Annotated in this window: 48 protein-coding genes and 1 pseudogene; 19 read left to right on the top strand and 30 right to left on the bottom strand. The window is 53.2% G+C overall.

The window, feature by feature from the left end:
- From EHN07_RS16620 to EHN07_RS16605, 4 genes and pseudogenes are all read right to left on the bottom strand, one after another.
- Window positions 1-394: pseudogene (locus EHN07_RS16620) on the bottom strand (M48 family metalloprotease); the annotation flags it as partial.
- 192 nt (window positions 395-586) lie between these two features.
- Window positions 587-2,635: a carboxy terminal-processing peptidase gene (gene prc / locus EHN07_RS16615; protein ID WP_124025158.1), complete on the bottom strand. Its 2,049-nt coding sequence runs from the start codon at window positions 2,633-2,635 to the stop codon at window positions 587-589.
- A gap of 20 nt (window positions 2,636-2,655) precedes the next feature.
- Window positions 2,656-3,336, bottom strand: coding sequence for an RNA chaperone ProQ (gene proQ / locus EHN07_RS16610; protein ID WP_124025157.1), 681 nt, complete (start codon window positions 3,334-3,336; stop codon window positions 2,656-2,658).
- Window positions 3,337-3,440: 104 nt separating this feature from the next.
- Complete coding sequence (locus EHN07_RS16605; protein WP_124025156.1) at window positions 3,441-3,929, bottom strand: GAF domain-containing protein; 489 nt, start codon at window positions 3,927-3,929, stop codon at window positions 3,441-3,443.
- A gap of 171 nt (window positions 3,930-4,100) precedes the next feature.
- Here EHN07_RS16605 and yebS point away from each other — a divergent pair, with 171 nt between their 5' ends.
- The 5 genes from yebS (at window position 4,101) to EHN07_RS16580 (ending at window position 10,107) form a co-directional block, all read left to right on the top strand.
- Window positions 4,101-5,345, top strand: coding sequence for a membrane integrity lipid transport subunit YebS (yebS, locus tag EHN07_RS16600; protein ID WP_124025155.1), 1,245 nt, complete (start codon window positions 4,101-4,103; stop codon window positions 5,343-5,345).
- Window positions 5,314-7,947: a PqiB family protein gene (locus EHN07_RS16595; RefSeq protein WP_124025154.1), complete on the top strand. Its 2,634-nt coding sequence runs from the start codon at window positions 5,314-5,316 to the stop codon at window positions 7,945-7,947. The genes yebS and EHN07_RS16595 overlap by 32 nt, the downstream gene beginning before the upstream one ends.
- A gap of 72 nt (window positions 7,948-8,019) precedes the next feature.
- Window positions 8,020-9,462 carry a 16S rRNA (cytosine(1407)-C(5))-methyltransferase RsmF gene (gene rsmF / locus EHN07_RS16590; RefSeq protein ID WP_167467325.1) on the top strand — a complete coding sequence of 481 codons (1,443 nt, stop codon included), beginning with the start codon at window positions 8,020-8,022 and terminating at the stop codon, window positions 9,460-9,462.
- A gap of 107 nt (window positions 9,463-9,569) precedes the next feature.
- Window positions 9,570-9,809: a YebV family protein gene (locus EHN07_RS16585; RefSeq protein WP_124025153.1), complete on the top strand. Its 240-nt coding sequence runs from the start codon at window positions 9,570-9,572 to the stop codon at window positions 9,807-9,809.
- A gap of 106 nt (window positions 9,810-9,915) precedes the next feature.
- The gene (locus EHN07_RS16580) at window positions 9,916-10,107 is read left to right on the top strand and encodes a YdfD/YebW family protein (RefSeq protein ID WP_124025152.1); all 192 of its coding nucleotides are present in this window, start codon (window positions 9,916-9,918) and stop codon (window positions 10,105-10,107) included.
- 2 nt (window positions 10,108-10,109) lie between these two features.
- Here the strand turns inward: EHN07_RS16580 and EHN07_RS16575 are convergent, their stop codons facing one another.
- From EHN07_RS16575 to yobA, 5 genes are all read right to left on the bottom strand, one after another.
- The gene (locus EHN07_RS16575; RefSeq protein ID WP_124025151.1) at window positions 10,110-10,754 is read right to left on the bottom strand and encodes a metallophosphoesterase; all 645 of its coding nucleotides are present in this window, start codon (window positions 10,752-10,754) and stop codon (window positions 10,110-10,112) included.
- A 489-nt stretch (window positions 10,755-11,243) separates the two neighbouring features.
- On the bottom strand, window positions 11,244-12,734 hold the full coding sequence (locus tag EHN07_RS16570) for a SulP family inorganic anion transporter (protein WP_124025150.1): 1,491 nt from the start codon (window positions 12,732-12,734) through the stop codon (window positions 11,244-11,246).
- A 589-nt stretch (window positions 12,735-13,323) separates the two neighbouring features.
- Window positions 13,324-13,665, bottom strand: a complete 342-nt coding sequence (locus EHN07_RS16565) for a YebY family protein (protein WP_124025149.1) — start codon at window positions 13,663-13,665, stop codon at window positions 13,324-13,326.
- A 26-nt stretch (window positions 13,666-13,691) separates the two neighbouring features.
- Window positions 13,692-14,564 carry a copper homeostasis membrane protein CopD gene (gene copD / locus EHN07_RS16560; protein WP_124025148.1) on the bottom strand — a complete coding sequence of 291 codons (873 nt, stop codon included), beginning with the start codon at window positions 14,562-14,564 and terminating at the stop codon, window positions 13,692-13,694.
- A gap of 5 nt (window positions 14,565-14,569) precedes the next feature.
- The gene (yobA, locus tag EHN07_RS16555; protein ID WP_124025147.1) at window positions 14,570-14,944 is read right to left on the bottom strand and encodes a CopC domain-containing protein YobA; all 375 of its coding nucleotides are present in this window, start codon (window positions 14,942-14,944) and stop codon (window positions 14,570-14,572) included.
- Window positions 14,945-15,092: 148 nt separating this feature from the next.
- On the opposite strand from yobA, the gene EHN07_RS16550 reads away from it, so the two are divergent.
- The 3 genes from EHN07_RS16550 to exoX all read left to right on the top strand — a co-directional run bounded on the left by EHN07_RS16550 (window position 15,093) and on the right by exoX (window position 16,888).
- Window positions 15,093-15,323: a DNA polymerase III subunit theta gene (locus EHN07_RS16550; RefSeq protein WP_124025146.1), complete on the top strand. Its 231-nt coding sequence runs from the start codon at window positions 15,093-15,095 to the stop codon at window positions 15,321-15,323.
- A 131-nt stretch (window positions 15,324-15,454) separates the two neighbouring features.
- Entirely contained in the window at window positions 15,455-16,198 is a 744-nt protein-coding gene (locus tag EHN07_RS16545; RefSeq protein ID WP_124025145.1) for a carbon-nitrogen hydrolase family protein, read from the top strand.
- A 27-nt stretch (window positions 16,199-16,225) separates the two neighbouring features.
- Window positions 16,226-16,888 carry an exodeoxyribonuclease X gene (gene exoX, locus EHN07_RS16540; RefSeq protein ID WP_124025144.1) on the top strand — a complete coding sequence of 221 codons (663 nt, stop codon included), beginning with the start codon at window positions 16,226-16,228 and terminating at the stop codon, window positions 16,886-16,888.
- A gap of 7 nt (window positions 16,889-16,895) precedes the next feature.
- Here the strand turns inward: exoX and ptrB are convergent, their stop codons facing one another.
- The 4 genes from ptrB to EHN07_RS16520 all read right to left on the bottom strand — a co-directional run bounded on the left by ptrB (window position 16,896) and on the right by EHN07_RS16520 (window position 20,612).
- Complete coding sequence (gene ptrB, locus EHN07_RS16535; protein ID WP_124025143.1) at window positions 16,896-18,953, bottom strand: oligopeptidase B; 2,058 nt, start codon at window positions 18,951-18,953, stop codon at window positions 16,896-16,898.
- A 94-nt stretch (window positions 18,954-19,047) separates the two neighbouring features.
- Window positions 19,048-19,746 (bottom strand): tellurite resistance TerB family protein, encoded by a 699-nt coding sequence (locus tag EHN07_RS16530; protein WP_124025142.1) that lies wholly within the window; start codon window positions 19,744-19,746, stop codon window positions 19,048-19,050.
- Between the two features lie 118 nt (window positions 19,747-19,864).
- Window positions 19,865-20,209 (bottom strand): protein YebF, encoded by a 345-nt coding sequence (gene yebF / locus EHN07_RS16525; protein WP_124025141.1) that lies wholly within the window; start codon window positions 20,207-20,209, stop codon window positions 19,865-19,867.
- A 73-nt stretch (window positions 20,210-20,282) separates the two neighbouring features.
- A complete protein-coding gene (locus EHN07_RS16520) occupies window positions 20,283-20,612 on the bottom strand; it encodes a YebG family protein (RefSeq protein ID WP_124025140.1) in 330 nt (109 codons plus the stop codon).
- A gap of 138 nt (window positions 20,613-20,750) precedes the next feature.
- Here EHN07_RS16520 and purT point away from each other — a divergent pair, with 138 nt between their 5' ends.
- Window positions 20,751-21,929: a formate-dependent phosphoribosylglycinamide formyltransferase gene (gene purT / locus EHN07_RS16515; RefSeq protein ID WP_124025139.1), complete on the top strand. Its 1,179-nt coding sequence runs from the start codon at window positions 20,751-20,753 to the stop codon at window positions 21,927-21,929.
- A 221-nt stretch (window positions 21,930-22,150) separates the two neighbouring features.
- Here the strand turns inward: purT and EHN07_RS16510 are convergent, their stop codons facing one another.
- The 3 genes from EHN07_RS16510 to zwf form a co-directional block, all read right to left on the bottom strand.
- Window positions 22,151-22,789 (bottom strand): bifunctional 4-hydroxy-2-oxoglutarate aldolase/2-dehydro-3-deoxy-phosphogluconate aldolase, encoded by a 639-nt coding sequence (locus tag EHN07_RS16510; RefSeq protein ID WP_124025138.1) that lies wholly within the window; start codon window positions 22,787-22,789, stop codon window positions 22,151-22,153.
- A gap of 62 nt (window positions 22,790-22,851) precedes the next feature.
- Window positions 22,852-24,663, bottom strand: coding sequence for a phosphogluconate dehydratase (edd, locus tag EHN07_RS16505; protein ID WP_124025137.1), 1,812 nt, complete (start codon window positions 24,661-24,663; stop codon window positions 22,852-22,854).
- A 454-nt stretch (window positions 24,664-25,117) separates the two neighbouring features.
- On the bottom strand, window positions 25,118-26,593 hold the full coding sequence (gene zwf / locus EHN07_RS16500) for a glucose-6-phosphate dehydrogenase (RefSeq protein WP_124025136.1): 1,476 nt from the start codon (window positions 26,591-26,593) through the stop codon (window positions 25,118-25,120).
- Between the two features lie 360 nt (window positions 26,594-26,953).
- Between zwf and EHN07_RS16495 the strand changes: the two genes are divergently transcribed.
- Together EHN07_RS16495 and pyk are read left to right on the top strand one after the other, a co-directional pair.
- A complete protein-coding gene (locus EHN07_RS16495; protein ID WP_124025135.1) occupies window positions 26,954-27,823 on the top strand; it encodes a MurR/RpiR family transcriptional regulator in 870 nt (289 codons plus the stop codon).
- Window positions 27,824-27,952: 129 nt separating this feature from the next.
- The gene (gene pyk / locus EHN07_RS16490) at window positions 27,953-29,395 is read left to right on the top strand and encodes a pyruvate kinase (RefSeq protein ID WP_124025134.1); all 1,443 of its coding nucleotides are present in this window, start codon (window positions 27,953-27,955) and stop codon (window positions 29,393-29,395) included.
- A gap of 79 nt (window positions 29,396-29,474) precedes the next feature.
- Here the strand turns inward: pyk and lpxM are convergent, their stop codons facing one another.
- The 3 genes from lpxM to znuA all read right to left on the bottom strand — a co-directional run bounded on the left by lpxM (window position 29,475) and on the right by znuA (window position 32,870).
- On the bottom strand, window positions 29,475-30,455 hold the full coding sequence (gene lpxM / locus EHN07_RS16485; protein WP_124025133.1) for a lauroyl-Kdo(2)-lipid IV(A) myristoyltransferase: 981 nt from the start codon (window positions 30,453-30,455) through the stop codon (window positions 29,475-29,477).
- 132 nt (window positions 30,456-30,587) lie between these two features.
- The gene (gene mepM / locus EHN07_RS16480; protein ID WP_124025132.1) at window positions 30,588-31,910 is read right to left on the bottom strand and encodes a murein DD-endopeptidase MepM; all 1,323 of its coding nucleotides are present in this window, start codon (window positions 31,908-31,910) and stop codon (window positions 30,588-30,590) included.
- A gap of 15 nt (window positions 31,911-31,925) precedes the next feature.
- Window positions 31,926-32,870, bottom strand: coding sequence for a zinc ABC transporter substrate-binding protein ZnuA (znuA, locus tag EHN07_RS16475; protein ID WP_124025131.1), 945 nt, complete (start codon window positions 32,868-32,870; stop codon window positions 31,926-31,928).
- A 78-nt stretch (window positions 32,871-32,948) separates the two neighbouring features.
- On the opposite strand from znuA, the gene znuC reads away from it, so the two are divergent.
- A complete protein-coding gene (znuC, locus tag EHN07_RS16470) occupies window positions 32,949-33,704 on the top strand; it encodes a zinc ABC transporter ATP-binding protein ZnuC (protein ID WP_124025130.1) in 756 nt (251 codons plus the stop codon).
- A complete protein-coding gene (gene znuB / locus EHN07_RS16465) occupies window positions 33,701-34,486 on the top strand; it encodes a zinc ABC transporter permease subunit ZnuB (RefSeq protein ID WP_124025129.1) in 786 nt (261 codons plus the stop codon). Before znuC ends, znuB begins: the two co-directional genes overlap by 4 nt.
- 78 nt (window positions 34,487-34,564) lie before the next feature.
- Here the strand turns inward: znuB and EHN07_RS16460 are convergent, their stop codons facing one another.
- The 8 genes from EHN07_RS16460 to aspS form a co-directional block, all read right to left on the bottom strand.
- A complete protein-coding gene (locus EHN07_RS16460) occupies window positions 34,565-35,053 on the bottom strand; it encodes a GNAT family N-acetyltransferase (protein ID WP_124025128.1) in 489 nt (162 codons plus the stop codon).
- Window positions 35,050-35,343, bottom strand: a complete 294-nt coding sequence (locus EHN07_RS16455; RefSeq protein ID WP_124025127.1) for a type II toxin-antitoxin system TacA family antitoxin — start codon at window positions 35,341-35,343, stop codon at window positions 35,050-35,052. The genes EHN07_RS16460 and EHN07_RS16455 overlap by 4 nt, the downstream gene beginning before the upstream one ends.
- A 275-nt stretch (window positions 35,344-35,618) precedes the next feature.
- Window positions 35,619-36,629 (bottom strand): Holliday junction branch migration DNA helicase RuvB, encoded by a 1,011-nt coding sequence (ruvB, locus tag EHN07_RS16450; protein ID WP_124025126.1) that lies wholly within the window; start codon window positions 36,627-36,629, stop codon window positions 35,619-35,621.
- A gap of 20 nt (window positions 36,630-36,649) precedes the next feature.
- Complete coding sequence (gene ruvA / locus EHN07_RS16445) at window positions 36,650-37,261, bottom strand: Holliday junction branch migration protein RuvA (protein WP_124025125.1); 612 nt, start codon at window positions 37,259-37,261, stop codon at window positions 36,650-36,652.
- Window positions 37,262-37,340: 79 nt separating this feature from the next.
- Entirely contained in the window at window positions 37,341-37,862 is a 522-nt protein-coding gene (ruvC, locus tag EHN07_RS16440; RefSeq protein WP_124025124.1) for a crossover junction endodeoxyribonuclease RuvC, read from the bottom strand.
- Window positions 37,863-37,905: 43 nt separating this feature from the next.
- A complete protein-coding gene (locus tag EHN07_RS16435) occupies window positions 37,906-38,649 on the bottom strand; it encodes a YebC/PmpR family DNA-binding transcriptional regulator (RefSeq protein ID WP_124025123.1) in 744 nt (247 codons plus the stop codon).
- A gap of 26 nt (window positions 38,650-38,675) precedes the next feature.
- Window positions 38,676-39,119, bottom strand: coding sequence for a dihydroneopterin triphosphate diphosphatase (gene nudB, locus EHN07_RS16430; RefSeq protein WP_124025122.1), 444 nt, complete (start codon window positions 39,117-39,119; stop codon window positions 38,676-38,678).
- Entirely contained in the window at window positions 39,120-40,892 is a 1,773-nt protein-coding gene (aspS, locus tag EHN07_RS16425; RefSeq protein ID WP_124025121.1) for an aspartate--tRNA ligase, read from the bottom strand.
- Window positions 40,893-41,163: 271 nt separating this feature from the next.
- Here aspS and EHN07_RS16420 point away from each other — a divergent pair, with 271 nt between their 5' ends.
- The 5 genes from EHN07_RS16420 (at window position 41,164) to cmoB (ending at window position 44,770) form a co-directional block, all read left to right on the top strand.
- Window positions 41,164-41,730: a hydrolase gene (locus tag EHN07_RS16420; protein WP_124025120.1), complete on the top strand. Its 567-nt coding sequence runs from the start codon at window positions 41,164-41,166 to the stop codon at window positions 41,728-41,730.
- Entirely contained in the window at window positions 41,727-42,545 is an 819-nt protein-coding gene (locus EHN07_RS16415) for a DUF72 domain-containing protein (RefSeq protein ID WP_124025119.1), read from the top strand. The genes EHN07_RS16420 and EHN07_RS16415 overlap by 4 nt, the downstream gene beginning before the upstream one ends.
- A gap of 70 nt (window positions 42,546-42,615) precedes the next feature.
- Entirely contained in the window at window positions 42,616-43,011 is a 396-nt protein-coding gene (locus tag EHN07_RS16410) for an MAPEG family protein (protein ID WP_124025159.1), read from the top strand.
- 47 nt (window positions 43,012-43,058) lie between these two features.
- Window positions 43,059-43,802 carry a carboxy-S-adenosyl-L-methionine synthase CmoA gene (cmoA, locus tag EHN07_RS16405; RefSeq protein WP_124025118.1) on the top strand — a complete coding sequence of 248 codons (744 nt, stop codon included), beginning with the start codon at window positions 43,059-43,061 and terminating at the stop codon, window positions 43,800-43,802.
- Window positions 43,799-44,770 carry a tRNA 5-methoxyuridine(34)/uridine 5-oxyacetic acid(34) synthase CmoB gene (gene cmoB, locus EHN07_RS16400; RefSeq protein WP_124025117.1) on the top strand — a complete coding sequence of 324 codons (972 nt, stop codon included), beginning with the start codon at window positions 43,799-43,801 and terminating at the stop codon, window positions 44,768-44,770. The genes cmoA and cmoB overlap by 4 nt, the downstream gene beginning before the upstream one ends.
- Window positions 44,771-44,801: 31 nt before the next feature.
- On the opposite strand, the gene fumD is transcribed toward cmoB, so the two are convergent.
- The 3 genes from fumD to EHN07_RS16385 all read right to left on the bottom strand — a co-directional run bounded on the left by fumD (window position 44,802) and on the right by EHN07_RS16385 (window position 46,520).
- Window positions 44,802-45,014 carry a fumarate hydratase FumD gene (gene fumD / locus EHN07_RS16395; protein WP_124025116.1) on the bottom strand — a complete coding sequence of 71 codons (213 nt, stop codon included), beginning with the start codon at window positions 45,012-45,014 and terminating at the stop codon, window positions 44,802-44,804.
- 172 nt (window positions 45,015-45,186) lie between these two features.
- On the bottom strand, window positions 45,187-45,936 hold the full coding sequence (gene cutC, locus EHN07_RS16390) for a copper homeostasis protein CutC (RefSeq protein ID WP_124025115.1): 750 nt from the start codon (window positions 45,934-45,936) through the stop codon (window positions 45,187-45,189).
- Window positions 45,937-45,953: 17 nt separating this feature from the next.
- Window positions 45,954-46,520, bottom strand: coding sequence for a VOC family protein (locus EHN07_RS16385; protein ID WP_124025114.1), 567 nt, complete (start codon window positions 46,518-46,520; stop codon window positions 45,954-45,956).
- A 249-nt stretch (window positions 46,521-46,769) separates the two neighbouring features.
- Between EHN07_RS16385 and argS the strand changes: the two genes are divergently transcribed.
- The gene (argS, locus tag EHN07_RS16380; RefSeq protein WP_124025113.1) at window positions 46,770-48,503 is read left to right on the top strand and encodes an arginine--tRNA ligase; all 1,734 of its coding nucleotides are present in this window, start codon (window positions 46,770-46,772) and stop codon (window positions 48,501-48,503) included.
- The last annotated feature ends 90 nt before the right edge of the window (window positions 48,504-48,593 follow it).

Raw genomic sequence — 48,593 nt, 5'->3', positions numbered from 1 at the left:
TCGTCACGGCTCATGTTCTGCAACAGGCCCGTACTCACCGCAACCAGCGATGCATCGCGACGGCGCCCGTGGCGAACGCGTTAATATCCGGCGCATGGTATACCGCCACCTGCGGCATGGCGATACCCGCCTGCTGTGACTGCTGGCGAACCGTGTCCATCAGCCAGCGTTCCGTTTCGTTACGCGGCTGCTCAATCACTTCCCCGCCGACTGAACGAAGCGCCATCCATTTGGACATCAGCAACGAGATGATTGAACCACCAAAGCCAAACAACACCGCCATGATCATCAGACCCTGTACGCTGCTCGACTGGATCCCCGTCAGGCTTAGCACCAGCCCGAAAACGACCATCACGGCAAGGTTGGTCAACAGGAAAAGCCCGATACGCATCATAATTTTCTTTTTACCTCGGTTAATAATACGCATTCTGCGTTACCCCACATCGTAGGGGCAAGCTTGCCATTTTCAAGTATTCATTGTTGCCAAGTGGTTAATAATACATAACTTTACATTCCGGGCGAGCTTGGTTTACGTGGCTTGTCAGAGGTAAAAAAACGGGCACAACATGTGTGCCCGTTGGGGGAGTTACTTCACAGGAGCCGGCTGCTCGGCTGGTTTGTCTTGCTGCATTTTTGCAAGGTCCAGCGCGATATGTACCGTTTCATCAAGATAAGGATCGGGTTCCTGATAATCCTTCGGCAAGTCTTCCAGTTTCTTCAGAGCCGCTTTGCCTTCTCGCTTATAGCGGTCGTTGATACGTGCCAGACGCGTTGCATCATCTTCCTGATTCTCTTTCTCGCGCACGGCAAGATTCAGGGAGACCATATTGCGCTTCTCTTTCAGGGCATTGAAGCGAGCAATGTCCTTCATGATGTACTGGAACTCTGGATCGGCTGCAATCCTGCCCTGATGCAGTTTAAGCAGCTGTGGCCCAAATCCGCTCAGGTCGTCTGACTTAACGTAGGTTGCCGCATTGATGCTATCCCACGGCAATGCGTTATCTTCAAACTTCTCGCCCGTTTCCGTCTCTTCCGTACCCGTCGGCATCATCAGATCCGGCGTGACGCCTTTACGCTGAGTACTGCCACCGTTAATACGGTAGAACTTCTGAATGGTGTATTGCACAGAGCCTAATGCCGGCCACTCAGGGCGCAGCATCTGATCGTAGATACGGTTCAAAGAGCGGTACTGCTGAACCGTACCTTTACCGAAGGTTGGCTCACCCACGACCAGCGCACGGCCATAGTCCTGCATGGCGGCGGCGAAAATTTCAGATGCCGAAGCACTGAAACGGTCAACCATTACCACCAGCGGCCCTTTGTAGTAAACAACGCCGTCAGTGTCGCTGTCTTCACGCACTTTACCGTTGTTGTCACGAACCTGAACAACCGGGCCGCCCGGAATAAACAGGCCGGAAAGCGCAACGGCTTCGGTTAACGCACCGCCGCCGTTAGAGCGTAAATCGATGATCACGCTCTTCACGTTCTGTTTTTCCATCTTCTGCAGCTGGACTTTGACGTCATCCGTCAGGCCAACGTAGAAGCCGGGAATATCCAGCACGCCCACTTTGTCTTTGCCGAGCGTTTTAACCGTCAGTTTAACCGCGCGGTCTTCAAGACGAATACGCTCACGGGTTAAGGTGATAACACGCGTTTTAGTGCCCTTTCCTGCCGGTAAGATTTCAAGGCGAACCTTGCTGCCTTTTGGTCCTTTGATCAGGGCAACCACATCATCAAGACGCCAGCCAATCACATCAACCATGGCTTTACCGGTTTGACCCACTCCCACAATGCGGTCACCCACGGTAATGGCTTTACTTTTCGCCGCCGGGCCACCGGCCACCATGGAGTTGATAACGGTGTAGTCATCGTCCATTTGCAGCACGGCACCAATTCCTTCCAGAGATAAACTCATCTCGGTATTGAACTGCTCCGTGTTACGCGGCGACAAATAGTTGGTATGGGGATCGATTTCGCGGGCAAAGGCGGTCATCGCCAGCGAGAAAACATCTTCGCTGTTGGACTGCGCCAGGCGGCGAATGGCGAACTGATAGCGCCGGGTCAGCGTTTCACGAATTTCCAGATCGGTTTTCCCAGTCAGCTTCAGGCTCAGCTCGTCATACTTAACTTTGCTATCCCAGAGTGCATTCAGTTCAGCGACGCTAGCTGACCACGGCGCTTTGCTGCGGTCCAGATTGAAAGTATCCTGGCCGGTGAAGTCCATCGGCTTTTCCAGCACCTTCAGCGCGTATTGATAACGTTCAAAACGTCGCTTCTGGGCCAGATTGTAGAGATCGTAAAAAACATCCAGCTTGCCGGTACGCAGCTCATCGCCAATCAGCTTTTTCCGCGCCATAAACTGCTCAACGTCGCTGGCAAGCAGCACGTTGTGGCTATAGTCGAGGAGATTGAGATAGCGATCGAAAATTTTGGCGGAAAAATTTTCATCAAGATCGAACTGGCGATAGTGCGAGCGAGTAAAGCGTGAAGTGACACGCTCACTCACCGTTGCATGCTGCGGCTCTTCCTTTAGCTGCGGGATTTGCGAAGCTTGCGTAATATTTTCGACGGCCAGTGCACTACCTGCAAGAAACAACAGACTAGCGACCGCCGTGCGCTTAAAGAATTTGTTCATGCCCGGGTCTGGCCTCCGTTTCAGAACTGCAAGTGTTCTGCGCGTACGATCATTGCCATACCAGAAGTCAGCTGTACACGGACGCCATCTTTGGTAATTTCCAGTACGGTGGCATCCATCGCGTTATTACCCGCTTTAACTTTGATGGCCTGACCCACCTGCAAAGCAGAAATGTCGGTAACCGGCGTGCGCTTTTCTTCACGCGGAGCCTGCGGCGCTGGTTTTTCTGCACGAGGCTTGCGTTCTGCCGCTTCCGGGCGACGCGGAGCAGAACGAGGCTTACGATCGCGGCGCGGCTTATCGGCAACGGTCTCACCGTTAGCGATAGCGGCTTCGCGTTTTTTCGCTGCCTGTTCTGCACGCTGTGCCTGAACACGAGCTTTGGCTTCTTCAAGCTGCTTACGGGCATGCTCAACGTGCTGCTCATCGAGTTCACCGCAAGGGTTACCGTCGAGATCGACACGGATAGCGCCGACTTTGATACCGTACAGGTAACGCCAGCTTGAAGTATAAAGACGTAACGCGGAACGAAGTTGAGTTTTACTGAGGCTCATCTCCCCTTCAACGCGCGCGACCAAATCCTGGAAGATACCAATCTTCAGGGGGCGGGCTTCACCTTCAGCGCTAAAGCACTGTGGGAAACGCTCTGCCAAAAAGGCGATGACTTCTTTGCTACTATTCAACTTAGGTTGATTTTCCATGAAATTTCCTGATTACAACGGAGTTGCCAACAATCCGCAGGCATGAACAGGCGACATTATAATGACGCTCTCGGCAAATGCCACGTTATCCGTTGTTTATCATGCTATCGAGTGAAGAATTTTTTAAAATCCGTATCGGCAAGCGTCAGCGCAAGCTGCGTTACCAGCTGAGATAAGCCGAGCTGATCTTCAGGTGTGAAGCGCCCAAACTCAGTGCTATCAATGTCCAGAACCCCAATCACCTCACCATTGACCGTCAATGGCAGTACAATTTCCGAGTTACTGTCCGCGTCACAGGCGATGTGCCCATCAAAAGCATGCACGTCTTCAACGCGCTGAATGCTATTAGTGGATACCGCTGTACCGCAAACCCCTTTTCCTACCGGAATGCGCACGCAGGCGATTTTCCCCTGGAATGGGCCTAGTACCAGAGTATGGTCTTCTAACAGATAGAAGCCAGCCCAGTTCACCCCTTCAAGTCGTTCAAATAGCAAGGCGCTGGTATTTGCCAGCGTCGCCAGAAAACTTGTTTCACCTGCCATTAACGCGCTGAAATCGCGGTTCAGGTCCGCGTAAAATTGTTCTTTGTTCATTGATTAACCATAGTATGTTGTCTTACTCAACTGCATAGCATCGTAAAATAAGCATTAAGTGCCCTACGCCACAGGGTGTATCATTCAATGAATTACTATACGCTTAACGCCTATTTCATAACAGATTGAGATACCCCATGCGCCTGCGGTTTTCCCTGCTTACGATAACACATGAAAATACACGCCATTAGCCATGCTGTACCGCAGGCACGTTATCAGCGTTGCCCTCAATGCGATACCCTTTTCTCGTTACCATTGGTTAAATCCTCGCAGGGCGCTTATTGCCCGCGCTGCGATGCCAAAGTTTACCATGGGCGCGACTGGTCATTAACGCGCCTGGCCGCCATGGCGATGGCGATGCTGTTGCTGATGCCGGTGGCCTTCTCCGAACCTTTGGTGCGCATCTATTTATTAGGCACCAGAATCGACGCCACTCTTTTCCAGGGTATCTGGCAGATGACCAGCCAGGGCGATCCCCTGACCGCGGCGATGGTGCTGTTTTGCTCTGTGGGAGCCCCCGCCACGCTGGTCGCAGGCATCGTCTACCTCTACTTCGGCAATCTGTTTGGCATGAATCTGCGCCCGGTATTGCTGATGCTGGAGAAGCTCAAAGAGTGGGTGATGCTGGATATTTATCTGGTCGCCATCGGCGTGGCCTGCATAAAAGTCAGAGAATTTGCGTTTATCCAGCCGGGCGTCGGCCTGGTGGCATTTATCGCGCTGGTGGCGCTCAGCCTGTTAACGCTGATTCACCTCAACGTTGAGCAGCTGTGGTCGCGCTTTTACCCACAGCGCCCTCCACGCGCATGGAATGCGCAGCTGCGCGTTTGCCTCGGCTGCCATTTCACCGGCATCCCGGATAAGCGCGGACGCTGCCCGCGTTGCCACATCCCGTTGCGCGCGCGCCGCCGTCATAGCCTCCAGAAGTCCTGGGCGGCGTTAATTGGCTCGTTAGTTTTGTTGCTTCCCGCCAATCTGCTGCCGATTTCGATACTTTACGTCAACGGAGCCCGCCAGGAGGACACTATTCTCTCCGGGATTATTTCCCTCGCTAACAGCAATATTGCGGTTGCCGCCGTGGTTTTCATTGCCAGTATTTTGGTGCCGTTTACCAAAGTTATCGTCATGATTTCCCTGCTGGTCAGCATTCATTTCAAATGTGAAAGAGGGCTGAGAACGCGTATTTTACTGCTACGCTTTATAACCTGGATTGGCCGCTGGTCGATTCTCGATCTCTTTGTGATCGCGCTTACCATGTCACTGGTTAATCGCGACCAATTACTGGCATTTACCATGGGACCGGCGGCGTTTTATTTTGGCGCAGCGGTGATTTTAACTATTCTTGCAGTCGAATGGCTGGATAGCCGACTACTTTGGGACGCACATGAGTCAGGAAATGCCCGCTTCACCGACTGAAGCGCGAATTAAAACAAAACGCCGTATTTCGCCCTTCTGGCTGCTGCCAGTTATCGCACTGCTGATTGCCAGCTGGCTGATGTGGACCACCTGGGAGGAGCGCGGCACCACGGCGACGATTGATTTTGTCTCAGCCGACGGCATTGTTGCCGGGCGCACCCCTGTTCGTTACCAGGGCGTTGAAGTAGGGACGGTGCAAAGCATCAGCCTGAGCAAAGACCTGCGCAAAATAGAAGTAAAAGTCAGCATCAAAAGCGATATGAAAGATGCGCTGCGGGAGGATACCCAATTCTGGCTGGTGACGCCGAAAGCCTCTCTTGCCGGGGTTTCCGGGCTGGATGCGCTGGTCGGCGGTAACTATATCGGCATGATGCCCGGCAAAGGCGAACCGCAGGAGCACTTTACCGCGCTTGATACCCAACCGAAATACCGCCTGAATAACGGCGAGTTAATGATTCATCTGCATGCCCCGGATTTAGGGGCGCTGAACAGCGGGTCGCTGGTCTATTACCGCAAAATTCCGGTCGGCCGGGTTTATGACTACACCATTAACGACAACAAACAGGGCGTGACTATTGATGTCCTGATCGAGCGCCGCTTTACCCAACTGGTGAAAAAAGGCAGCCGTTTCTGGAATGTCTCCGGCGTCAAAGCCAACGTCAGCCTTTCCGGAGCCCAGGTTCAGCTAGAAAGCCTGGCGGCGCTGGTGAACGGCGCCATCGCTTTTGATTCGCCGGAAGATTCCGCCCAGGCAAAGGCTGACGATGAATTCGGCCTGTATGAAGACCTCGCCCATAGCCAACGCGGGGTGATTATCGATCTTGATTTGCCGAGCGGCCAGGGCTTAAAAGCAGGCTCCACCCCCCTGATGTATCAAGGTCTGGAGGTGGGAACGCTGACTAAGCTGAATCTCAATGCTGGCAGTACCGTGACCGGGCAAATGACCGTCGACCCGAGCGTAGTCAGTTTAATGCGCAGCGGAACCCGAATTGAGCTGCGCAGCCCGAAACTTTCGCTCAGCAATCCGAATATCAGCAGTCTGTTAACCGGCAACACCTTCGAATTGGTGCCCGGCGAAGGCGATGCGCAAAATCACTTTGTGGTCTTCCCCAGCGATAAAACGCCGTTACAACAGCCAAATGTCCTGACGCTAAAGCTGACCGCTGCGGAAAGTTATGGTATCGATGCCGGGCAGCCCATCATTTTACACGGTGTGCAGGTAGGGCAAGTGCTGGAACGTACGCTGTCGGCAAAAGGGGTGAGTTTCTCAGCGGCTATCGAGCCTGAGTACCGCCATTTAATTCAGGGCGACAGCAAATTCGTGGTCAACAGCCGTATTGATGTCAAAGTCGGAATTGACGGCGTCGAATTCCTTGCTGCCAGCGCCAGCGAGTGGGTTAACGGCGGGATCAGAATTATCCCGGGCAACAAAGGGGCGATGAAAGAGAGCTACCCGCTATACGCCAACCTGGAAAAAGCGGTGGAAAATAGCCTCAGCGACCTGCCAACCACTACGCTTACGTTAACCGCCGCCAGCCTGCCGGATATTCAAACCGGCTCGGTGGTGCTGTACCGTAAATTCCAGGTCGGTGAGATCATCAGCGTGCGCCCGCGCGCCAACAGCTTTGATATCGATGTGAATATCAAACCGGAATATCGCAGCCTGCTAACCTCGAACAGCGTGTTCTGGGCGGAAGGTGGCGCTCGCGTACAGCTCAACGGCAGCGGCCTGACGGTGCAAGCCTCCCCGCTTTCCCGTGCGTTAAAAGGGGCAATCAGCTTCGATAACCTCAGCGGGGCGAGCGTTGGCCTGAAGAAAGGCGACAAGCGGGTGTTGTATGCCTCTGAGACTGCCGCTCGCGCGGTCGGCAGCCAGATTACGCTGCACACTTTCGACGCCGGAAAACTCTCTTCGGGGATGCCAATCCGCTATCTGGGAATTAATATCGGCCAGCTTGAGTCGCTGAACCTGACGGCGTCACGCAATGAAGTAGAGGCTAAAGCGGTACTTTACCCTGAATTCGTTGAGACTTTTGCTCGCGGCGGCACGCGTTTCTCGGTTGTCACACCGCAGATTTCGGCCGCCGGGGTCGATCATCTCGATACTATTCTCCAGCCGTATATCAACGTGGAGCCGGGCCGTGGCGCACCACGCCGCGACTTTGAGCTGCAGGAAGCGTCGATTACCGACTCCCGCTACTCTGATGGTCTGAGCATTGTGGTTGAGGCTCCGGAAGCAGGCACATTAAACATCGGCACGCCGGTGCTGTTCCGCGGTATCGAAGTGGGTACGGTCACGGGGTTAACCCTCGGCAATCTCTCTGACCGCGTGATGGTCGGGCTGCGTATCAGCAAACGCTTCCAGCATCTGGTGCGCGACAGCTCGGTATTCTGGCTGGCTTCCGGATACAGCCTAGACTTCGGGCTGACCGGTGGCGTGGTGAAAACCGGCACCTTTAACCAGTTTATTCGCGGCGGTATCGCCTTCGCCACCCCGCCAGGTACGCCGCTGGCGCCGAAAGCGCAACCGGGTAAACACTTCCTGTTGGAGGAGAGCGAGCCGAAAGAATGGCGTCAGTGGGGCACCGCACTGCCGCGTTAATCTCTGCGCCCCGGTATCTCGCCGGGGCGTTTGTGCTACAATCCGGTCCTCATTTTTTTCTGGACTTCCTTCGTGGCTCACTCTCATACCGCCTTTCTCCCGCAAGCCTTTCTTGATGTTATTCGCGATGCACTCCCGGCCGACCAAACGCTTGAAAGTTTTATCGAGTATTGCCAGCGCCCGCTGCGCCGCAGCCTGCGTGTGAATACCCTCAAGATTTCGGTCAGCGATTTTCTTGCGCTGGTAGCCCCCTATGACTGGCGCCTGACGCCGGTTCCGTGGTGCGCCGAAGGGTTCTGGATTGAGCGAGATGATGAAGAGAGCCTGCCATTAGGCAGCACCGCCGAGCATTTAAGCGGCCTGTTTTATATTCAGGAAGCCAGTTCAATGCTGCCCGTTGCAGCCCTGTTTGCCGACGGCAATCAACCAGAACGCATTATGGATGTCGCCGCGGCTCCGGGCTCCAAAACCACACAAATTGCGGCGCGAATGGGCAACCGCGGCGCAATCCTCGCTAACGAATACTCTGCCAGCCGGGTGAAAGTGCTGCACGCTAACATCAGCCGCTGCGGGATTAGCAATGTCGCGTTAACGCATTTCGACGGCCGGGTGTTTGGTGCAGCCCTGCCGGAGTGTTTCGATGCGATCCTGCTCGATGCCCCCTGCTCAGGCGAAGGCGTGGTGCGTAAAGACCCTGACGCCCTGCGCAACTGGACGCCAGAAAGCACCGCCAGTATCGCCGATACACAGCGTGGGCTGATTGCCAGCGCTTTTCATGCGCTGCGCCCCGGCGGTATTCTGATTTATTCGACCTGTACTTTAAATCGTGAAGAGAATCAGCAGATTTGCCAGTGGCTGCTGGATGAGTGGCCTGACGCGGTGGAAATCGCGCCGCTTAACGATCTCTTCCCGCAGGCCGCTAAAGCGATTACCGCTGAAGGCTACCTGCACGTATTCCCTCAAATTTATGACTGTGAAGGTTTTTTCGTCGCCCGGTTGCGTAAAACCGCCTCCGTAGAAGCATTGCCGGCCCCCGGTTATAAAGTGGGTAAATTCCCGTTCACCCCCCTGTATGGCAAGCAGGCTGCGGAAGTGACCGCGGCGGCAAAACAATCCGGCATTGTCTGGCAAGATGACCAGCAGCTCTGGCTGCGCGACAAAGAAATCTGGCTTTTCCCAAAAGAGATTATTTCGCTCTTCGGACAGGTCCGTTTTTCACGTATCGGGCTGCGTCTCGCGGAGCAGTACAATAAAGGCTACCGCTGGCAGCACGAAGCCGTGATTGCTTTGGTGCCCGGCGATTCGCCGCTGGCATTTGCGCTCACGGAGTTTGAAGCCGACGAGTGGTATCACGGGCGTGATATCTATCCTGATGTGACACCATCACTTAACGAGGTGGTGGTCACTTATCAAGGGCAACCTCTTGGGCTGGCAAGAAAAGTCGGCTCACGCCTGAAAAACAGCTACCCGCGCGAACTGGTACGCGATGGAAAACTGTTTGCCGCCAGGGGCTGACGGGGTGAAAAAATAGTCATCTGCGTATTGGCAGTTTTTGGAACTTTGTCTACGCTCTATTATGGCAGACCTTACTGGTCGTACCACACGCACCTGAGGAGAGCGAGATGACGAAAACTAGCGTACGAATAGGCATCTTCGAAATTGATGATGCCGAATTACATGGCGAGCAGCAGGGGGAGCGAACGTTAAGCATTCCTTGTAAATCCGACCCGGATCTGTGCATGCAGCTCGATGCCTGGGATGACGAAACCAGTATTCCCGCCGTTCTTGATGGCGAACATTCAGTCCTCTACCGTCAACATTACGACCAAAAATCTGATGCCTGGGTAATGCGCCTTGCATAGCTCAATATGACCCGTCGCCAGGACGGGTTAATTAATCTGCTCTGATTACCCCTCTTCGCGCGACATCCCCTACAATTAAACCAAACGGTGCGGCTTAAAGGCGATCATGTTTGCGTTGGTTTTATTTGTTTGTTACCTGGACGGTGGCTGCGAAGATATTGTGGTAGACGTCTTCAATAGCGAACAACAGTGCCTGTTTGCTATGGATGAGCAACGGATACGCTACGGCGGCTGCTTTCCGGTGGAGGATTTTATTGATGGCTTCTGGCGTCCAGCTCAGGAGTACAGCACGCTATAAGGTTACTGAACCTGTACCATCGTCAGTTTGTTACCGAACACCGCACCGGTATCAATATAATATTGATTATAAAAATGGCTGGCTTCTTTCAGCGGCGTATGGCCGAAGTAAAACTCATCGGCCCCGTCGATAACAGCCCCTTGCCCTTGTAGATTCTGAGTGAGTCGCTCCCGACTCCAGAGCAGTAAATGCTCATCAACCGGCTGGTTCCAGCGGTAATGCGCGGCGGGATAGTCAGCATGGGCAATAACCAGCGTTTTATGATGGGTGCGAAGCTCTATGACCAGCGGCAAATCACGGCACTGTAATAAGGCGCGCCGCACGCTGTGCTGAAGTGGCTCAGATAACGCGTGATACCAGCTTCCGCCGTTCATCTGCCAGAGCATCCCCTCGCCTTCGTCAAGCGCCGCTAACGCCATCGCTTCGTGATTACCTTTTACCGCTTTGAACCAGTTGCTGGCAAGCAGCGCCAGGCAACCGGGGCTGTTGGCACCCCGGTCGATAAGATCCCCGACAGAGATAACCAGATCCTGGTGATAATCAAAATGCTGACGCCTGAGCTGGCTGCTGAATTCAGAGAGACAGCCGTGTAAATCACCGACAATAAACACCTGCCGCCAGTTTTCACCCTCGATTCGCTGATACATACCGCCCCCACCCGGTTTATTTTTTGTTCAATTATAAGCCAGTGAGGATCGCTCGGCGAGATGGATAGAACGCAGCAACCGCCCCTGGTCATTCCGGCCCCGGAGGCTATCTGCCGCATATAGCCTGCGACACAACCAGCGTAACCAGAGGAGAGCGAACCAAGAACGGCAAAGAAAAAACGCTGCGGATGTAGCAGTAAAAAAGGCTGCGGATTCGCAGCCTTTATAAGATGTGACACGAGTTATCTGGCAAATTTTTCCGCTTCTTCAAGCGTTTCAATGTGGTTTACACCAAAGAGTACAGTAGTGATTATGCCCACCATATACCCCACCAGCTTACTATTGAGGATCAGTTTCAAGCTTTCTGGCACCTCCGTTTCACTTTGGGACTAAGGTAACTCTAGCAGCCCTGAGAATGTAAAAGTCACGACAGATTCACAGTTTTGTTATCTCATACGTGAACAGGTAATTTTAGCCCGCCGGTTTACGTCAGATTTTTCCGCTCAACCGTGCATGGAAATCGCTGCTGCGTAAATCCAGCCCAACGATTTGCACCTGGCTTGCATAACGTTGATAGCGGGTTTCGATAGCATCCAGCACCGCGACCGTTGAGACATCCCAGATTTGGGCCTGAGATAAATCAATCACCACATTCTGCGGGTCGTCGGCATACTGAAAATGCTCGAACAGGTCGTTGCTGCTGGCAAAAAATAGCGGGCCCGTTACGGTATAGCACACCGATTGCCCGTCTTCAGACAACGTTCTTTCCGCGCGCACGACATGCGCGATACGGCGCGCAAACAATATCATCGCAAAGATAACGCCGCCAACGACGCCCAAAGCCAGGTTTCCGGTGGCGACGGTAACTACAACCGTCGTCACCATTACCAGCGTTTCTGGCAGCGGGATTCTTTTCAATGTTGCAGGTTTCACGCTATGCCAGTTGAGCGTTTTCACCGCCACAATCACCATGATCCCCGCTAACACCACCATCGGGATCTTTGCCATCAGGTCGCTTAAACCTGTCACCAGCAGCAAGAGCACTAACCCGGCGGCCAGCGTTGAAAGACGAGTTCGCCCTTTACCAAGTTCTACGTTCACCATGGTCTGACCAATCATAGCACAGCCCGCGATACCGCCGTAGCAACCGGCGAAGATATTAGAGACGCCTAACCCCCAGCACTCCCGACGTTTGCTTGATGGCGTATCGGTGAGTTCATCAACCAGTTTGGCGGTTAGCAGCGACTCCATTAACCCAACGAAGGCAATACTCAAAGCGCACGGCCAGATAATGCGTAACGTGTCCAGATTCATTGGCACCAGCAGCTCCGTCAGCCCCGGCAAACCCGCGGCCATCGGCCCGGACTCACCCACCGTCGGCACATTGAACCCCATCCCAATACAGGCGGCGGTAATCAACACGATCGCCACCAGCGGGGAAGGAATCATTTTAAATACCCGAGGAAGAAACAGCACGATCCCCACGGTCAGGGCAAATAGCCCCCAGACCAGCGGGTTATTTCCCCAGATGTGGGGCACCTGGGCGCAGAAGATAAGAATACCCAGCGCGTTCACAAACCCGGTCATCACCGACAGCGGGATATAACGCATCATGCGTGCAAGCCCGGTAGCGCCAAACAGGATCTGGATTAAACCGGCCAGCAACACGGCAGGGAAAATGTACTCCACCCCGTGTAAATGCACCATCGGACCGATAACCAGAGCAACAGAACCGGCCGCCGCCGTCACCATTGCCGGGCGACCACCCAAAATCGACATGGATAAACACAGGACAATAGAGGCAACCAGGCTGACTTTGGGATCAACGCCCGCGATAACCGAGAAAGAGATAATCTCCGGAACCAGCGCCAGTGCAGTAACAACACCCGCAAGAGTTTCACGGGCGAACAAACGTGGGCTACGCAAAACCGCAGTCAGAGAGTTTTCCCGGCTATGAATTTCAGTTTGAGTTGTGGTCATCGTTTTCGTCTTTGCAGGTAGGTTGTTATTAGAGGTGGCCGTATTTATACCGCAGGCGATTGTACAGAGAGGTCAGTGAGGATGCTAATTAATGTGATCTATATCGCTTTCATCCAGATCTGCAACGTAACTTTCACGAGACCGGAAACTTTGCCCGGTAAACTTTCTGGAAAGGTGTTCACTCCCCCTAACATAAGCCACAAAAAATGGCTGAAAAGTACCTGAATGTGAGGGAGAAAAACTTTATATTGATTTAACAAGGCAAAACGCCGGATATAGAATTTAGGAGGAATTTCGGAATAAAAAACCTAACCTATTGTATATAAACAGAAATAAAAAAAGACCGAATACGATTCCTATATTCGGTCCAGGGAAATGGCTCCTGGGAGAGAGCCGTGCGCTAAAAGTTGGCATTAATGCAGGCAGACATCGCCTTGCCTTCTAAGAATAGATTATCAGCGCAGGTTTTCCAGTCCGGTGCCAAAGCGTTCGGAAAAAAACGCTATTCCCGGTGATGCTTCAGACAAAAGCCGCAATAACCGTAGAGCGGATATTGCGGCTTTTTATTTAAGATGAACACCTTAGCTTTTTAGCTACATAATTTCTCTGCGCGTTCAATAAACGGCGCAAGGCTCTTTTTTTGCCCGGGTGTTTTAGCATCGTCAATCTGAATCACTGAGATAGGTTGCCCGGTAGTTTTACCACTTCTCACCTGCTGCTGCGCAATGTCGTTTAACGGGTATTGCATCAACGTAGCAGGGTTAATGACAAACAGCGCCTTCCCCGGGCGACAGCTCAGCATCACCTCTTCACGATTAAATGCCCAGTTATCTTTACCCATTTCAAAACGGCTTACGGTGATAATTTGTGGCGCTGCGAGGGCGCTACCCGTGCAGGCCAACAGTAATAACGTCAAAATACTTTTTTTCATGAATATCTCTTGAGCGGATAACGTCTTCAGTACGGTTCCCAGGTTGCGAAAATGCTAACCGCAAGCAGCACCGCCACCGACAAAATGACCTCCAGCCAGGTTAGCTGGATAAACTGTTTTATTGCCGTAGACCCACTGTTGAATCGCGGCACCAAAAAATAGCGGTTATACAGAGCAACGATAACCATCACGGCAACCAGCACAACTTTCACCAGCAGCAGACGCAGATAATTACTTTCCGCTGGCAGCGACCAGCCAAAAATCATCAGGCTGTTGATTAACCCGCTGAGTAACACGGCGGCTACCGCCAGATGCCCATAGCGCGAGAAACGCATCATGGCGGTGATAGCCGCAGCACGCCAGCGTGGTTTACGCGCCATGCGCATACATACCAGCAGCGGCAACAGACCCCCTACCCACCAGCCAGCGCTCAAAAGGTGGATAGCATGGTTGAGGCGTTGCAAGCCCCCCACGAAGCCTTCCCGCATCGTCGCATGCCCGACGCCAGCCAGTAGAATAAGCTGCGCGGCAGCAAGGATCAGCAGCACAGGCTGTTGGGTTCGGGGCTTGAGCAGCAGCACCGCAACCGTCACGGCGCCGAAGACTATCTGCCACAGCCAGAGCGAACCAAAACGCGTTCCGAGAACGGCCAGCCAGATCTGTGGATTGATAGCATCCTGCCAGCCATTGCCCATCAACCCCGCCTGTGCACACAGCAACAAAACGGCACTGGTTGCAGCCAGCCAGACGGCAGAATGCCATAGCCATTTTAGCCGCCGGATAAGCGCCGGTTTAACGGCCTGCGGAGCGAGCAGTGAACATGAGATGGCGCTGCCAAGCAGCACCATTAGCGCGGAAAAATGGATGAATCGCAGCGCAATATAGAACCCAGGTAGCATCCGTGTTATTTCACCGAGAAGCGGTACTTCCCTTTGGTCTTGTGCCCATCAACCGAGACGACATGCCAGTCAACCTGGTAATCACCGGGCTTCAAGGCCTCTTCAACTGGAACGATAAGCTGTTTCTCATCTTTTTCATTGCGTTTAGCCGGGCCGGTTTTCACCGCAATTTGCTGTGGCCCGGTCAACGTGAGTCCGCTAAAATTAGCCTCCACCCCTTCGGAGAAATTAAGGGTTATCGCCTGCGGTGCAGCCGCTACTGCCGCATCGGCTGCAGGATACTGGTGTTCCAGATGTGCATGAGCAAAAGCAGAACCGGAAGCGGTAACGGCGGCAAACAGAGTAGCGAGGGTAAAGAGACGAGTGCGGGTGAAAGCCATATCAACTATTCCTTTTTCTTATTCGAGACGGCAAAAGCATAACCCTGCGCCCGGGCTAAGTCGAGATGAGAACAGCTATCAATAAATGTAAAAACTTGTCAGCCACGGCATCAACAAGTACCCTGGCTGCTTAAAACAGGAGGCCTATATGAATCACAACCTTGCTGAACTTCCCCAGCACGAAATGGATAAGATCAATATCGATCTGGCGGCGGCAGGCGTAGCATTTAAAGAGCGCTACAATATGCCGGTCATCGCCGAGGTCGTAGAACGTGAACAGCCAGCACACCTGCGTGAATGGTTCAGAGAACGGTTGATGGCGCACCGCCTGGCGTCGGTTAACCTGTCACGTCTGCCTTACGAACCTAAAGTAAAATAAAAATTAGCCGCACTAAACTTCCTGACAAAATTGGTGTTAAGATTTTTCCCGGTTTATAGCATTAAACACAGGAACTACCCGTTTTGGCCCCAGGATGACGGCCGTTGGGTAGCTTGATTAAGGAAGAACCTATGGCTATCTGGAATATTGCTGCGGCACAGTATGGTGCCACGCCCGGCGATCTCGAAGCGAATATCTCCCATCATTTGGATTTTATTCGCTGTGCGGTTGCAGAACGCATAGACCTGCTGATTTTCCCGGAGTTATCCCTCACCGGCTTCAACACTGAAAACCCTCATGCTTGCGCCCTGCCCTTCACCGATGAACGCCTCACCCCGCTTCAGGATGCCGCCGTAGAGCATCAAATGACCATCGTTGTGGGTTTACCCCTGCACAGTGAAAAAGGCGTTTCGCCGGGCTCCGTCGGTTTTTTACCGGATGGTTCCCGGGTCGCCTGCTGTAAGCCACAACATTGCGATATGGATCTTCCGGAACAGCACACGCCGCTGGTCGGTTTGCACAACCGTAGCGTAGCGATGGGGTTTAGCACCGGCAGCGATGAAGAAGTCTGGCCGCGCAGCGCTGCTGAAATGGGGGCCAGTTTGTATGCCACCGGGAAATTCATTAATGAAATCAGCTACCAGCAAGACGAAATGTACCTGCAACGCTGGGCGCATAAGTACAACCTGCCGGTGCTGTTGGCAAATCATGCATTTTCCAGCGGCCAATACCGCTCCGCCGGGCGCAGCGCCTGCTGGGACGATCGCGGTGAATTAGTGGTGCGTGCCGATCATGGTGAATTACTCGCCGTAGGCAGACGTGATGCAAAAGGTTGGCACGGCGAAATCATTCCATTACGCTTAGCGCATGATTAAAACCCGCTAAGGTCGGATGGAGTAAGTATGCTGCGCATTATTGATACGGAAACCTGTGGTTTGCAGGGTGGCGTGGTGGAAGTCGCCTCCGTCGATATCGTCAACGGTAAGATTGTGAATCCAATGAGCGATCTGGTACGTCCGGATCGCCCGATTAGCCACCAGGCGATGGCCATCCACAAGATTACCGAAGAGATGGTGGCGGATAAGCCCTGGATTGAAGATATCATTCCACGTTATTACGGCAGCCCTTATTACGCTGCCCATAACGCCAGCTTTGACCAACGCATGCTCCCTGAGCTGCCCGATAGCGAATGGATTTGTACGGTAAAACTGGCGCGTCGCCTATGGCCGGGTATCAAGTACAGCAATATGGGGTTGTACAAATCCCTGAAGCTGGAAGTGGAGACGCCCGCCAATCTGCATCACCACCGCGCGCTGTTCGATTGCTATATCACCGCCGCATTGCTGCTGCGGATTATGGAAGAATCAGGCTGGACACCAGACCAGATGGTGACCATTACCGGGCGCCCGGCGCTGGTCGCCACCATGGCTTTTGGCAAGTATCGCGGTAAACCGATTGCCGAAATTGCACAGGACGACCCTGGCTATTTACGCTGGATGTTAAATAACATCAAAGAATTAGCGCCAGATCTCAGAATGACGCTCAAGCATTATCTGCAAAGCTAACCGCGCGTTACCCCGCCTGCCCTGGTAAGGTTCCCTGCGCCAGGGCAATCAGGAATGCAAACTCCAGCGCCACGCCCTCATAAGATTTAAAGCGCCCCGACTTCCCGCCGTGCCCGGAATCCATATCGGTACACAGCAGCAGCAGGTTATCGTCGGTAGCAATCTCGCGCAGTTTCGCCACCCATTTTGCCGGCTCCCAGTATTGCACCTGCGAATCATGCAAACCGGTGGTCACTAACATATGTGGATAGGCCTGCGCGGTGACTTGATCATAGGGGCTGTACTGTTTGAGGTAATGGTAATACTCCACCTCCTGCGGATTTCCCCACTCTTCAAACTCCCCCGTCGTTAACGGAATGGACTCATCGAGCATAGTGGTCAGCACATCCACAAACGGCACCTGTGCGACGGCTCCGTGGAATAATTCCGGACGCATATTAATCGCGGCACCGACTAACAGCCCGCCCGCGCTACCGCCCATGGAATACAACAAATTCTTATCGCCATAACCCAGCCTGATTAGCGCATCGCATACATCAATATAGTCGTTGAAGGTGTTCATTTTCTTCAGGTACTTACCCTCTTCGTACCATTGCTGCCCCAGCTCACCGCCGCCGCGCACATGGGCGATAGCATAGACAAAACCGCGATCCAGCAGGCTCAGGCGGCTGCTGCTGAAGTCCGCGTCCATGCAGCTGCCGTACGAGCCGTAGCCGTACACCAGCAGGGGATTTTTCCCGCGCCGAAAATATTCACGGTGATAAACCAGCGAAACCGGCACCTGCACTCCATCGCGCACCGTAACCCAGAGATGTTCGCTTTTATAGTGGCTGGCCTCAAAGCCTGCGACCTCAGTTTGTTTAATCACGCGCCGCTCGCCGGTTGCCATATCCAGCTCAAACAGCGTATCGGGTGTGGTCATCGAGGAGTAGCCGTAGCGCAGCCGTGAGGATTCCGGCTCCGGATTGTAGCCAAGCCAGGTCACATAAGCGGGATCGTCAAAGGCAATCCCCGTCACCTCGTGGGTTTTACGATTGATTTGCCGCAGGCTGGTCAACCCCTGCTGACGCTCTTCAACCACCAGCCAGTCGCTGAACAGCGTGAAACCTTCCAGCATGACGTTTTCACGCGGTGGGATCAGCGCTTCCCACTGCTTCTCATCGCGCACTTTAGTACGATACAGGCCAAAGTTTTTGCCTTCGCGGTTGGAACGCAGGTAGAAATGATGCTGGAAGTGGTCGAGGGTATATTCATGGTCTTTACGCCGCGGCGCGAAGCTGATTGGCTGCGCATCCACCAGCTCAGCATCCAGTAACAGCACCTCGCTGGTGGTAGCGCTTGCCAGATAAATTAATATGAAATGCTTCGAGGTGGTTTTATGCACGCTGACGTAAAACATCTCATCTTTTTCTTCGTAGACCAGCCGATCTTCGGAAGCAGGATGACCCACAGTGTGCCGCCAGACCTGATACGGCAATAACGTTTTGGGATGCTTACGTACGTAATACAGCGTGGCGGAATCGTTCGCCCAGACAAAGCTGCTGGCGACATTTTCCAGCACTTCCGGATACCAGTTTCCGCTTTCCAGATTACGCAAGCGCAGACCATACTGGCGACGGGAGAGAAAATCTTCCGCCAGCGCCATCACCGTATTGTCGGGCGTAATGCTCATTCCACCCATGGTGTAAAACTCACTGTGAGCCGCACGGAGGTTGCCATCAACCAGCGTGCTCCACTCCTCCCATTCAGCCAGCACCACCGGCTGACGCTGGTAAATAGCGTACTCGTTTCCGCTTTCGAACACCTGGCGATAGCGATAGCCATTTTGCGTATAGGGCGCGGAGACATCATGCTGCGCAACTCGCCCGATCATCTCTTTGAGCAGGCGTTCCTGCAATGCCTGCTGCGTACTCATCACCTGATGACCGTAATCATTCTCCTGATGAAGATAATCAAGCACCTGCGCATCCGCGCGCTCATCGTCGCGCAGCCAGTAATAGTTATCGATGCGGGTATCGCCATGCATAGTCATGGCGTGAGGAATTTTTTTTGCTTTTGGCGGCATGTCATCTTTCTTTTTTTGAGTTAACACCCTGTAAGGGTGGCAAATTCAGACAGCCTTGCAAGCGTAACGTGGGATTTTGCGGAAACTGCCGGGATTAACCCGGCAGGCTGAGTTTCTGCTGCTGAATATCTTGCTCGATACCTGCGCGCACATCCTGCGGGATTTTTAGCGCATCGCCCAGCGCGTTGAGGTAGCTGCGCTCCATAAAATGGTCGATATCGATTGCCGCACAGCTGAGAAAATAAAGCTCCAGCGCTTCTTCTTCGTTATTAACGCCTTGTGCCAGACTCTGTGGATCGAGCGGCCGATCGATGGCTTGCTCAATCAGGTTACGCCCTGGCCCTTCAATTCCGGCATCACGCAGCTGCTGGTCGATAATCTGGCGCTCTTTTTCATCGATGTGACCATCGCTTTTCGCCGCGAAAACCAGCGCCATCACCAGGCGCTGCGCGCGCACATCAACAGGAGAGGATTGCTGCCCGAACTGGGGTTCACCCTGGTGGGCTTCACGAACGCGGTCTTTATATTTGTTCCACAACACGCTTCCTGCCACCGCACCGCCGCCAACCAATAATGCGCTGGTGCCATATTTTGTCAGCAGCTTACGTGACGACTTACTCGCCAGCAGTAAGCCTGCCAGGCCGCCCAGCGCGCCGGGCACCAATAATTTACTTAGCCCCTGCACACCATTTCCCGGCGGAGTATTCGGCGATTGATTTTGACCAGTGTGGTTCTGGACGGCCTGCGTTGCCTGCCCCAGCATCGACTGGAGCTGCTGTAACCAGTGACTCATAAGAGATACCCTTTATTAGGAGCTTAACCTCTGAGGTTAAGCGACGGGGTGTCAAGAAGTGTCTGATAAGGCTAAAGATGGGAAAAGAAGCCCGCGCAATAAAGCCCGACGCTGGAAATCAGGATTGATAATCAGCCGTTCCCGCTTTGCAATCGACTACCACGTTATACTGGATATCGGTATTTTTGCCGCGTACGGTCATAGGGACTTTCCAGCGATCGTTATTGCCGGTGATTTCTTTACTGTTGATCCAAATAATCGGGTCGGCCTGCCCTAACTTTTCCCGGTGGCCCGGCCAGCGGACGATTCGTTTTTGCTGATAGTCGTTTTTAATGCTGTTGGCGATGGTTTCTGCATCCACGCCCTCGCATTTCGCAATGGTAACTTTATTCGACTCTGCCGCGGTAGAGATGAAACTAGTGACGAGGCAGACGGCGCAAAGCGCAATACCGATTTTTTTCATCAAATTGTCCTGACAGCTGAGTATCAGAAAAAGTCTGGTACAAAATCGTTATTGCGCAAGTCCTGCTTAGATCTTACGCCGCTTTGGTGCGTTTGCGCGGATGCTCCGCAACGTGATCTTCTGCATCAGCCTCTTGCGGCTCAGCTTTTTCCCCGGCGGTTTCCAGTTCGGGCAGTTTGCCGCTTCTGAGCACCGTAGAGAGCAGATCTTTATTTTCTGCCATCCACATTGCCAGCACGTCGTTTTGCCCCTCTTCAAGCGCAACCGGACTGTGCGTCAGCCACTCGCTCAGCACTTCGGCCAGGTCGAGCATTTTGTCATAGGCGTCCGCATCCTTTTTACTGGCAAATGACATTTTTTCCTGCCCCTCTCGAACAACAACGTATTTGATTTCAACCGCCATCTTGCAGCTCCGATTTAACTGGTTATTTGAACAGTATAATAATATTACCCCTGCATCGCAAGCGGGAAAACCGCTGCGTACGCAAACGTTTTCGTTTATAATTTGCCGGTCCATTTTCTCCGTTCGGGTATACAGATTATGTCAATATTGGGAACAGCACTTCGTCCTTCCGCTACACGCGTTATGTTGTTAGGGTCGGGTGAATTAGGAAAAGAGGTGGCGATTGAGTGCCAGCGCCTGGGTCTGGAAGTGATCGCCGTAGACCGCTACGCCGATGCGCCCGCGATGCATGTCGCCCACCGCAGCCACGTCATCGATATGCTCAATGGCTCCGAACTCAGGAAGCTGGTTACCGTCGAGATGCCCGATTTTATTGTTCCCGAAATTGAAGCTATCGCTACCGATATGCTGGTTGAGCTTGAGCAACAGGGCCAGTGCGTGGTGCCATGCGCGCGGGCAACGCAGCTGACCATGAACCGTGAAGGGATTCGTCGCCTGGCCGCGGAAGTGCTGGGGCTGCCCACTTCCAGCTATCGCTTCGCCGAGAGTGAAGAAGCCTTCCTGCAGGCGGTTGAGGAAATTGGCCTGCCATGCATCGTTAAACCGGTAATGAGCTCTTCAGGCAAAGGGCAAACCTTTATTCGTCATGCCGAACAACTTAAACAAGCCTGGGAATACGCACAAGAGGGTGGGCGCGCAGGTAAAGGGCGCGTGATTGTCGAAGGCGTAGTGAATTTTGATTTCGAAATCACCCTGCTGACTATTAGTGCTGTCGACGGCGTACATTTCTGCGCCCCAATCGGGCACCGTCAGGAAGATGGCGATTACCGTGAATCCTGGCAACCACAGAAAATGAGCGATATTGCTCTGGGCCGCGCGCAAGAAATCGCTGAAAAAGTGGTGAAAGCTTTGGGTGGTTACGGTCTGTTTGGCGTTGAGCTGTTCGTGTGCGGCGATGAAGTGATTTTCAGTGAAGTCTCCCCTCGCCCGCACGACACCGGCATGGTAACGCTGATTTCTCAGGATGTTTCAGAGTTTGCGTTGCACGTCCGTGCTTTCCTTGGCTTGCCAATTGGCGATATTCGCCAGTATGGCCTTGCTGCTTCTGCGGTAATCCTTCCAGAATTGAGCAGCGACAACGTGCAGTTCAGCAATGTGGGTGCTGCGGTAGGCGCAGGTTTGCAAGTACGTCTGTTTGGTAAACCAGAGATTAACGGCAAACGGCGGATGGGTGTCGCATTAGCGACCGGCTCAAGCGTAGAAGATGCGATTGCACGCGCCATTGCCGCAACCAAAGCAGTAAACGTAAAGGGTTAAAAAAATCCCCGCTCTTTCGAGCGAGGATCTTATAAGACGAATAATTCGAGTTGCATCAAGGCGGCGACGCAGTGACAAATTCGTCGGGAACGAATTTGTCCAGCCAAAGGCTGGCCTCCGGTGAGAGACAGGAGTCTCTCATTAATCCCCAGGAGCTTACATTAGTAAGTGACTGGGGTGAGCGAGGAAGCCAACACAGATGCGGCTCGAAGAATGAAGTCTTATTTAGCGCCTTCAACCGCTTCACGAGCAAGCTTAGTAATACGGTCGTAATCACCCGCTTCCAGCGCGTCAGCCGGAACCAACCATGAACCACCGATACACAGAACGCTTTTCAGCGCCAGGTAATCACGGTAGTTAGCCGGGGTGATACCGCCAGTTGGGCAGAAACGAACCTGAGAGAATGGACCTGCAATCGCCTGCAGCGCTTTGGTGCCGCCATTTGCTTCAGCCGGGAAGAATTTGAACTCTTTCAGGCCGTAGTCCAGACCCAGCATCAGTTCAGAAACGGTGCTGATACCAGGGATCAATGGAATGGAACCTTCGGTTGCTGCTTTCAACAGTGGCTCAGTCAGGCCTGGGCTGATGGCGAACTGCGCGCCAGCTTCGGTCACTTCTGCCAGTTGCTCTGGGTTCAGAACGGTACCCGCACCAATAATCGCTTCCGGTACTTCTTTAGCGATAGCACGAATCGCGTCCATTGCGCATGGGGTACGCAGAGTCACTTCCAGAACGCGCACGCCGCCAGCAACCAGCGCTTTAGCCATTGGTACTGCGTGTTCCAGCTTGTTAATTACGATAACCGGGACAACCGGTCCTGTTTTCAGGATCTGTTCCGCAGTAGTTTTCCAGTTTTTCATCTAAGGCCTCTTCAACCAACTTTATTATTCGTTTCCAGCGCAGCAGCAGCTACTCCTGGTCCTTAAAATTTAATACAGGTCGCGCCCTGTTCCGCGCCAGATAACTGTTCGCGTAACGCGCTAAATAGTTCACGGCCGGTTCCCACACGATCTGCGCTGAGATCCGGACGGTAGGCCGTGCGCTTTTCCAGTTCCGTTTCATCGACCAGCAACGCCAGTTCACCCGTCTGACCGTTGACGCGAATCATATCGCCGTCGCGGACCTTTGCCAGCAGCCCACCGTCATAAGCTTCCGGGGTAACATGGATTGCCGAGGGCACCTTACCTGATGCGCCCGATAGCCGTCCATCGGTGACTAACGCTATTTTGAAACAGCGGTCCAATAATACCCCAAGTGGCGGCATAAGTTTATGTAATTCTGGCATGCCGTTCGCTTTTGGCCCTTGATGGCGCACAACAATGACGCAATCGCGGTCAAGTTGACCTGCTTCGAAGGCAGGTAACACGTCATGCTGGCTTTCAAAAATAACTGCTGGCGCTTCGATCACCTGGTTTTCCACCGGCACCGCTGAGGTTTTCATCACCGCACGTCCCAGGTTTCCGCTCAGCACTTTCGTGCCGCCGTGTTTTGAGAAAGGTTTTTCGAAGGTGGCAATAACCGCGGTGTCGAACGCCGCCGCGGCCCCCTCACGCCATGCCAGCTGACCGTTATCCAGCCACGGCTCCATGGTGTAATGATGCAGGCCGAAGCCCGCGACAGTGTTCACGTCTTCGTGCAACAAACCGCCTTTAAGCAATTCGCGCATCAGCACAGGTACGCCGCCCGCCGCCTGGAAGTGGTTAATGTCAGCCGGGCCGTTTGGATACAGCTTCGCCAGCAACGGCACCACATCAGAAAGATCGGAGAAATCATCCCAGTTGATGATAATACCCGCCGCGCGCGCCATCGCCACCAGGTGCATGGTGTGGTTGGTAGAGCCACCGGTCGCCAGCAATGCCACGATACCGTTTACCACCACTTTTTCATCCATCATTTTACCGATCGGCATCCACTCGTTACCGTTGCCGGTCAGACGCGTCACCTGGCGCGCTGCCGCTGCGGTCAATTCGTGGCGCAGTGGTGCGTCCGGGTGAACAAAAGAAGAGCCGGGCAGCTGCATGCCCATGAACTCCACCACCATCTGATTGGTATTGGCAGTGCCGTAGAAAGTACAGGTTCCTGGGGCATGGTAAGAGGCAGCTTCAGACTCCAGCAGCGCGTGGCGATCGACTTTGCCTTCGGCATAAAGCTGGCGAATGCGGACCTTTTCTTTATTCGGTAAACCGCTGGCCATCGGGCCTGATGGCACAAATACCGCCGGCAGGTGGCCAAATGAGAGCGCCGCCATCGTCAGGCCCGGGACGATTTTGTCACATACGCCAAGGTAGAGTGCACCATCAAACATATTGTGCGACAGGCCAATCGCCGCAGACATCGCAATAATTTCGCGGCTCAGCAGCGACAGCTCCATACCATCCTGCCCCTGGGTTACGCCGTCGCACATTGCCGGTACGCCGCCCGCCACCTGTCCTACTGCGCCAACGGAATGTAACGCTTTGCGAATTTGCTGCGGATAATCCTCATAGGGCTGGTGAGCAGAGAGCATATCGTTGTAAGAGGTAACGATCGCAATATTGTTACGCAGCATACTTTTCAACGCCGCTTTATCTTCCGGCTGGCATGCCGCAAAACCGTGAGCCAGGTTACCGCAGGCTAACTCCGAGCGGTGAACGGTATTCGACTTCGCTTCTTCTATGCGCGCCAGATAAGCTTCACGGGTCTGGCAGGAACGTTCAATAATGCGCTTTGTTACGCGTAACAAATCAGGATTCATAACAGGTCCTCATAATATGGCTGCCGTCGCTTTTGGGCAGGGGATGAAGGTGGCCGGCTCCTCTCTCTTCTTGTGAGGCGGCAATCCGTATCATCGGTGGCAAAATCGCTTCAGCTAGTGTAAATAAAAAAGCCCTGCTGGTGAATCCAGTCAGGGCTTTTAAATTAAAAAATTTCCACAGTACGCGTGCCAGACCATGTTACCGGTAAAATTAGTGACTCCTATTACGCGGTTTTTACAAACTTACACCAAATTTATCTCCTGAATCATTCGAGTTGCAGGCAGGCGGCAAACGTCCGAGTCCCGATGAGCTTACATAAGTAAGTGATTACTCGGCCCACTTATGGGCCTCACCCCTTGGGACCGCTGCAAGCAGCGTTCAAATCAGCTTTCAGCCGATTTGTCGGGTGAGGGCGCACAGCCACACCCCTGCAACTTGAAGGATGACGGAGATTTACTCGAATTCGTTCCATGAACGGCCATCGCGGGTAATCATCGCCACCGATGCCACCGGCCCCCAGGTGCCAGCCTGGTAAGGTTTTGGCGCATCGTTGTCCGCAGCCCAGGCTTCGGTGATGGAGTCAACCCACTTCCATGCCTCTTCGACTTCGTCACGACGCACGAACAGAGCCTGAATACCGCGCATGGTTTCCAGCAGCAGACGCTCGTAAGCATCGGCCAGATGTGATTCGTTGAAGGTTTCGGAGTAGCTCAGATCGAGTTTAGTGGTTTGCAGGTTATGCTTGTGCTCAAGGCCGGGAACTTTGTTAAGCACCTGAATATCCACCCCTTCGTCTGGTTGCAGACGGATGGTGAGCTTATTCTGTGGCAGATCCTGCCAGGAATCTTTGAACAGGTTCAACGATGGGTTTTTGAAATAGACCACCACCTCAGAGCATTTGGTTGGCAGACGTTTACCGGTGCGCAGGTAGAACGGCACCCCCGCCCAACGCCAGTTATCGATATCAACACGGATAGCGACAAAGGTTTCGGTGCTGCTGCTTTTGTTGGCCCCTTCCTCTTCCAGATAGCCCGGAACCTTCTTACCCTGCGCAAAACCGGCGGTGTACTGGCCACGGACGGTTTTCTCACGCACATTGCTGCGGTCGATACGGCGCAGGGATTGCAGAACTTTGACTTTCTCATCGCGGATATGGTCAGCGGTGAGATCGGAAGGCGGGGACATCGCAATCATGCACAAAATTTGCAGCAGGTGGTTTTGAATCATGTCGCGCATCTGCCCGGCCTGATCAAAATAACCCCAGCGCCCTTCGATACCCACCTCTTCCGCAACGGTGATTTCCACGTGATCGATGGTTTTGTTATCCCAGTTATTGGCAAACAGGGAGTTAGCAAAACGCAGCGCCAACAGGTTGAGAACCGTTTCCTTTCCTAAATAGTGGTCGATACGGTAAACCTGGCACTCTTCAAAATACTCGCCTACCTGGTTATTGATCTCTTGCGAGGTCACAAGCGAGGTACCAAGCGGTTTTTCCATCACCACGCGAGCAGGTTTAGCGTTGAGGTTCGCCTTACCGAGGCCCTTACAGATCGAGCCAAAGGTATTCGGTGGCATAGCAAAATAGTTGATGGTGACGCGATTTTGCTGGTCGAGCATTTTACCGAGTTTGCTAAAGGCCGCGGTGTCGTTAACATCAAGGTTGCAAAAATCGAGACGGCCGCTCAATTTATCCCACAGGCTTTCGTCAATCGTTTCCTTCATAAAGGTTTCGAGCGCTTCGCGCACCACCTTGATGTAAGCCTCTTTATCCCACTCTGCGCGGCCCACACCCAGGATACGTGTTTCCGGGTGGATCTGCCCCGCCTTCTCCAGCTGATACAGGGATGGCAGAAGTTTCCGACGCGCAAGATCGCCTTTTGCGCCGAAAATCACCAGGTCACATGCCTGAGCTGTCTGTGTTACCGCCATGTCTCGTCTCCTCGTTGCGGATGTCCCGGCTTGCTTACCAGGCATACTTGTAATTTTATTACAGAACAATGTACTGCGTTTGATGAATTCAGGTAAATCTTTGCCCATTATTTGATCGTACTGGTGGGCAATATTGAGCCACCAGCGCCATTATGGCGCTAATTAAGCGAATTTTCCGACGTTTTGCCGTTGATGTACACCATCTCTAAAGTTAGACGCTGATCATGTAATGAAAAAAAACAACATTATTACCGCGAATAACTTAACCCATCGCCAGTCGGCAAGCGTATATTCTTGCTAAATCGTGCCACGATTTCTCCATTTGTTGAAATCGACAAAAACCATGAGTGCCGGACACCTATGAATATGCTGGACAAAATCCAGTCCCAACTGGAACACCTTAGCAAATCAGAACGTAAAGTCGCAGAAGTGATTCTTACCGCACCGCAAGACGCCATTCACTCAAGCATTGCCACCCTCGCCCGCAGTGCTGAAGTCAGCGAGCCCACGGTCAACCGCTTTTGCCGCCGCCTGGAAACCAAAGGCTTTCCGGATTTTAAATTACATCTGGCACAAAGTCTGGCTAATGGCACCCCTTATGTAAACCGCAATGTTGACGAAGATGACAGTGTAGAAGCTTATACCGGCAAAATCTTTGAATCCGCCATGGCAAGCCTTGACCAGGTGCGGCAATCACTGGATATGGCCGCCGTTAATCGCGCGGTAGACCTGCTAACTCAGGCAAAAAAAATCGCCTTCTTTGGCCTGGGCTCTTCTGCCGCCGTCGCCCACGATGCGATGAACAAATTCTTCCGTTTTAATGTGCCGGTCATCTATTCCGACGATGTCGTTTTGCAGCGAATGAGCTGCATGAACTGTAGCGAGGAAGACGTGGTGGTGCTGATTTCGCACACCGGGCGCACTAAAAACCTGGTGGAGCTGGCGCAGCTGGCCCGAGAAAACGATGCCATTGTGCTGGCTATCACCTCAGAAGGCTCGCCGCTGGCGCGCGAAGCCACTCTCTCTTTATTGCTCGATGTGCCAGAAGACACCGATATCTATATGCCGATGGTGTCGCGCCTTGCGCAGCTCACCGTTATTGATGTGCTGGCAACCGGTTTTACTTTGCGCCGTGGCGCGAAATTCAGAGATAACTTGAAGCGAGTCAAGGAAGCCCTCAGGGAATCGCGTTTTGATAAGGGGCTTTTTGTCCCGGGTGAAGATAATTAAGTTTTATAACAAAGCTGTAACTTTTTAGGTCATTCGGTTAAGTTGTTGCTTTGGGCTTTTCAACGCCCCTGACTTACCGAATCTTTTGTTAACGCAACACCAAAGTTGTTTCAGTCAACGGAGTAATACATGTCCAGACGGCTACGTAGAACCAAAATCGTTACCACTTTAGGTCCAGCGACCGATCGCGACAATAATCTGGAAAAGGTTATCGCTGCTGGCGCTAACGTGGTACGAATGAACTTTTCTCATGGCACCGCAGAAGATCATCAGCTGCGTGCGGATAAAGTTCGTGAAATTGCCGCGAAACTGGGTCGACATGTCGCTATTTTGGGCGATTTGCAGGGACCAAAAATTCGTGTTTCCACCTTTAAAGAAGGGAAAGTTTTCCTGAATATCGGTGACAAATTCCTGCTTGATGCCAACCTGGGCAAAGGCGAAGGCGACAAAGAAAAAGTCGGTATCGACTATAAAGGTCTGCCTGCTGATGTGGTGACCGGCGACATCCTGCTGCTTGATGACGGACGCGTACAGCTAAAAGTGCTCGAGGTTCAGGGGATGAAGGTCTTTACCGAAGTCACCGTGGGCGGCCCGCTGTCGAATAATAAAGGGATCAACAAGCTGGGCGGCGGCCTGTCTGCTGAAGCGCTGACCGATAAAGACAAAGCGGATATTCTGACGGCCGCCAAAATCGGTGTTGATTACCTTGCGGTCTCTTTCCCGCGCTGTGGTGAAGACCTGAACTACGCTCGCCGCCTGGCGCGTGATGCAGGCTGTGATGCGAAGATTGTGGCTAAAGTTGAGCGTGCCGAAGCGGTCTGCGACGAAGCGGCAATGGATGACGTGATCCTGGCGTCTGACGTCGTAATGGTGGCTCGTGGTGACCTCGGCGTTGAAATCGGCGATCCGGAACTGGTCGGCATTCAGAAGACCCTGATTCGTCGCGCGCGTAAGCTCAACCGTGCGGTTATCACCGCGACTCAAATGATGGAGTCGATGATTACCAACCCAATGCCTACCCGTGCGGAAGTGATGGACGTGGCAAACGCCGTCCTCGATGGCACCGATGCGGTCATGCTTTCTGCAGAAACGGCGGCGGGGCAATACCCGGCGGAAACCGTAGCGGCTATGGCGCGCGTTTGCCTGGGTGCGGAGAAAATCCCAAGCATCAACGTTTCCAAACACCGTCTTGACGTGCAGTTCGACAATGTCGAAGAGGCGATTGCCATGTCGGCGATGTATGCGGCCAACCACCTGAAAGGGATCACCGCCATCATCACCATGACCGAGTCTGGCCGCACCGCACTGATGACTTCACGTATCAGCTCCGGCCTACCTATCTTCGCGATGTCCCGCCATGAGCGCACGCTGAACCTCACCTCTTTGTACCGTGGCGTAACGCCTGTCTATTTCGATAGCGCAAGCGACGGCGTTTTGGCGGCCAACGATGCGGTAAACCTGCTGCGTGATAAAGGCTACCTGGTTTCTGGCGATTTGGTTATCGTCACCCAGGGGGATGTGATGAGTACTATAGGTACCACCAATACCACGCGTATTCTGTGCGTTGAGTAATTTATCCTCATAAGATAAAGGGGCCGATTGGCCCCTTTATCTTTCTGATAATCAAACAAAAAGCGCGGTTCTTATTTCCTCAGCGCTTTTTCTTCGGATATAACTCTTTGCGGCTGTAGGGCTCCGCCTCCCCTTCCTTGCGCGTTTTAAGCAGCTTCAGGATCCAGGTGTACTGCTTCAGATTCGGGCCGACAAAAATTTCCACCTCTTCGTTCATCCGCCGGGCAATGGTAAGGTCATCTGCGCTGGCTAAATCATCCATGGGCGGGCGAATATAAATATCCAGACAGTGGCTCTCGCTGTTATAGGCCGGGAAAAGCGGCACGATACGCGCACGGCATACTTTCATTAAGCGACCAATAGCTGGCAGCGTTGCTTTGTAGGTAGCGAAGAAATCAACAAACTCGCTATGTTCAGCGCCGTGATCCTGGTCTGGCAGATAGTAGCCCCAGTGGCCCTGGCGCACCGAGCTAATAAATGGCTTAATCCCGTCATTACGCGCATGCAGACGCCCGCCAAAACGGCGGCGCACGCTATTCCACATATAGTCGAATACTGGATTGCCCTGATTATGGAACATCGCCGCCACGTTTTGCCCCCGGGACGCCAGCAGCATCGCAGGGATATCTACCGCCCAGGCGTGCGGAACGAGCAGAATCACGTTTTCTTCGCGCCGCTGTAGCTCATCAATAATCTCTTTACCGTGCCAGTTAATGCGCGGGGCGATTTTTTGCGGACCTTTAATGGCCAGCTCCGCCATCATCACCATGGCCTGTGGCGCGGTAGCGAACATCTCGTCGATAACCGCCTCACGCTCTGCTTCAGGCATCTGTGGGAAACAGTACAGTAAATTAATCTGTGCGCGACGCCGGGCGCTTTTACCAAAGCGCCCGGCAATGCGTCCTATTTTACCCAGCAGAGGATCGCGTAACGATGGCGGTAACATTGCCAGCCCGGCAAAAGCGCCAACGCCTAACCAGGCACCCCAAAATTTCGGGTGCAGGAAGGCCTTTTGAAACTCAGGAATGAACTCGCCGGGGCTTTTTTTTGCTTTTTCCATGCATATTCTCAGTACGGCATCAAATCATTGATGACATGAAATTTGTCAGTATCTTAGCGGGGGAATGTCCATCAGACAAATCAGACAAAGAAAAAGCCGGTACGGAGTACCGGCTGCTTTCTTGATGCCGAATTAATTGAAGCTAAGCTGCGGTGTCACTTCACGAACCTGAGCCAGATATTGATTGCGATCCGTGCCGGTCAACCCTTCGGTACGCGGCAATTTAGCTGTCAGTGGATTCACGGCCTGCTGGTTAATCCACACTTCATAATGCAGATGTGGCCCGGTAGAACGCCCGGTATTGCCCGATAGTGCAATACGGTCGCCGCGCTTCACTTTCTGCCCGGGCTTCACCAGCAGCTTCTTCAGGTGCATATAGCGGGTGGTATAGGTGCGCCCGTGGCGAATAGCGACAAAGTAACCTGCGGCGCCGCTACGTTTTGCCATGACCACTTCACCATCACCGACGGCGAGTACCGGTGTGCCTTGCGGCATCGCAAAGTCGACCCCCTTATGGGGCGCCACGCGTCCGGTTACCGGGTTAAGGCGACGCGGATTGAAGTTCGAAGAGATACGGAACTGTTTGGCGGTTGGAAAACGCATAAAGCCTTTCGCAAGGCCGGAACCGCTACGATCGTAGAACTTGCCGTCCTGCGCGCGAATAGCATAATAATCTTTACCGCTGCTGCGCAGACGCACACCAACCAGTTGGCTTTGTTCGCGCTTGCCATCCAGCATTTCCCGCGACATCAGCACGGAAAACTCATCGCCTTTTTTCAGTTTGCGGAAGTCCATCTGCCACTGCATGGCTTTGATAACCGAGCTGATTTCAGCACTGGTCAATCCGGCGGCTTTGGCGCTGCTGACGAAGCTATTGCCAACCGTGCCTTTGAGCACATTATTGACCCACTCGCCCTGCTGCATTTCACTGCTGAGCCTGAAGGTGCTGCCCGAACGATCGTAAGTGCGCGTTTCCCGGCGCGACATTTCCCAGGTCAGGCGCTGTAATTCGCCAGCATCGTTTAGCGTCCAGGAAATTTGCTGACCGATTTTCAGATTGCGCAGATCTTTATCCACTGCGGCAAGCTGGCTGATATCGCCCATATCAATGCCGTACTGGTTGAGAATGCTGCTGAGCGTATCCCCCGTCGAGACCACATACTCATGAACGCCGGTTTCACCCGCGGTTTTATCATCGAGCTCATCTTGTGGAATGGTGTCATCTTCAGCGTCCGGGGATTGGTCCAATGGTTCACTGGCTTCCGGAAGCAACGAGCGAATCTCGTTTTTCTCCAGCTCAATGGTTTTAATCACGGGGGTAGCTTGAGGATGATAGACGTACGGTCGCCAGACGGCGACCGCAAGCGTAAGAACTGTAAGAGACCCCAGCATAACGCGGTGGGGCCGGGACAAATTGTCGAATGCCAGGGCGACAGAGCGGGCTATCTGTTGCACGTATTCACTTCCTCATTAATCTCCTTTCAGGCAGCTCGCATACTGGTTCGCAAGCCCGCTCAAAAACTGCATATAGCTGTCTTTAGCAAGCTTAACCTCAATTCCCAGTGGGTCTAGCGTGCCGCTTCGCACGTTAGTGCCACGGGCTACGGCATTGATCACTGCTGGCCTGAACTGTGGTTCAGCAAACACGCACACGGCTTTTTGCTCAACCAACTGTGTTCTGATGTCATGTAAACGCTGCGCACCGGGCTGGATTTCTGGGTTAACGGTAAAATGGCCAAGTGACTTCAAACCGTACTGTTTTTCAAAGTAGCCATAAGCGTCGTGAAAAACGAAATACCCTTTTCCTTTGAGCGGTGCCAGCTCGCTACCAACCTGCTTATCGATGTTGGCTAATCCTAACTCGAAAGTCCGCAGGTTGGCGTTTAGTTTGGCGCTATTTTGGGGCATAAGTTCCACTAATTTATCGTGGATTGCAACCGCTGACAGGCGCGCTATCTTTGGCGAAAGCCAAATATGCATGTTGTATTCACCATGATGGTGACCGTCGTCACCATTTTCAGCTGAATGGTCATGGCCTTCATGGTCGTGAGCGTCATCGTCAGCACCTTTCATCAGTAACGGTTTCACGCCCGGCAGCGCCGCCAGCTGCACTTTTTTGGGTTCCGCTAGCTGGCCGACTGATTTCTGCATGAAGGCTTCCATTTCTGGACCAACCCATACCACTAAGTCCGCGCTTTGTAAGCGTTTTACGTCTGATGGGCGCAGCGCATAATCATGGGCAGAAGCGCCGTCCGGCAGTAAAATTTCAGTGGTTGTCACGCCATCAGCGATAGCTGCGGCAATAAATCCTAATGGTTTGATAGAGGCAACAACGGCGGCCTGGGCCGGTAGCGCTGCGGCGCCGAGAAAAGCTGTTGCCAGAGCTGCGCAAAGAAATGAGTTTTTATGTAACATAATGCGACTTTTCATCATGATGAATGTGGGAAGTGTGATATTATAACATTCGCTAACTTCTGCAACCCTGAAATTGTCATGACAAATCTGGTATCACTGAAAAATATTTCTGTTTCTTTCGGACAACGCCGCGTGCTGTCTGATATTTCTCTCGATCTTAAAGCGGGCCGAATTTTAACGCTGCTGGGCCCTAACGGCGCAGGTAAATCAACCCTCGTGCGCGTGGTGCTTGGTCTGGTCACGCCTGATGAGGGGGTTATCAGGCGCGATCGCGATTTGCGTATTGGCTATGTGCCACAAAAATTACATCTCGATGCCACCCTGCCGCTGACCGTCAGTCGGTTTATGCGCCTGCGTCCGGGGGTGAAAAAAACCGATATTTTACCCGCTCTTAAACGCGTGCAGGCCGCACATTTGATTGACGCTCCCATGCAAAAGCTTTCGGGCGGTGAAAACCAGCGCGTTCTGCTGGCGCGAGCCTTGCTCAATCAGCCGCAGCTGCTGGTGCTTGATGAGCCCACTCAGGGCGTTGATGTGAACGGGCAGCTGGCGCTCTATAACCTCATCGATCAGCTGCGCCAGGAACTCAACTGCGCGGTCATGATGGTTTCTCATGACCTGCATTTAGTGATGGCGAAAACCGACGATGTGTTGTGCCTGAACCACCATATTTGCTGTTCTGGCACGCCGGAAGTGGTATCGATGCATCCTGAATTTATTTCGATGTTTGGCGCTCGTGGTGCCGAACAATTAGGGATTTACCGTCATCATCATAATCACCGTCACGATCTTACCGGACGTATCGTTTTGCGCAGAGGAAATGGCCAGCCATGATTGAATTGTTGTTGCCCGGCTGGCTTGCAGGGATGCTGCTGGCCTGTGCCGCAGGGCCGCTGGGGTCGTTTGTTGTCTGGCGTCGGATGTCTTACTTTGGCGATACCCTCGCCCACGCCTCTTTATTAGGCGTTGCATTTGGCCTGCTGCTTAATGTTAATCCATTTTATGCGGTGATTGCGGTGACGTTATTGCTGGCAATCGGGCTGGTGTGGCTTGAAAAACGCCCTCAGCTGGCGCTGGACACCTTGTTGGGCATTATGGCGCACAGCGCGCTGTCGCTTGGCTTAGTGGTTGTCAGTTTAATGTCGAACGTGCGCGTCGATTTAATGGCGTATCTGTTTGGCGACCTGCTTTCGGTCACGATGCCCGATATTATCTCTATTGCTCTGGGTGTCACCGTGGTCGTTGGCGTGCTGCTCTGGCAATGGCGCAATCTGCTGTCGATGACCATCAGCCCGGATCTGGCGCATGTTGACGGAGTCAACCTGCAACGCGTGAAAATGCTGTTGATGCTGGTGACGGCGCTGACCATCGGGGTAGCGATGAAGTTCGTTGGCGCGCTGATTATCACTTCCCTGCTGATTATTCCTGCAGCAACCGCGCGCCGTTTTGCCCGCACGCCGGAGCAAATGGCAGGTTTTGCCGTGCTTATCGGGATGCTTTCAGTCACTGGCGGACTGATGTTCTCAGCGTTTTATGACACGCCTGCCGGGCCTTCGGTGGTGCTGAGTTCGGCGGTGTTGTTTGTGTTGAGTATGGCGAAGAAGCAGGCTGCTTAAATAATTATGTAGCCCCCCGGGCTACTGAAAGTAGCTCGGGTGACAAAAAAACAGTTGAGTCTCTTTTTGGCGTTCAGTTCAAAGAGCGGCGACTAAATCTCCAGTAGCGATCATCAATGTCATCGCTTCTACTGGTGAGGGTTCAAACCCAACATGTAAATAAAAATCCCGGGCTTCATCAGATAGAGCGTGGACCAGCATCCCGCGTATACCAATCGTTTCTGCGGCCTGAATGACCCGTAGCCCGGCATCACGCACCAGCGCCCTGCCGATGCCCTTCCCGTGTAATGATTTATCAACTGCCAGACGCCCCAATATGACTACTGGGATCGGGTCGGGCATATTACGACGAAAGTGACCTGGTGCTGATTTCGTTGCAACCGCACTTGATGCCAGTGAATAGTAAGCCAGCACCCTTGCTTCATCACAACAAACGAAAGTACGGGATGCACCGGTTAATTGATTTTTCATCGCCCGCTGTCTGAGCCAGTTATCCATAGACTCCACACCACAGCCAAACTGGCTAACAACATGTTCCGCGCGCAGAGGCTCAGGAGCGGCAATCATTTTTTATGATCCCAGGGTGCAGTTGTCTGCATGGTTTTACGCAGTGCCGCATTGGATTGCGGCGCCTGATCAAGGCGAACAAGAAACTCCTGATAAGCTTCGGGATCCACCATAATAATACGCTGTTCAAGCAATGTTTCTTCAGCTGCTGCCCGGGCAGCATCCAGAACAAAATCAGTACGATTTTTCCCTCTGATTTTTGCTGCACGATCGATCAAGTCGCGCTCGGCGGACTTAATACGTAAATTTAACGTTTCACGCTTAACACCGATGTTTTGTGTACCGGGCATGATATCTTCCTCATAGATGTTTGTGGTTAATAAGTATACAGCCACCGTAACGTTAATGTCATTACACACCAAAGGAAAAGTACAACAATTTCTATCCCCTAAATAATGCACGTTGCAGACTCTGGCTAACGAACTCGCCAAAAATCTCAACCCCCTGAAGATCTCAACCAGTTCGATCGCCTGCTGAAAAAATCAGCGTTGAAGCCGATCTTAATGCCGAAATGATTCACCCTCTCGGGTATGAGAAAAAGTAGATGAACAGCTTTTTAGATCATTCAGGGCAGTATTGGCGGCACAATCCCAAAGTGAGTCCAGGCGCGCGGTGTGGCCATTCGTCCGCGCGGGGTGCGCTGCAGGAAGCCCTGCTGGATCAGGAAGGGCTCCAGCACATCTTCTATCGTTTCCCGCTCCTCACCAATTGCCGCCGCGAGGTTGTCCAGCCCAACCGGGCCGCCGAGGAATTTGTCGATCACCGCCAGCAGTAGTTTGCGGTCCATATAGTCAAAGCCTTCGGTATCGACATTCAGCATATCCAGCGCCTGCGAAGCGATTTCGGCGCTGATGGTGCCATCGTGACGCACTTCGGCAAAATCACGCACCCGCCGCAGTAAACGGTTGGCAATACGCGGCGTACCACGCGCTCGCTTCGCCACTTCAAAAGCGCCCTCTTCACTCATTTCCAGCCCTAATACGCTCGCGCTGCGGCCAACGATGTGCTGCAAATCAGCAACCCCGTAAAACTCCAGGCGTTGCACGATCCCGAAACGGTCACGCAGTGGTGAAGTCAAAGAACCTGCTCGCGTCGTCGCGCCAATCAGGGTAAACGGCGGCAGATCGATTTTAATCGAGCGCGCTGCCGGACCTTCGCCAATCATGATATCGAGCTGATAATCTTCCATTGCCGGATAAAGCACTTCTTCGACAACCGGCGATAAACGGTGGATTTCATCGATAAATAAAACGTCGTGGGGTTCGAGGTTGGTCAGCATTGCCGCCAAATCCCCTGCTTTTTCCAGCACCGGGCCGGAAGTGGTGCGCAGATTGACACCCATTTCGTTGGCGACAATATTCGCCAGCGTGGTTTTCCCCAACCCTGGCGGGCCGAAAATTAACAGATGATCGAGCGCATCCCCACGCAGTTTCGCCGCCTGAATGAAAATCTCCATTTGCGAGGTAACCTGCGGCTGGCCGACATAATCTGCCAGGAAACGCGGGCGGATTGCGCGGTCAATTAGCTCATCAGGGGTGATGGTGTCTGGCGATACCAGACGGTCTGCTTCAATCATCCTTTATCTACCTTAGGGGTTCAAAGTGCCGCACGGAGTGCGTCACGGATCAGGGTTTCGCAATCGGCACCCGTTTTACCCACTTTGCTTACCATGCGACTTGCTTCTTGTGGTTTATAGCCCAGCGATACCAGCGCCGCAACCGCTTCCTGCTCGGCGTCGTCCGTCGCCCCACTTTCCGGCGCCGTCAGCACCAGATCGGATGCCGGAGTAAACAGGTCGCCATGCATACCTTTGAAGCGGTCTTTCATTTCGACAATCAAACGCTCGGCGGTCTTTTTACCCACGCCCGGCAGTTTGACTAAAGAACCAATTTCTTCACGTTCAACCGCATTAACAAACTGTTGTGCCGACATACCAGAAAGAATCGCCAGCGCCAGTTTCGGGCCAACGCCATTCACTTTGATAAGTTCGCGGAAAAGCGTGCGTTCTTGTTTGTTATTGAACCCGTAAAGCAGCTGCGCATCTTCGCGCACCACAAACTGGGTAAACACCACCGCTTCTTTACCGATTTCCGGTAATTCATAGAAGCAGGTCATCGGCATATGGACTTCATACCCTACACCGCCCACTTCCATTAATACCAGCGGCGGCTGTTTTTCGAGAATGATGCCTCTGAGTCGTCCAATCACAATCTGCTCCTGCGTTTAGCGGCTATGCCAAAAATTTTGCTTATCATATTAAAAAGGCTGGATAGATATCCAGCCTTATTTATTTTAAACGTCCCCGCGCCAGATTAAGCCGCGATTCGCTCATCTGCATCGAGTTCTGCGTCACGTGGCAGTGCGTAATGGCAATCGCCAGCGCATCCGCCGCATCGGCCTGCGGGTTAGCGGAGAGTTTCAGCAAAGTGCGCACCATGTGCTGCACCTGGCTTTTCTCCGCGCTTCCGATACCGACCACCGTCTGCTTGACCTGACGGGCAGCATATTCAAACACCGGCAGCTCATGGTTTACCGCGGCAACAATCGCCGCGCCGCGCGCCTGGCCGAGTTTCAACGCTGAGTCGGCATTTTTTGCCATAAACACGGATTCGATGGCGAAATATTCAGGCTGGAACTGGGTAATAATTTCGCTCACCCCCGCGTAGATAAGCTTCAGACGCGAGGGTAAGTCGGTCACCTGAGTACGAATACAGCCGCTGCCTAAATAGGTAAGCTGCCGTCCGGTCTGGCGAATAACGCCATAACCGGTAACGCGTGACCCCGGATCGATACCGAGAATAATCGCCATCACGCGTCTCCCGTAAACCGGTGTACGGTTTCAGACAACACCATTACAGCGTTGCCGCAACCTCATCAGAGATCTCACCGTTGTGGTAAACTTCCTGCACGTCATCGCAGTCTTCCAACATGTCGATAAGGCGCATCAGTTTCGGTGCAGTTTCTGCGTCCATATCCGCTTTGGTGGATGGGATCATAGAAATTTCTGCTTCGTCGGCTTTCAGGCCTGCAGCTTCCAGCGCGTCACGTACCGCACCCATTTCTTCCCACGCGGTGAACACGTCAATTGCGCCGTCGTCATAAGAGACAACATCTTCGGCACCCGCTTCCAGCGCAGCTTCCATCACGGTGTCTTCATCTTTGCCTGGGGCATAAGAGATAACGCCTTTTTTGGTGAAGAGATACGCTACAGAACCGTCGGTTCCCAGGTTGCCGCCACATTTGTTGAACGCGTGACGCACTTCCGCCACGGTGCGGTTGCGGTTGTCGCTCAGGCACTCAACCATGACCGCAGAACCACCGGGGCCGTAACCCTCATAAATGATGGTTTCCATGTTCGCGTCTTCATCGCCACCCACGCCACGCGCGATTGCGCGGTTTAAGGTGTCGCGCGTCATGTTGTTGGATAACGCTTTATCAATCGCCGCACGCAGACGCGGGTTAGAGCCCGGGTCGCCGCCGCCCAGACGAGCTGCGGTTACCAGCTCACGAATGATTTTGGTAAAAATTTTACCGCGCTTGGCATCCTGTGCCGCTTTGCGGTGCTTCGTGTTGGCCCATTTACTGTGACCTGCCATAATAACTTTCTCCAAAAACGCCTTTTTCAGGCCGCATCAATAACAAACTCTTCAATCGCCTGCCGGTTGCTCCACGATTTAGTCATAGCAGCCGCAGCCTGTGCGTCTGTCCATTCCCAGGCCAGATGTTCCGTGATGGTAATCGAGCGTTCGTGAGGCAGCGCAAGACAGAACCAATATTCTGTATTGCGCGTGATCCCCGGCGCATAGCGATGACGCAAATGTGTAAAAATCTCGAACTCCACGCAGCGTTGACAGTCGTTCAGGGTCAGCTGTTCTGAGACAACGTCAATATCGACCTCTTCCTTTACTTCACGCAGCGCGGCATGCAGCGCGCTTTCCCCCTCTTCAATGCTGCCGGTAACCGACTGCCAGAAATCAGGATCGTCGCGCCGCTGTAGCATCAGCACCCGTCCGGTGTCCTGCGCAAAAATCACAATCAGTACCGAGACGGGACGCTTCCAGGCCATTTATTCTTTCTCAGCCTTTTTAATCACCGCCACACCCAGCTCGGCCAGCGCCGTTGGATTAGCAAAACTTGGCGCTTCGGTCATCAGACACGCTGCTGCGGTGGTTTTCGGGAACGCGATAACATCACGGATGTTGTCGGTGCCGGTCAACAGCATAGTCAGACGATCCAGACCAAACGCCAGGCCCGCGTGCGGCGGCGTACCGTATTTCAGGGCGTCGAGCAGGAAGCCAAACTTCTCGCGCTGGTCTTCTTCGGTGATACCCAGAATGCCGAACACAGTCTGTTGCATATTGCCGTTGTGGATACGCACAGAACCGCCGCCAACTTCGTAACCGTTGATAACCATATCGTAGGCGTTTGCCACAGCCGCTTCTGGATCGGCCGCCAGTTCTTCCGGGGACATATCTTTCGGGGCGGTGAACGGGTGGTGCATTGCGGTCAGGCCGCCTTCGCCGTTGTCTTCAAACATAGGGAAGTCGATAACCCACAGCGGTGCCCATGCTTTTTCATCGGTGATGCTCAGATCTTTACCGATTTTCAGGCGTAACGCGCCAAGTGCATCCGCAACCACTTTTTTGTTGTCTGCGCCGAAGAAGATCATATCGCCATCTTGCGCAGCAGTACGCTCCAGAATAGCTTCAACGATTTCAGCATTCAGGAACTTAGCCACCGGGCTAGTGATACCTTCGATGCCTTTCGCACGCTCGTTCACTTTGATATAGGCCAGCCCTTTCGCGCCGTAAATTTCAATGAACTTGCCGTAGTCGTCAATCTGTTTGCGGCTTAACTGTGCGCCACCCGGCACGCGCAGGGCAGCAACGCGGCCTTTCACATCATTGGCCGGGCCTGCGAACACTTTAAACTCAACGTCTTTGAGCAGGTCAGCAACGTCCACCAGCTCCATCGGGTTACGCAGGTCTGGTTTGTCAGAGCCGTAACGACGCTCCGCTTCGGCGAAGGTCATGATTGGGAAATCGCCCAGATCGACGTTTTTCACTTCCAGCCACAGATCGCGAACCAGTTTTTCCATCACTTCACGCACCTGTGGGGCGGTCATAAAGGAGGTTTCAACGTCGATCTGGGTAAATTCTGGCTGACGGTCGGCGCGTAAGTCTTCATCGCGGAAGCACTTAACGATCTGATAGTAACGGTCAAAACCGGACATCATCAGCAGCTGTTTGAACAGCTGCGGCGACTGCGGCAGGGCGTAGAATTTACCTTTATGCACACGGCTTGGCACCAGGTAGTCACGCGCGCCTTCAGGTGTGGCTTTGGTCAGCATCGGGGTTTCGATATCAAGGAAACCGTGGTCATCCATAAAGCGGCGCACGAAGCTGGTGATTTTGGCACGCGTTTTCAGACGGTTCGCCATTTCAGGGCGACGCAGATCCAGGTAACGGAATTTCAGACGCGCTTCTTCCGTGTTGACATGGTTGGAGTCCAGCGGCAGCGCTTCCGAACGGTTGATGATGGTCAAATCGGTGGCGAAGACTTCAACCGCGCCGGTTGCCATATCTTTGTTGATGTTTTTTTCATCACGCGGGCGAACGGTGCCGGTGATTTGAATGCAGAACTCATTACGCAGTTCGGAAGCAAGCTGGAACGCATCCTGACGGTCCGGGTCGAAAAACACCTGCACGATGCCTTCGCGATCGCGCATATCAATAAAGATAAGGCTACCGAGGTCACGACGACGATTGACCCAACCACACAGTGTTACTTGTTGTCCCACATGGGATTGATTGAGCTGCCCGCAATATACTGTACGCATGAGATATCCCTTAAATTAGCCGCTCACCGTGCGTTACCTGCAAATCAGGCAGCCCGGCGACCACTATTTTTGTATGTCATATATTGATAAAAAAGGGGGCTATTATACTGGAAATAATGCCCGACGATAAGCCCGATACGCCTGACTAACGCGTTTCAAAACGCCGCGCGCAGGCAAAACTCACAAAAATTAACAAAATTTGTAAACTCTGCCGCTCGTATTCCGTCGTAAGGTATGCGTCGATAAGCTCATTTTGACCCGGAGTCACCGAATGTTAGCACTCAATACCGCCAGAACCGCGCTTGTGGTGATTGATTTGCAGGAAGGCATCCTGCCCTTTGCCGGCGGCCCGCACAGTGCACAGGATGTGGTGGTTCGTGCGGCAAAACTGGCTGAAAAATTCCGTGCCAACGGCTCGCCGGTGTTTATGGTGCGCGTAGGCTGGTCTGAAGATTTTGCCGAAGCGCTCAGGCAGCCGGTTGACGCCGGGATCGGCGCGCATACCCTGCCTGACAACTGGTGGGTTTACCCGCAGGAGCTGGGGAAACAAGACGGCGACATCGAAGTGACTAAACGCCAGTGGGGCGCATTTTACGGCACCGATCTGGAACTCCAGCTGCGCCGCCGGGGTATCGACACCATCGTGCTGTGCGGTATTTCCACTAATATCGGGGTGGAATCCACCGCGCGTAACGCCTGGGAGCTGGGCTTTAATCTGGTGGTCGCTGAAGATGCCTGTAGTGCGGCAAGCAGCGACCAGCATCAGGGCAGCATGAGGCATATTTTCCCACGCATCGCCCGTGTCCGTCGTACTGAAGAGGTTATTGCTGCCCTGTGATATACGTTGGCCTTCCCCAATGGTCGCATCCCAAATGGGTACGCCTTGGCATCACCTCTCTTGAAGATTACGCTCGCCACTTCAATTGCGTGGAAGGCAACACCACGCTGTATGCCCTTCCCAAAGCCGAAGTGGTGATGCGCTGGCGCGAGATGACCACGGATGATTTCCGTTTCTGCTTTAAATTCCCGGCCACGATTTCCCACAACGCGGCCTTACGCCAGTGTGGCGATTTAAGCGCGGAATTTCTTGAGCGCATGTCGCCGCTGGCAAACCGCATCGGGCAGTACTGGCTACAGCTTCCGGCCACCTTTGGGCCGTCTGATTTACCTGCCTTGTGGCATTTCCTCGACTCGCTGCCGAAAGATTTCACCTATGGCGTCGAAGTTCGCCACCCTGCTTTCTTTGATAAAAGCCAGGATGAGCAGGCATTCAATCGCGGATTACATCAACGCGGCGTAAACCGCGTAATCCTCGATAGTCGCCCAGTTCACCGCGCCAAACCGCATAACGAAGCGATTCGTGAAGCACAACGCAAAAAACCAAAAGTCCCTGTCCATGCGCTCGTCACGGCGGGCAACCCGCTGGTGCGTTTTATCGGCAGTGACGATATGCAGCAAAACAGCGCTTTCTTTGAGGCGTGGTTAAAAAAGCTGGCTGAATGGGAGACCCACACCACGCCCTACCTGTTTTTGCATACGCCAGATATCGGGCTGGTACAGGATCTGGTGCATACCTTATGGCCTGGGCTGCAACAGACCTTTCCTGAACTGGGTAACGAACCGGCTATTCCAAAACAAAACTCCCTGTTTTAGGGGTAGCGACAGCCGATGGTCTGCGCTGTTATCATAGGCCGTGCTGGAACTACCGCTATAGGATATGAGTATGGTATGCGCGCTCTATGCCGTTTTGGGTGCATTGTTGCTGATTAAGTTCTCGTTTGATGTTGTTCGTATGCGTTTGCAGTACCGCGTCTCCTATGGCGACGGCGGTTTTAGCGAACTTCAGAGCGCAATTCGAATTCATGGTAATGCGGTGGAATATATTCCGGTGGCATTACTCCTTTTATTACTGATGGAGATGAACGGTGCCGAAATCTGGATGGTGCATCTTTGCGGGCTGCTGCTGATTGCCGGGCGCCTGATGCACGCTTATGGTTTTCATCATCGCTTAATCAGCTGGCGTCGTTCTGGTATGAGTGCCACCTGGTGTTCTTTGCTGCTGATGGTGCTGGCTAACCTGTGGTATATGCCATGGGAGTTGGTTTTCTCGCTGCATTAACGCAAAATACGCCCCTTTCGAAATTTCGAATTTCCGGATTTAACATTATGTCTGACCGCGATACGCTGTTTTCCGCCCCGATCGCCAAATTAGGTGACTGGACCTTTGATGAACGTGTAGCAGAAGTGTTCCCCGATATGATTCAACGATCGGTGCCCGGCTATTCCAATATCATTTCGATGATTGGCATGCTGGCGGAGCGCTTTGTGACACCGGATAGCCAGGTGTATGACCTCGGCTGCTCCCTTGGCGCCGCAACCTTGTCCGTGCGTCGCAACATTCATCATGACAACTGCAAAATTATCGCGGTAGACAACTCCCCCGCTATGGTCGAGCGCTGCCGTCGCCATCTCGACGCCTTTAAAGCGCAAACGCCGGTAGAGGTTATCGAAGGCGACATTCGCGATATCGTTATCGAAAATGCGTCAATGGTAGTGCTGAACTTTACCCTGCAATTCCTTGAGCCAGGCGACCGCAAGCTGCTGCTGGAGAAAATCTGCCGGGGTCTGAAGCCGGGGGGCGCGCTGGTGCTGTCTGAGAAGTTCAGCTTTGAAGATGGTGAAGTGGGTGAATTGCTGTTCAATATGCACCACGATTTTAAACGCGCCAACGGCTATAGCGAGCTGGAAATCAGCCAAAAGCGCAGCATGCTGGAAAACGTCATGCTCACCGACTCTGTCGAAACCCATAAACAACGCCTCAAACAAGCCGGATTTGACCACGCAGAATTATGGTTCCAGTGCTTTAACTTTGGCTCTTTGGTTGCACTGAAATCAGGAACATCAGCATGATCGACTTTGGTAATTTTTATCAGCTTATCGCCAAAAGCCCGCTGGCTCCGTGGCTTGAAACCTTGCCCGCGCAAATTGCCACCTGGCAGCGCGAGAATCTGCACGGCCAGTTTAAGCACTGGTACAACACCGTTGAATACCTGCCTGAGCTGAAGCCGTATCGTCTGGATTTATTGCACAGCGTAACGGCGCAATCAGAAACGCCGCTGAGTGACGGTCAACGCCTGGGGATTGAAAAATTACTGCGCAACCTGATGCCGTGGCGCAAAGGGCCTTACTCGCTGTACGGCGTGGATATCGACACCGAGTGGCGCTCTGACCTGAAGTGGGATCGCGTGCTGCCACATATTTCCCCGCTGGCCGGGCGCACCATTCTGGACGTTGGCTGCGGCAGCGGCTACCACCTGTGGCGCATGATTGGCGCGGGCGCGCATCTCGCCGTCGGCATCGATCCGATGCAGCTGTTTGTCTGTCAGTTTGAAGCGGTGCGTAAACTGCTGGGTAACGACCAACGAGCGCATGTACTGCCGCTGGGCATCGAGCAGCTTCCCGAGCTGAATATTTTCGATACCGTGTTTTCAATGGGCGTGCTCTACCACCGCCGCTCCCCGCTCGACCATCTCTATCAGTTGAAAAACCAGCTGGCGAAGGAGGGCGAACTGGTGCTGGAAACATTAGTGGTAGAAGGCGACGAAAATACGGTGCTGGTGCCGGGCGATCGCTATGCGCAAATGCGTAATGTGTATTACATTCCGTCTGCGTTAGCGTTAAAAAACTGGCTGGAAAAGTGCGGCTTCGTTGATGTGAGAATTGTGGATCATTGCTATACCACAAGCGAAGAGCAGCGCCGCACCAGCTGGTTGACGACAGAATCATTGGCCGATTTCCTCGACCCGAACGATCAACGCAAAACCGTCGAAGGCTACCCCGCCCCGCTACGTGCGGTGTTGGTAGCACGTAAGCCATAAAAGTCAGAAAGGCCACATTTTGTGGCCTTAATTATGTTGAGGCAAACCCGAGTGCGCGAATCACCTCGCTCATCGCGGCGCTGGTCAGCGGCGAACGTTGAATGTTACCGTTGGCGGACATCGTCCTGACCACGCCTGCAATCACAACATGCTTCGGCTCCTGGCCTAAATCACGCATCTCAAGCACGACCTTTCCCACCACCCTGCACATTTCGTCGTAAAGCTCTTTGTCGGTAATATTCATCTTGTCCTCCGTCGTTGAACCGGAAGACTAACACGTTTGAACAACACGCCAACATACACTTTAAAAACAAATCGTTATCTGGCTCACTAAAAAAAACCCCGATAAAACATCGGGGCCTGGTACGAGCAACATCATATGGGCAACATGATGCGCGGTTTAAAACTGTTATCGGTTAGTTTGCCGTCTGGCTGGCCACTAACACCGCTTTCATTGCTGCTACCACCTCACCATCCACGCAGTAGCGGTTAAACTCATCGGCTTCGGCATCCGCACTCATGGAGACCCCCGCTTTGCGGTAACGCATCGGCGAAGCGACGCTCTTCCCGGCTGAACTGTGCATTTCATCAATCCCCCGATCGACGAACTTTTTCAGGTTGCTCAGTCTTACTCCAGCCCCGGCCATAATGATTGGAGCACGGGAATGCTGTTTTAGTTCCCTGAGTAATGAAAGTCCTGCCTCGGCACTCTGTTGCTGGCCGGAAGTGAGAATACGTGCCACCCCCAAATCCGTTAATTGTTCCAATGCCTGAAGAGGGTTATGGCACATATCGAACGCGCGGTGGAAAGTGACCGCCATGCCCTTTGCCTGCCCCATAACACGTTTCATACGCGGCAGATCAATATGCCCTTCGTTGTCTAACATCCCGATAACCAGCCCCGGGAACCCCAGTTCACGCACGAAGGCGATATCTTCAAGCATGGTTTCAAACTCGCCATCGGTGTAGCAGAAATCGCCACCGCGCGGACGAATAATTGGGTGCACGGGAATCGAAACCCGTTCTTTAACTTTACGCAGCACGCCCGCTGAAGGGGTTAATCCACCCTCTTTCGGCGCTGCACATAATTCGATTCTATCCGCTCCGGCTTGTTGCGCAGTAACTGCACAGTCTATTCCATAACAACATATCTCAAGCAACGGCATTGATGACTCCTTAAAAATCAGTCAGCTAATTCGCTAGCCACAATATCTTCAATACTCCACGGATGGAATTTGATCGTCACTTTGCCGTCGGTGACCGCAAGCGTTGGGTTTGGCAGGCGCTCACGTTCGCCTTTTGGAGAACTGGTTTTCACCGAAATCCCCGTTTGACGCAGACCGGCGTCGGACATTAAATCCAGCGCACGCGCATTCAGAGTGGCAATGTCCCCCGGCAGCACAATTTCTACGTGCTCCCAGCCTTCATGGGGGTAACGCTTTTCACCCGGCCACGGTAATTCAACCACGCTGAATTGCCAGTGCGCCACGCATACCGGCTCATCAAGCTTAAACAGGCAAATCGGACGATCGTTGATGATATTTTCTGACAGCAGAGTGCCGCACTGTTCCAGCCCCGCCCGCCAGCGTTCCGCCGTCGTATTCTGGTGACAGCGCAGCGAAATGTGGTCGGCATCAAGAGGCGCGATGTCAAGATCCAGACGCGCGGCAAGTTCCGTTAACGCTTGTGTAAAGCGCGGGAGATCCGCTGCAATATCATTCAGTTGTTCAATTGCCTGCCAGTTAGCCATCCCTATCTCCTCTCAAGTCACCAATGGAGGGTAATCTACCTTTTCCCGCCGCCATCACCAACACCCGAAACGCGGCAACATTTCTGAATGGTTATTCACTATACCGTTGATATTAGTACAGGGCGCACGGGGCAAGGCTTTTGCTGACTAAGGTGGGGAAATAAAGTTATACTTACGCCCTATTTTTATCCCCAATGATACGGTTGCTGTAAATTAATGGCAGCCCTTAGCAAAAAGTAAGGTATCCCGGTGAATATTCAGGCACTTCTCTCAGATAAAGTCAGTCAGGCACTGATTGCCGCAGGCGCGCCTGCGGATTGCGAACCACAGGTTCGTCAGTCAGCAAAAGTTCAGTTCGGCGACTATCAGGCCAATGGTGTGATGTCAGTTGCGAAATCACTGGGCAAGCCGCCACGACAAGTCGCAGAGTTGGTGATTGCCAATCTGGATTTGACCGGTATTGCCAGCAAAGTTGAAATCGCCGGCCCGGGTTTTATCAATATCTTCCTCGATCCTGCGTTTCTGGCGAAGAATGTCGACGAAGCCGTGGCGTCTGACCGTGTTGGTGTTACCGTTTCTGAACCGAAAACAGTCGTGGTTGATTACTCCGCACCGAACGTGGCGAAAGAAATGCACGTCGGCCATGTGCGCTCCACCATCATTGGTGATGCTGCGGTGCGTACTCTGGAATTTCTTGGCCATAAAGTTATCCGCGCCAACCACGTTGGCGACTGGGGCACACAGTTCGGGATGCTGATTGCGTATCTGGAAAAGCAGCAGCAAGAGAACGCTGGCGAGATGGCGCTGGCCGACCTCGAAGAGTTCTACCGCGCGGCGAAGAAACACTATGACGAAGACGCTGAATTTGCCGAGCGCGCTCGCGCCTACGTGGTGAAGCTGCAAGGCGGCGATGAATATTGCCGTACTATGTGGCGCAAGCTGGTCGATGTGACCATGACGCAAAACCAAATCACCTACCAACGTCTGAACGTCACGCTGACCCGTGACGACGTAATGGGTGAAAGCCTTTATAACCCAATGCTGCCGGGCATTGTGGCGGATCTGAAAGCCAAAGGTCTGGCGGTTGAAAGCGAAGGCGCAACGGTGGTCTTCCTTGATGAATACCAGAATAAAGAAGGCGAGCCGATGGGCGTCATCATCCAGAAAAAGGATGGCGGCTACCTGTACACCACCACCGATATCGCCTGTGCGAAATATCGCTTTGAAACGCTACATGCCGACCGCGTGATGTACTTCATCGACTCCCGCCAGCATCAGCACCTGATGCAGGCGTGGACTATCGTGCGTAAAGCCGGTTACGTGCCAGATTCCGTGCCGTTAGAACACCATATGTTCGGCATGATGCTGGGTAAAGACGGCAAGCCGTTTAAAACTCGCTCCGGTGGCACCGTTAAGCTGACCGATCTGTTGGATGAAGCGCTGGAACGCGCGCGTCGCCTGGTGGCTGAAAAGAACCCGAATATGCCTGCTGATGAGTTAGAAGCGCTGGCAAACGCAGTCGGTATTGGCGCGGTGAAATACGCGGATCTGTCCAAGAACCGTACCACCGACTACATCTTCGACTGGGACAACATGCTGGCCTTCGAAGGCAACACCGCGCCATATATGCAATATGCATATACCCGTGTGCTGTCAGTGTTCCGTAAGGCCAATATTGATGAAGCCGAGTTGCTGAAAGCGCTGGTGGTACTGACTGAAGATCGCGAAGCACAACTGGCGGCACGTCTGCTGCAATTTGAGGAAACGCTGAATGTGGTGGCGCGTGACGGTACGCCGCACGTGATGTGTTCTTACCTGTACGACGTAGCGGGCCTATTCTCTGGCTTCTATGAGCATTGCCCAATTCTGACCGCTGACAGCATTGAAGCGCGTAACAGCCGCCTGAAACTGGCGCTGTTGACGGCGAAAACGCTGAAGCTGGGTCTGGATACGTTGGGGATTGAAACCGTAGAACGTATGTAATTTTTGCTTTTATGCACAAAAGGCTCGCCATTAACGGCGAGCCTTTTCAGACTGATGACAAACCCCATGACTTTCGCAAAACGAACATGG

This window comes from Buttiauxella warmboldiae (assembly GCF_003818135.1).
Classification (GTDB): Bacteria; Pseudomonadota; Gammaproteobacteria; order Enterobacterales; family Enterobacteriaceae; genus Buttiauxella; species Buttiauxella warmboldiae.
The sequence above is the reverse complement of the archived record's forward strand: the minus strand, read 5'-3'. Positions and strand labels throughout refer to the sequence as shown.

What these genes read in the sequence shown, in the direction of transcription:
- prc (WP_124025158.1), bottom strand. Translation starts at nt 2,635, where the DNA reads ATGAACAAATTCTTTAAGCGCACGGCGGTCGCTAGTCTGTTGTTTCTT.
- proQ (WP_124025157.1), bottom strand. Translation starts at nt 3,336, where the DNA reads ATGGAAAATCAACCTAAGTTGAATAGTAGCAAAGAAGTCATCGCCTTT.
- EHN07_RS16605 (WP_124025156.1), bottom strand. Translation starts at nt 3,929, where the DNA reads ATGAACAAAGAACAATTTTACGCGGACCTGAACCGCGATTTCAGCGCG.
- yebS (WP_124025155.1), top strand. Translation starts at nt 4,101, where the DNA reads ATGAAAATACACGCCATTAGCCATGCTGTACCGCAGGCACGTTATCAG.
- EHN07_RS16595 (WP_124025154.1), top strand. Translation starts at nt 5,314, where the DNA reads ATGAGTCAGGAAATGCCCGCTTCACCGACTGAAGCGCGAATTAAAACA.
- EHN07_RS16585 (WP_124025153.1), top strand. Translation starts at nt 9,570, where the DNA reads ATGACGAAAACTAGCGTACGAATAGGCATCTTCGAAATTGATGATGCC.
- EHN07_RS16580 (WP_124025152.1), top strand. Translation starts at nt 9,916, where the DNA reads ATGTTTGCGTTGGTTTTATTTGTTTGTTACCTGGACGGTGGCTGCGAA.
- EHN07_RS16575 (WP_124025151.1), bottom strand. Translation starts at nt 10,754, where the DNA reads ATGTATCAGCGAATCGAGGGTGAAAACTGGCGGCAGGTGTTTATTGTC.
- EHN07_RS16570 (WP_124025150.1), bottom strand. Translation starts at nt 12,734, where the DNA reads ATGACCACAACTCAAACTGAAATTCATAGCCGGGAAAACTCTCTGACT.
- EHN07_RS16565 (WP_124025149.1), bottom strand. Translation starts at nt 13,665, where the DNA reads ATGAAAAAAAGTATTTTGACGTTATTACTGTTGGCCTGCACGGGTAGC.
- copD (WP_124025148.1), bottom strand. Translation starts at nt 14,564, where the DNA reads ATGCTACCTGGGTTCTATATTGCGCTGCGATTCATCCATTTTTCCGCG.
- yobA (WP_124025147.1), bottom strand. Translation starts at nt 14,944, where the DNA reads ATGGCTTTCACCCGCACTCGTCTCTTTACCCTCGCTACTCTGTTTGCC.
- EHN07_RS16550 (WP_124025146.1), top strand. Translation starts at nt 15,093, where the DNA reads ATGAATCACAACCTTGCTGAACTTCCCCAGCACGAAATGGATAAGATC.
- EHN07_RS16545 (WP_124025145.1), top strand. Translation starts at nt 15,455, where the DNA reads ATGGCTATCTGGAATATTGCTGCGGCACAGTATGGTGCCACGCCCGGC.
- exoX (WP_124025144.1), top strand. Translation starts at nt 16,226, where the DNA reads ATGCTGCGCATTATTGATACGGAAACCTGTGGTTTGCAGGGTGGCGTG.
- ptrB (WP_124025143.1), bottom strand. Translation starts at nt 18,953, where the DNA reads ATGCCGCCAAAAGCAAAAAAAATTCCTCACGCCATGACTATGCATGGC.
- EHN07_RS16530 (WP_124025142.1), bottom strand. Translation starts at nt 19,746, where the DNA reads ATGAGTCACTGGTTACAGCAGCTCCAGTCGATGCTGGGGCAGGCAACG.
- yebF (WP_124025141.1), bottom strand. Translation starts at nt 20,209, where the DNA reads ATGAAAAAAATCGGTATTGCGCTTTGCGCCGTCTGCCTCGTCACTAGT.
- EHN07_RS16520 (WP_124025140.1), bottom strand. Translation starts at nt 20,612, where the DNA reads ATGGCGGTTGAAATCAAATACGTTGTTGTTCGAGAGGGGCAGGAAAAA.
- purT (WP_124025139.1), top strand. Translation starts at nt 20,751, where the DNA reads ATGTCAATATTGGGAACAGCACTTCGTCCTTCCGCTACACGCGTTATG.
- EHN07_RS16510 (WP_124025138.1), bottom strand. Translation starts at nt 22,789, where the DNA reads ATGAAAAACTGGAAAACTACTGCGGAACAGATCCTGAAAACAGGACCG.
- edd (WP_124025137.1), bottom strand. Translation starts at nt 24,663, where the DNA reads ATGAATCCTGATTTGTTACGCGTAACAAAGCGCATTATTGAACGTTCC.
- zwf (WP_124025136.1), bottom strand. Translation starts at nt 26,593, where the DNA reads ATGGCGGTAACACAGACAGCTCAGGCATGTGACCTGGTGATTTTCGGC.
- EHN07_RS16495 (WP_124025135.1), top strand. Translation starts at nt 26,954, where the DNA reads ATGAATATGCTGGACAAAATCCAGTCCCAACTGGAACACCTTAGCAAA.
- pyk (WP_124025134.1), top strand. Translation starts at nt 27,953, where the DNA reads ATGTCCAGACGGCTACGTAGAACCAAAATCGTTACCACTTTAGGTCCA.
- lpxM (WP_124025133.1), bottom strand. Translation starts at nt 30,455, where the DNA reads ATGGAAAAAGCAAAAAAAAGCCCCGGCGAGTTCATTCCTGAGTTTCAA.
- znuA (WP_124025131.1), bottom strand. Translation starts at nt 32,870, where the DNA reads ATGTTACATAAAAACTCATTTCTTTGCGCAGCTCTGGCAACAGCTTTT.
- znuC (WP_124025130.1), top strand. Translation starts at nt 32,949, where the DNA reads ATGACAAATCTGGTATCACTGAAAAATATTTCTGTTTCTTTCGGACAA.
- znuB (WP_124025129.1), top strand. Translation starts at nt 33,701, where the DNA reads ATGATTGAATTGTTGTTGCCCGGCTGGCTTGCAGGGATGCTGCTGGCC.
- EHN07_RS16460 (WP_124025128.1), bottom strand. Translation starts at nt 35,053, where the DNA reads ATGATTGCCGCTCCTGAGCCTCTGCGCGCGGAACATGTTGTTAGCCAG.
- EHN07_RS16455 (WP_124025127.1), bottom strand. Translation starts at nt 35,343, where the DNA reads ATGCCCGGTACACAAAACATCGGTGTTAAGCGTGAAACGTTAAATTTA.
- ruvB (WP_124025126.1), bottom strand. Translation starts at nt 36,629, where the DNA reads ATGATTGAAGCAGACCGTCTGGTATCGCCAGACACCATCACCCCTGAT.
- ruvC (WP_124025124.1), bottom strand. Translation starts at nt 37,862, where the DNA reads ATGGCGATTATTCTCGGTATCGATCCGGGGTCACGCGTTACCGGTTAT.
- EHN07_RS16435 (WP_124025123.1), bottom strand. Translation starts at nt 38,649, where the DNA reads ATGGCAGGTCACAGTAAATGGGCCAACACGAAGCACCGCAAAGCGGCA.
- nudB (WP_124025122.1), bottom strand. Translation starts at nt 39,119, where the DNA reads ATGGCCTGGAAGCGTCCCGTCTCGGTACTGATTGTGATTTTTGCGCAG.
- aspS (WP_124025121.1), bottom strand. Translation starts at nt 40,892, where the DNA reads ATGCGTACAGTATATTGCGGGCAGCTCAATCAATCCCATGTGGGACAA.
- EHN07_RS16420 (WP_124025120.1), top strand. Translation starts at nt 41,164, where the DNA reads ATGTTAGCACTCAATACCGCCAGAACCGCGCTTGTGGTGATTGATTTG.
- EHN07_RS16410 (WP_124025159.1), top strand. Translation starts at nt 42,616, where the DNA reads ATGGTATGCGCGCTCTATGCCGTTTTGGGTGCATTGTTGCTGATTAAG.
- cmoA (WP_124025118.1), top strand. Translation starts at nt 43,059, where the DNA reads ATGTCTGACCGCGATACGCTGTTTTCCGCCCCGATCGCCAAATTAGGT.
- cmoB (WP_124025117.1), top strand. Translation starts at nt 43,799, where the DNA reads ATGATCGACTTTGGTAATTTTTATCAGCTTATCGCCAAAAGCCCGCTG.
- fumD (WP_124025116.1), bottom strand. Translation starts at nt 45,014, where the DNA reads ATGAATATTACCGACAAAGAGCTTTACGACGAAATGTGCAGGGTGGTG.
- cutC (WP_124025115.1), bottom strand. Translation starts at nt 45,936, where the DNA reads ATGCCGTTGCTTGAGATATGTTGTTATGGAATAGACTGTGCAGTTACT.
- EHN07_RS16385 (WP_124025114.1), bottom strand. Translation starts at nt 46,520, where the DNA reads ATGGCTAACTGGCAGGCAATTGAACAACTGAATGATATTGCAGCGGAT.